The following is a 53,869-nucleotide window of genomic DNA, read 5'->3' on the forward strand; positions in this document are numbered from 1 at the left end:
AACTAAGCTGCAAGTTGGTCAGCTTGGTAACCCCATCCACCAACATGGCGATCTCATCGCCAAATTTCTCAGCCACCTCTTTATAAGAGGCTTTGGTATCTTCGATCGTATCATGCAGAAGCGCTGTGATGATGGTGGCATCATCAAGCTGTTGCTCGGTCAAGATCGCAGCGACTTCGATGGGGTGGGTAAAATAGGGTTCTCCCGAATGACGGTACTGACCCTCATGCATCTCGAGGCCATATTGATAGGCCTCGCGAATGAGTTTTTCGTTTGTTTTGGGGTTATAGGCTCTTACGAGTTCGACCAGATCGTCAGCCGGAATCATGTGGTGCCTTCTCTATCCCCGGGATCTTATCCCTGGCCTTGTGCTTCCATCAGCGCGCGCAGCAGCTTCTCTTCAGACATATCGTCGTCAGATGGCTTGTCGGCAGTTTCCGCACCCATCAGAAGCGCCATGCTGTCTTCTTCTGGTTCGTCCACTTCGATCTGATGCTGGTTGCTTTCGATCAGACGCTCGCGCAGCTCATCAGCTGTCTGAGTCTCGTCAGCGATCTCACGCAGGGACACGACCGGATTTTTGTCGTTATCACGATCCACCGTGATGGCCGCGCCTGCGGAAATTTCGCGCGCGCGGTGTGCAGCAAGCATCACCAGCTCAAAACGGTTCGGAACCTTGTCTACGCAATCTTCGACTGTCACGCGGGCCATTCAGGGCTCTCCATTCTCGGAAGGATTAGAAACTGAGTATTTAGGCCGCTTTCAGGCCAGTTACAAGCAGATACTCAAGGGTTTGGCAGCCTGACAACCTCATTTCGATCACTTTCTGGTAGCAGCGATAGCATTTCTGCCACGCCTTGCCCCGTAACGGGGTGTTTCCACTCCGGAAGAACCTCCAACATCGGGATTAAAACGAAAGCACGGTCCTGAATGCGGGGATGTGGGAGAATCAGCTGTTCTGGTGCGATCTCAGCCTGCTTTTCTGGCGGCAACCCACTCCACCATAAGTATAATTCAAGATTGGGAAATACGCGCCCAGCGGCATCAATTAAATCGATATCCAGGGTGCGCGGCCCCCACCTCTTCTCCCGTACCCGGCCGCATTCAGCCTCGACTTCGTGTAAAATATCAAGCAATTCGGCTGGCTTATAATCCGAATCAACAAGAGCGACCGCATTCACAAAGTCGGGGCCCGACCCCTTGGGGAAGGCCGGATTGACGTAACGTGAACTCTCCCTTAAGATGTTCACACCTTTTTTACTTAATGCCTTTAGCGCGAAAGTTAGTGTCATCGCGGGATCACCCATCGGTGAAACCGCATTTCCGCCTAAGGCTAAAATACTGAATTCTTTCATGTTTTCGAATCCATATACGAAAGGTTATCTGCGCATACCGTTTCTTGAAGCCCGCACCTCTTTGCGCGAAAGGATTTTTCCTTTAGCTTACTAGGCCATGCGCGCCTAGCATTTTCACACTCACGGGCATTTACGGCGCGTCTTTGCTGGAAGGACATTGAATGTTTTACAAAGACGAACGGCTTGCGCTGTTCATTGATGGATCGAATCTATACGCGGCCGCGAAGTCGCTTGGATTTGACATCGACTACAAACTCCTTCGCACCGAATTCATGCGCCGCGGCAAACTGCTGCGTGCCTTTTACTACACCGCACTTCTGGAGAATGACGAGTATTCCCCGATCCGTCCTTTGGTCGACTGGCTGCATTACAACGGCTTCACCATGGTGACGAAACCGGCCAAGGAATACACGGATAGCCAAGGGCGTCGCAAAGTCAAAGGCAATATGGACATTGAACTTGCGGTCAATGCGATGGAACTGGCACCACATGTGGACCATATCGTGCTGTTTTCAGGCGATGGCGACTTCCGCCCGCTGGTGGAAAGCCTGCAACGTCAGGGCGTCCGCGTTTCGGTGGTTTCCACAATCCGCAGTCAGCCGCCGATGATTTCTGATGAACTGCGCCGCCAAGCCGATAATTTCATCGAACTTGAGGGCCTGAAAGACGTCATAGGTCGACCACCGCGCGATCCAATGCCAGGTGAACCAGAAGCCGAATTCACGGCCGACCAATAGAAGAATAAAACCGGGGAATTCGAACCCCGGTTTTTTTGTATCCTTTACCAGAGACCGCTTCGCCCTTAGGACTTAAATTATTCCATCGTTTTAAGGTTTGTGATGATTTCTGCCCAATTTCTCCTAACAGCTCTAGTTGTCGTCATTGCACCCGGAACTGGAGTAATCTTCACAATCGCCATGGGCCTTGGTCGTGGACCAAAGGCAGCGCTTTGGTCCGCAATTGGATGCACATTGGGTATCTTACCAGCGCTTCTCGCCGCCTCTCTGGGTCTTGCCGCAGTCATGCACACCAGCGCACTTCTCTTTAACACGATGAAATTCGCCGGCGTTCTTTACCTACTCTACTTGGCTTGGCAGTCCGTAAAAGAGGGAGGATCGCTTTCGGTGCGCGCCGAGACCGACGCAAGCAGCGGCTGGACCATCTGCCGGCGCGCCGCGCTGATTAATATTCTCAACCCTAAGCTCTCGGTGTTCTTTTTGGCACTCCTGCCGCCTTTCCTAAGTGGCACGCCCGCAACCGCAACAAGTGAGATGCTTCTCCTCGGCGGCATCTTCATGGCGCTAACATTTGTGGTCTTCGTCTTCTACGGTTTCTTTGCGGCCCGAGCGCGCGACATGTTGCTCTCATCCGAGCGCGCGATGCGGTGGCTAAATCGTGGGTTTTCTGCTGTCTTTGTACTGCTGGCCGGACGGCTGGCTATGGAAAAGGCCTGACCAAATCTAGCGCAGGGTTCAAAGAGTTTGACTGGCAGTCATTCTCCAATCGTCGTAGGAACCCGTTATGGCTGAACTACACGCATATACCGATGGCGCATGCTCTGGAAATCCTGGCCCAGGAGGTTGGGGTGTTTTGCTGCGCGCGACCCAAGATGGGGAAATTGTTAAGGAACGCGAGCTAAACGGCGGCGAACCTGAAACAACCAATAATCAAATGGAGCTCATGGCGGCTATTATGGCGCTTGAAACCCTAGAACGCGCGAGCACTATCACCGTAGTTACTGACAGTGCATATGTGAAAAATGGGGTTACGGGATGGATCCACGGCTGGAAACGCAATGGTTGGAGAACTTCATCTAAGAAACCAGTGAAGAACGTCGAACTGTGGCAGCGCCTAGACGCGGCTCAAGCGCGTCACTCCGTGACATGGGAATGGGTTAAAGGCCACGCAGGGCATCCTGAAAACGAAAAGGCGGACGAATTGGCTCGCAAAGGAATGGCACCATTCAAACCTGAAAAGTCCGCATGATAGCCCTTACCTTTCTCGACTTCGCTTCGGTATTTGTTTTCGCCTTAACAGGGGCGTTGGTCGCAAGCCGTGCGCAGTTGGATCTGGTGGGATTTGCCTTTGTGGCCTGCCTGACTGCGGTTGGCGGGGGCACTCTGCGCGATCTCCTTCTGGGGCGAGAGCAAGTGTTCTGGGTCGCCCAACCCAGCTACATCCTGCTCGCCTGTGCAGCCGCTCTCTTGGTGTTTTTCACAGCGCATCTTTTTGAGAGTCGGTATCGGCTCCTCTTATGGCTCGATAGTATCGCGCTTTCCGTTGCGGTCGCTGCTGGCGCAGGTGTCGCAATCGACCTGAACCACAATGCAATCATTGTGGTTCTCATGGGCATTTCCACCGGCTGCCTTGGTGGATTGATGAGGGATGTGGTTTGCAACGAAGTGCCATTGGTGCTGAAGCAGGGCGAAATATATGCAACCGCTGCCTTCTTAGGTGCCTCAAGTGCCGTCTTCGCTGGTTATGCAGGCCTATCTGGCTTGCCTGTATTGGCGATTTGTGTGGCTGTCACCTGGGTGCTTCGAGCAGGATCAATGATCTGGGGATGGAAATTACCTGTCTACAAGGCGCGTCCACCAAGGCAGTAAATCAGGTTAGAAGACTTCCTTTGGGAACTGACATGCCTCGTAAAAACACGTCTGTATCCTGAGCACCTTTTCCGGCTTTCTGAAGGCGTAGAATCTGAACAGCCCCCTCGCCACAAGCCACCACCAAGTCGTCTGTCAGCGCTTCGCCTGCCAGCCCACTACCTTCGGCAATACGCGAGCCAAGCAGCTTCACACGTTGACCATCGATTTCACACCAAGCACCAGGGAAAGGTGCAAGTCCGCGAATTTGCCTGTCAACCTCAACAGAGGGCTTTGTCCAATCAACACGGGCTTCGGCCTTGTCGATTTTATGCGCATAGGTCACGCCAGTTTCGGATTGCGTCTCAGGAGTTAGGTCAGTCAAAACCGCAAGAGCGTCGACAATTGCGCTTGCGCCAATCTGAGACAAATGATCATGCAACTGAGCTGTGGTTTCCTCTGCGCCAATCGAAGTTGATTGCCGCAGCAGCACGGGCCCTGTATCCAAACCCGCTTCCATCTGCATAATGCAAACGCCTGTTTCGACATCGCCAGCCATAATCGCTCGATGGATCGGCGCGGCGCCACGCCAACGCGGCAACAGGCTAGCATGAATATTCAAACAGCCATGTTTCGGAGCATCCAAAATCGCCTGAGGCAACAACAGCCCGTAGGCCACAACGACAGCCACATCAGCGTTCAATGCAGCAAATGCCTCTTGTTCGTCGACACCTTTCAATGAGATCGGATGGCGGATTTCAAACCCCAACTCCTCAGCGCGCGCATGCACAGGCGTTGGACGTAGTTTTTTGCCTCGTCCGGCTGGGCGTGGCGGCTGGCAATAGACCGCTACAATCTCGTGCCCCGCTTCAACCAATGCATCCAGAACCGGCACCGAAAAATCCGGGGTGCCCATGAAGACTACCTTCATTTCAGCTTCCTCGCCTTCTTGATCAGCATCTCGCGTTTGGTGCGACTGAGGTGATCAAAGAACATCTTGCCATTGATATGATCGATCTGGTGCTGAACCGAGGTCGCCCACAGACCAACAAAGTCTTTCTCTGCGGCCTCGCCGTATTCATCCATGTAGCTCACAGTCAGGGCACGTGGACGTTTGATGACGGCGGAAACGCCCGGAAGGTTCGGGCTCGCCTCTTCATGTTCGCGCAGTTCAATCGACTTATGCAGTATTTCCGGGTTGGCCATTTTCACAGCTTGCCCGCGTTCATTTGATGCATCCACCACGATCAGACGTCGCATGACACCGATCTGGTTCGCGCCCATGCCGACCCCTGGCATCGCCTCCATGGTATCGATCAAATCATCCCAGGTCCGGCGATCTTCATCCGTCAGAGTTTCCACCGGCTCCGCAGCTGTGCGCAGCCGCTTATCGGGCCATGCCAGACACGTCCGAACCGTCATGAACGCGCAAGCTCGCGTTTCAGTTTGGCAGATTTGCGGGTCATCATCTGGCGTTTCATCGGGCCAAGATAATCGATGAACAGCTTGCCATTCAGGTGGTCAATCTCGTGTTGAACACAGGTCGCCCACAGCCCGTCAAAATCTTTCTCCTGCGGATTTCCATCCGCATCAATCCAGCCGACTCGCACTTCTTTCGGACGAGTAACTTCAGCAAATTGATCGGGAATCGAGAGGCACCCCTCCTCATAAACATTGGTTTCGTCAGACGATAACAGAACCTCTGGATTGAACATCACAACCGGCTCCGGATCACCCTCTTTCACGCAATCCATTACAATCAGGCGCTGAAGCACACCGATCTGCGGTGCGGCAAGTCCAATACCCGGCGCATCGTACATGGTTTCCAGCATATCCTCAGCGAGTTTGCGCAAGTCATCGCTCAGGTCAGCGACCGGGTCGCAGACCTTTTTCAAACGGGGATCGGGATGGATCAGGATCGGTTTCAACATGGCGCTGACATAGGCCAAAGGGGCTGATACTGCAACGCCTCTTGCACTTGGCATGAATTTGGCTAGCGTGCCAGAAATCATGCGAGATCAGCGGACGGGAGCCCGATATGAGCTTTGACAACATCGTCAATCGCCTTGGCACAGGATCATCCAAATGGGACCTGATGGAACGGGGTTTTGGTGTGCCAGAGAATGGCGGTCTTGCGATGTGGATCGCTGACATGGATTTCGCAGCGCCTGAGTTCCTACAAAAGGCCACCCAAGGCATCATAGATAACGGCAACTATGGCTATTTCTGTGGGATGGAGGCCTTTCATGAGGCCATGCACTGGTGGATGGATACACGGCACGGCTGGAAAGTGGATCCTGCCTGGACTTTTGTTACCTTCGGTTTGGGCCATGGCATTGCCACGGCCATGCAGGCCTTTACCGAAAAAGGTGACCGTATCGCAACCTTCACACCGGTCTATCATGAGTTTCAGTCCAAGATCGAAAAATCCGGCCGTGTAAACACACAGCTGCCGTTGATCAAAGACGAGGCTGGTCGCTATATCATGGACTTTGACGCCTATGACACCCTGATGACGGGTGAGGAAAAAATCCTGCTGATCAGCTCTCCGCATAACCCCGCGGGCCGCGTTTGGACGCAGGATGAACTCACTGCAATGGCCGCCTTCGTCGAAAAGCACGACCTGCTGCTGATCGCCGATGAAATCCACCACGATCTGGTTTATTCCGGTCACAAACATCTGGTGGCCCCAATCGCGATGCCAGAAATCGCGGACCGTATGATCATTACGACCGCCGCATCAAAGACTTTTAATGTTGCCGGTGGACGCTGCGGCTGTGTGGTTATTCCAAACGAAAGCCTGCGCGCCACCTTCAAAGCCTTTTACGATTCTTTTGACATCAATCCTAATCTCTGGGGCGTTGAACTCACAAAAGCCGCTTATTCTCCGGAAGGTGCGGCCTGGGTCGACCAGTTGGTGCCTTATATCGAAGAGAACTACCGCACGTTCAAATCTGCGATGGATGCCCTGCCGGGTATCGAGATGATGCCTATGGAATCCACCTACTTGTCCTGGGTGAACTTCGAAAACTGCGGGTTGTCGATGGAAGAGGTCAACGAACGCGTCTACAAAAAGGCACTGATTGCAGCGACACCGGGCAAGGGCCTCGGCAATGGCGGCGAAACCTATTTGCGGTTCAATATTGGCACACAGCGCGCGCGCATCAATGAGGCGGCAGACCGCCTAGCTGATGTATTTTCTGATCTGAACGGGTGACGGTGCCTCGGCTCCGCCTTGGTCAATTGCGCTGATCAGTGACCAAGGCCACAGGCGCATCTTCTTCGACGAAATAGTCCTTTGCCGGCGTGTCGCTGGCAGCTGTGGCACGTTTGAACTCGTAAAACATCTCTCCGTCTTCCTCGACAGAAGCAACGACCAGACACTGATACAAGTGTTTGGCGCCATCATAGAGATCTACGAACCCGCGCAGATGCGGGGCTTCTTCAACGTCTAACGTGAAGCCGTCTTCTCGAAACCGCAGCACTTTAAAAGTGTCATCTCCTGCCCTCACGCGAAGGCGGTTTTTCTTCTTCAGTTCTGCTTTTCGAGCCGCGTCCAGACCGGCTTGTACTTCCTTGGGCAGGTACATTATTTCCTCCATCCCCTGCTAAACCCTCGCGCTAAAAGCAGAATTCGTCAAGATAGGTCCAAATTAACACTTAGGTGATGTGCACAAATGCGCAACACTTCTGCAGCCTGTCCTGTTTGTTCATCCGCTCTCGGGACCTAATGTAAGGTCAAATGGTAAAGGAGATGCGACATGGGTTTGCTTGTAGACGGCAAATGGGTCGACCAATGGTATGATACCAAAAGCAGCGGCGGGAAATTTGTCCGCTCGCAAGCACAGTTTCGCAATTGGATTACGGCAAATGGGAGTGCTGGCCTAAGCGGCAAAGAGGGCTTCAAAGCAGAGAGTGGTCGCTATCATCTCTATGTGTCGCTCGCTTGTCCTTGGGCGCACCGCACTCTGATCTTTCGTCAGCTCAAAAACCTTGCAGACCATATTTCTGTGTCCGTTGTTCACCCTGACATGCTTTCAGAGGGGTGGACCTTTGAAACAGACGATCACGGTGCAACAGGTGACACGCTTTACGGCAATGACTTTGCGCACCAAATCTATACGAAAGCTGACCCGGACTACAGCGGGCGAGTGACTGTCCCGATACTGTGGGACAAGAAACAGGAAACCATCGTATCAAACGAAAGTTCCGAAATTATCCGAATGTTCAACTCAGCCTTTAATGAGTTGACTGGAAACACTTTGGACTTCTGGCCGAAAGCCCAGCGCAACGCCATCGAAGAAGCAAATCAACGCGTCTATTCCAACGTCAACAATGGTGTCTACAAATGCGGTTTCGCGACGACACAGGAAGCCTATGATGCTGCGGTGGTCCCATTGTTTGAAACGCTCGATTGGCTTGAGGAACGGCTTTCCAAATCTCGCTACTTGATGGGAGATCAGCAAACCGAAGCGGATTGGCGGCTGTTCACAACCCTCATTCGCTTTGATCCGGTCTACCATCTGCATTTCAAATGCAACCTGAAGCGGTTGATCGACTATCCAAACCTCTGGGCCTTCACACGCGATCTCTACCAAACGACTGGCGTGGATGAGACCGTCAATATGCAGCACATCGTGCGGCACTATCACTACAGCCACGACAGCATTAACCCGCATCGGATTATCCCTATCAATCCAAAACTCGACTACAGGGAACCGCACGGTCGCAGCTGAGGTCCCTCGTCAAACGCAGCACCCTTTCAGCGCGGCGGGGAAGATTTCGCCGCCTGAAAACGCAACAGTTGCCCTGCCACCTCTTGCCAAAACGCGCAAATTCCGCAAACAGGCAAGAGACGCGAGGAGACTGCAATGCAGGAACGAGATCACGGAGGCGGGTTAGACGCCGCAATCAAACGCTGGGGCGGCACGCGCACCGACTGGCTTGATCTGTCTACCGGCATCAATCCAACACCGTACCCGCTCCCGGAATTTAAAGCGCATTGTTGGGGGGCACTTCCCGACAAAGCCGCCGAACGGGCGCTACTCGATGCCGCTCGTAAATTTTGGAATGTTCCGGACGAGGCAGAAATTCTGGCCGCACCCGGCGCATCCAGCCTGATTGCGCGCATGCCAATGCTTTTTGAGCATGGGACTGTGGATATTCCTAAACCCACTTATAATGAACATGCAGCGGCCTTCGCAGCCCAAGGCTGGAATGAAAGCACAAGCAGCCAGGTGCGGGTTCTTGTGCATCCCAACAATCCAACCGGCCAGCTCTGGTCCCGCGATGACCTGAACGCTCCAGTTATTGTCATTGACGAAAGCTTCTGCGACGTCACGCCCGACCATTCGATGATCTCAGAAGCAGGAAAACCCGGTCGGATCATCCTGAAAAGCTTCGGGAAATTCTGGGGTCTTGCCGGGCTGCGCCTGGGGTTTCTGATTGCCGAACCAAAGATCATTGCAAAAATGCGCGATATGATCGGTCCTTGGGCCGTGTCTGGCCCCGCTCTCGACGTTGGCACACGCGCGCTGCTTGACCACGATTGGGCGGAGGAGACCCGCATTAACCTGCGCAAAGACGCTGCTCGGCTTGATGGATTGATGACCAAAGCCACTGCGGAGCTTGAAGGTGGTTGTGATCTTTTCCGGCTCTACAAAGTAGACAACGCCCAAAACTGGCACGATCGCTTCGCCGAACATAAGATTTTAACCCGTATCTTTCCCTATTCTGACACCTTCATACGCCTAGGCTTCCCGCCCCAAAATGGCTGGGAGCAACTGATCAACTGCCTGGATACATGACCATGGACATCGCCCTCATCCTTCTTTTGGCCATGCTGATTGACGCGGTTTTTGGTGAACCAAATTGGCTTTGGGATCATGTGCCACATCCTGCTGTCTTGATCGGAAACGCCATTGGTTGGGCAGACCGCAAGTTCAACAAAGGCAACGCAAAAACAGCCGGTGTGCTCCTCCTTATCGCGCTAGTTATCATCGGCTGGTGGGTCGGTGGCATGATCGAGTGGCTGGGTGCGATTCCAACTATACTTGCAGCAGCCATCTTGATCGCTCAGAAATCCCTCGCAGAGCATGTGGCAGCCGTTGGTCAAGCCCTGCGGAGAAGCCTTGAGGATGGGCGCCGTGAAGTGGCCAAAATCGTTGGTCGTGACACAACAGATATGAGCGAACCTGAAGTTGCGCGCGCAGCCATCGAAAGCGGTGCAGAGAACCTTTCAGATGGTGTCATCGCACCGATCTTCTGGTTCCTTGTTGCCGGCTTGCCCGGCCTGTTGGCCTACAAGACGGTCAACACAGCTGACTCCATGATCGGTTACAAAAACGAGAAGTATGAAGACTTTGGATGGGCCTCAGCGCGATTTGATGACCTGATAAACTGGATCCCCGCCCGTCTTACGGCCCTCCTGATCATGATCAGCCACCTCGATTTCAACCGCTGGTCGTCCATCCGTGACGACGCGTCCCTGCACCGTAGCCCAAATGCCGGTTGGCCGGAGGCGGCGATGGCTCGGGTATTGGACATCGCCCTCGCGGGTCCCAGATCATATGACGGCGAAATGCGCGACTACTCATATGTTAACGAATTCGGTCGTCGCAGCATCGGCGGCAATGATATCGACCTTGCTGTTCAAGCGCTTTGGAGAAGCTGGGCCTTGATGTTGGTAATTGTAGGCCTAATTGCGCTGATCTGACGGTTGAGCTTACGTGCGAGACTGCTAGTCTGCGCGCAAGTTTTGTTGCTCACGAGGATACTATGCGCTTTGCTCTCACCCTTGCCGGAATTTGCCTTTCTGCAACCACTGCACTTGCCAATGTGCCCTGTGGCGGCTCTTTTTCAGGTTTTGTTAACGATCTTAAGCAAGAGGCGATTTCAAAGGGTCATTCCCGTAAAACCGTGAACAACTTCTTTGCGAACGTCACTCAGGATCAGGCCACTTTGAAAGCCGACCGCGCACAAGGTGTCTTTCAGAAACCATTCCTTGAGTTCTCTCAGCGCCTGATTAGCTCGAACCGTTTCAATGTCGGCAAGTCAAAGGCGCAACAGCACGCCAACACCTTTGCCCGGATCGAGCAAAATTACGGTGTTTCTCCGGGTGTTCTTTTGGCTTTTTGGGCGTTTGAAACCGACTTTGGGGGCTTCCAGGGAAACTTCAATACACTGAACTCACTAGTCACGCTCTCGCATGATTGTCGCCGTCCGGAGCTTTTCCGGCCTCAAGTGTTCGCTGCTCTTGAGCTTTATGAAAGCGGTGACTTTTCCCCCACCAAAACGACTGGTGCTTGGGCAGGTGAAATCGGCATGGTCCAAATGCTGCCCGAAGACATCATCGTCAACGGTGTTGATGGCGACGGCGACGGCAAGGTGCGCCTGAAAACCTCTGCGACCGATGCGCTGATGTCTGGTGGCAAGATGTTGCAGCATCTTGGTTGGCAAAAGGGTCAGCCGTGGCTCCAAGAGGTTACGGTCCCGTCCAACATGGATTGGTCACTTTCCGGTCTTGGCACCAAAATGCCGTCTCGCGATTGGGCCAACATGGGGGTCAAACCACGTCAGGGAAAATTGGCCAACCTTCCAGCCTCTCTGGTATTGCCACAAGGCCACAAAGGCCCGGCATTCCTCGCCTACCCAAACTTCGATGTGTATTTTGAATGGAACCAGAGCTTCATTTACGTCACCACTGCCGCCTATTTTGCGACCCGGCTAGAAGGTGCAGCGCCCTACAACGCGGGCAATCCAGACACTGGGCTTAGCGGGCAGCAGATGAAACAATTGCAGCGCAAATTGCAGTCCAAAGGATACGACGTTGGTAAGGTAGACGGTATTCTGGGCGCAAAGACACGCGATGCAGTGCAGAGCGAGCAAAAACGCCTGGGCCTGCCAGCAGATGCATGGCCAACCCCCGCTTTGCTCAACCGTCTTTAATTCGAGTTAACGCTATTAGCGGACCGGAAAGCGTTCGCCCTTTTCGGTCTGTAATACCAATCGGTCTCCTGCAAAGACAAAGCGGTCACATCTCGTGAACCCATTTGCGAAGTCGACGCAGACAACGCCATCATCTTTCAACTCATATTCACCATAAGCCGTGCCCCCTCCGTCGTAGGTGTAGGAGTAGCTGCCATCGTCAGCATATTGGCTCAGACCGTTGTCGTAGAAGGTGATCGATTGCCCAACAATCCGGTCTTCTAGATCTGCATTGCTCAAGGCGATATCACCAGACCGATCATTCCAACTCTGTGCCATCGCAGGATTGGCGATAACCATCAGTGCAAATAAAGTTCGAAACATCTCAGCTCCCTTTTGCAACCAGATTAAAGGCTGAAACGGAGTTGTCGCGTCACGTTCGGGTGATCAAGCCACCAAAACCTCTGCCGCTTTCAGATCGACGCTTACAAGCTGGCTGACACCCTGTTCCTGCATGGTCACGCCAAACAGGCGATCCATCCGCGCCATTGTTACCGCGTGGTGGGTGATGATCAGGAAACGTGTGTCGGTCTGCCGGCACATCTCGTCCAAAAGATCACAGAAGCGCGTCACGTTGGCGTCATCCAGCGGCGCGTCAACTTCGTCCAGAACACAAATCGGTGCTGGGTTCGCCAGGAAGACCGCGAAGATTAAGGCCATGGCCGTCAATGTTTGCTCCCCACCAGAGAGCAGGGAGAGCGTAGAGAGTTTCTTACCTGGTGGCTGACACATGATCTCAAGGCCCGCATCCAGCGGATCGTCGCTCTCGACAAGAACGAGGTTCGCTTCACCACCACCAAAGAGATGTTTGAATAGCATCGAGAAGTTGCTGTTCACCTGCTCAAACGCGGTCAGCAGACGCTCACGGCCCTCAGAGTTCAGGCTTGCGATGCCCGAGCGCAATGTGCGGATGGCTTCCTCAAGATCCTGTTTCTCGGTCACCAGCGTTGCGTGCTCTTCCTGCACTTCGCGGCTGTCTTCCTCTGCACGCAAGTTAACAGCACCCAAGGCATCGCGCTGGCGCTTCAAGCGGTTCACATCCGCTTCAATAGTGTGGCTAGCTGGCATGTCATCAGGAGACACCTCTAGGCTTTCCAAGAGAGCCTCTGGCGTCAAATCCATTTCATCGCGAATGCGTTCTGCTGCCGAGGCCACAGTTTCCTTGGCCGCATCCGTAAGCGCCTCTGCACGCGCGCGCGCTTCGCGCGCTTCAGAAGCCGCACGCTCTGCTTCACGTTCTGCCTTTTCGCAATCCCTAAGCGCTGATTCAGCTGAAACCAAAGCATCCGAAGCCTCTCGACACCGCGCTTCAGAGGTGTCGATAGAAGAGGTCAGTTCTTCGCGTTTTGCACCGATTTCATCTGGCGCGAGCTGCGCTTCGCCGAGCTCTTGCTCAGAGCTTGCTTTCCGCTCCGCCAGCTCGCCACTGCGCTTTTCCGCGGTTTCCAGACGGTGTTTCCACCCAGAAATCTCTTTGGTGACTTGTTGACTGCGACCAAGCCTCGCTTCGCCCTCGCGGCGCAATTCATCATGCGCAGAGCGTTTGGACATCATGGTGATCCGAGCGGCTTCGACAGTCATTTTGATGTCTTCAACCTTAGCGCGGGCAGCATCCAAATCGCCCAGCTCCTGCATCGCGCGTTCGGCTTCTTGCAGACGACCACGAGATTCCATGGCCTCGTCTTCATGGCGACGCACGGCATCGCCCAGCGATTCAAGCTTGCCTTCCGCCAAATTGCGATCGGCCTCGGCGCGGCTTAAAGCGCGGGCGGCATCAGCCACAGCCCGGTCCGCCACCTTCCGCGCATCGCGTGCGCGACGATCTGCGTCTGACAGCTCTACCAAACGCGCTTGCAGGGCTTCGTGCGCTTGGACAGCACCATCAGCGCGCGCAGTCGCACGCGCCATTTCTTGTTTCAGCTCTTCCAAACGATTGAGTTGCTGGAGGCGCAAAGCCGCCGCACTCGGTGCATCTTCAGCCCAAGCCCGATAGCCATCCCAGCGCCAAAGGTCACCTTCGAGGGAAACCAAACGCTGGCCTGGCTTCAGTTGTGGTTGGATCGCCAGAGCATCTTCCGTGGCAACAAGACCGATTTGGCTCATCCGGCGTTCAAGTACCTCAGGCACAGAAACGTGCTGCACGAGTGAAGTAACACCTTCTGGCAAGGCTTGGTTCTCATCATAAGCTGGCAAAACGTGCCAGCCTGATGGGCCATCCTCATCTACTTCGGGCGCGCGAAGATCATCGGCGAGCGCAGCACCCAATGCTTTCTCAAAACCTTGCTGAACCTGCAGACGATCAAGGATTTGCCCACCTTCCGCAGTGTCTCTTTCGACCAGCTTCGCAAGAGCTGTCACTTCTGCCCGTAGCGCATTCAGCTCGCCTTCGGCCTCAGACCGTTCAGCACGGGCATCTGCTTCGCGGGATTGCGTTTCAGCGCGGGCTTCTTCAGCCAGCGTCAGTGCCTCTTCAACATCAGCGGCCTGCTTTACGGCAACAGCCTCGGCATCTTGTGCAGCTGTGAAATCTTGCTCGGACTTCGCCAAGGCCGCCTTGCTGGCTTCAACCGCCTGACGCGCTTTCTCTGCTTCTTGCTCGCTTTTTTCCTGCTGCCGTTGAGTGTCCGTCAGTAAACGTTGCGCTGACTGGTGGCGGGCCGCCAAACGCGCCACATCTTCGGTTAGCTCAGACAGATCGCTTTCACGATCCTGAAGCAGGGACGCTGCCTCACGAGACGCAACAGCGGCCTCTTCAAGGCGATCTTCGTGCCCTTCCGCAGCTTTGGCCAGTTCCCTCTGTTCCCACTCAAGCTGTTGAATGGTCTCGCCCGCGTCGCGGTTCAGACCGCTTTCACGTTCTATGTCTTTGCCAAGCTGTTCGATCCGGTTGGTCAGCGTCACGATGATCTGGCGCGCGTGATCTTCCTGATCTTTCAGACTATCTCTCTGCACTTGCAGGCGCTGCAAGATCGCTGCGGCGACTGCCTCTTCCTCACGGAGTGGAGGCAGCTTTTCATCCTGTGCTTCACGTGCTTTCGCCGCTGCGCGCGCAGCCGCTTCCGCTTTCGCTGCAGCAACGGTTCTGGATTTCAGATCGTCATTAGCCTTGGCCCGCGCTTCTTCGGCCTCACGCCACCGACGATAGAGAAGCATACCTTCGGATTGGCGCAGCTCAGCACCAATGGCTTTATATCGCGCGGCCTGACGTGCTTGCCGCGCGAGGCTGGACAGCTGGCTCGCCAATTGCTCAATCACATCATCCACGCGGGTCAGATTTGACTCGGCATTTTTGAGCTTCAGCTCTGCCTCATGGCGACGCTGATAGAGACCCGAGATACCCGCAGCTTCTTCCAAGATGCGGCGGCGCGCCTTGGGTTTGGAATTGATCAACTCAGCAATCTGACCCTGCCGCACAAGCGCAGGAGAATGGGCACCGGTCGAGGCATCTGCGAAAAGCATCTGCACATCCCGCGCCCGCACATCCTTGGTATTTACCTTATAGGCCGATCCAACATCGCGCGTGATCCGGCGGGTGATTTCAAGATTGTCATCATCGTTGAAACCCGCAGGTGCCAGACGTTCGCCATTGTCGATCTGCAAAGCAACTTCGGCAAAGTTGCGTGCCGGTCTGGTGGCGGCACCTGCGAAGATCACATCTTCCATGCCGCCCCCGCGCATTGCAGTCGGACGGTTCTCACCCATCACCCAGCGTAGCGCTTCTAATAGATTTGACTTGCCACAGCCATTTGGCCCCACGACCCCTGTCAGCCCATCGGCAATGATCAGGTCAGTGGGATCCACAAAGCTCTTAAAGCCCGTCAATCTCAGTTTGGAAAAGCGCAAATGGCAGCTTCCTTTGATTCCTTAGCTATGATTCTGCGAAGACTACCCCCCACAAGTCAACGGTTTTCCCCCGAATATGGGGTGTTTGGCGGAGTTATCCACAAGATATTGCGCCAACTCTTGCCGCTCGGAAACGGAAACTGGACTGTAAGGGCATTCCCTGCGACACAGTCGGGGCGGGCATGAAACGAGGGGCAAATGGCAGAAATCAATGTGACAAGAGGCGATCCACACGATCCAGAAGCAACTGCTTTGCTGCAGCAGAGCCATGCCTTGATGCAGGAACTCTTTGATCCTGAAGACAATCATTATCTGGAAATTGACGCGCTTTGCGTGCCGGAGATCCATTTTTTCGTCGCGCGCGCTTACGGAAAAATCCTTGGCTGTGCTGCACTCGCCAACAAAGGTGACTACGGTGAGATCAAATCCATGTTCGTGGATGCCGACGCTCGTGGCACAGGTCTTGCGGATGCATTGATGGATCAGCTGATTGCAGATGCTAAAGAGCAAAACCTTAAAGCAATGAAGCTAGAAACCGGCGATCTTCTAAAGGCTGCCCACAGGCTTTATGCGCGTCATGGTTTCGCGGAATGCGGTCCGTTCGGAGACTATGAAGAAAGCAAATCTTCGATCTTCATGACCAAGACGCTTTAACGTCAGAAACAATCGAGCGTCACATCTCGCCAATCGCCCCAACGCGATGGGGTGCTTTCTCCCAGACAGGTCAACCCTCTTCTTGGTGGCTGAACCCACTTTGCTCGTTCGCTTTTGCTGACGGGCCTTGAGCAATCCAGCACACCGGTAAGAAGTGCAACGTCGCCGTAGATTTCGACAAGGTTGCACCCGCTGGCTGTTTCAATCGCCATCTCAGCCTGAAGAGATATAACGCGAATATCAGGTCGCTTTGCAAAATTGGTCCGAACGGCCTGCGCATTCTCGCCTCTGATGTAAACGGAGAAACTATTTCCCGAAATGTCGTGACGAGACACATCTGCCCCGCGGAAAGCAGGAAACGGAGAGTCACAAGCTGAAAGCAACACCGCAAAAAGAAAACAGAGAAGATACCGCATATATCTTCTCTGCCGAATTTTACTTAATTTGTTCTTAATGCCTTAGAGAGCTTCTTGCACCACCTTGCTCAGGCGGCGGACGCCTTCGCGAATGGTCTCAGCATCAGCACAAGAGAAGCTCAGACGCATAGTGTTCTTGCCGGAGCCATCCGCAAAGAACGCGTGACCAGGGACAAAGGCCACATTTTCAGTTTCTAATGCGACTTTGAACAACTCGGAGGCATCGATGTGTGCCGGGAGCGTTAACCAGACAAACATGCCGCCTTCAGGTTTCGTCCATTGCACACCCTTTGGCATCATCTCTTCCAGTGCCTGCAACATCGCATCGCGACGCTCTGAGTACACTTTGTGAAGTGTGGAAACATGGGTATCGAAATGGGTTTCAGCAACTTTACTGATCGCCATTTGGTTTACAGTTGAAACATGCAAATCTCCGGCTTGTTTTAGCAAAACCATTTGTGAAACCAAAGGCTGTGCTGCGCAGATCCAACCGATCCGGAGACCCGGCGAAAGAGTTTTTGAGAAACTGCCACAATAGATGGTCCTGCATTCTTCAATGCTGCCCTTGCGTTCAATTTCAAGCGCCAGAATGGGCGGCACAACTTCGCCGTCATAGCGCAGGGATTGATAGGCTGCGTCTTCGATGATGACACACTCCAACTCTTCGGCCATGTCGATCAGGTTTTCGCGACCACGGCGATCCACGGTTTCACCCGTTGGGTTGGCAAAATCTGCAGAGAGGTAGGCAAATTTCACACGGCCGCCCTCAGCTTGTGCCGCTGCAGAGATATCAGCAGCGGAGCGATTACCATTCACAGTGAGCTTGTCATAACGCGGCTCATAAGCGTTAAACGCACCCAGAGCACCAAGGTAGGTCGGCCAGTTGATGAGGGCCGTGTCACCTGGGGATAGGAGCATCTTGCCAAGGTAGTCGAGCGCCTGCTGAGAGCCTGAGGTAATCATGATATTATCTTCGGTGCAGGTCACACCTAATTTGGCCATCTCTTTCGCCAACCAGCGTCGCAGAGGCGTATAGCCCTCGCTGATTGAATACTGCAGCGCAGTCCCCGCAGTTTCGGCAGTAAGTGCCTCTTGATAAGCAGCCCCGAATTGCTTTGCCGGGAAATAGGAGGCATCCGGGATGCCGCCAGCAAAAGAAATCAGACCCGGTCGGTCCAAGAGTTTCAACAGCTCTCTGATTTCAGAGGCCTTCATCCGCGATGTGCGGCTAGCGAATACACTCTCAAAGTCCATCGAATCCTCTCCCTGCAAGCTCGACAATAGGACAGTAAAGCAGACCTAATTAATGTCAACCTTTCTGCCGTAAATGCAGTGTAACACGCAACGTCACTTGCAGGTGCAGTGCCATCGTGGTCAAATGAACTGACCAAATTTTTCCGAGACGCCATGCCTTTTCAAAAAGTCACCCCCGAGAAACTGTCGACTTCAGTTGTTAAACAGATCGAACTTTTGATCCTACGCGGCGTACTCCGCCCAGGTGAAAGACTCCCGGCTGAACGTGAGCTATCCGACAAACTTGGCGTGTCTCGCCCAAGCCTGAGAGAGGCAATTGCCGAGCTGCAAGAGCGTGGACTTCTTGAAGCCAAAGCTGGCGCAGGCGTTTTTGTGGCAGATGTATTGGGTAATGCCTTTGCACCGGCATTGGTCAATCTCTTTGCGGCACACGAGGATGCGGTGTTTGATTACGTGTCTTTCCGGAAAGACATGGAAGGCTTGGCAGCGGAACGCGCTGCAACTTATGCCTCGGACACTGACTTGCAGGTGATCGATTCCGTGTTCAAGAAGATGGAAGCAGCCCATCCCAAGAGGAACCCCTCAGACGAAGCGCATTTGGATGCGGAATTCCACCTCGCCATCATTGAAGCCAGCCACAACGTCATCATGCTACATATGATGCGCTCGATGTATGATCTCCTGCGTGAGGGCGTGTTCTACAACCGCACCATGCTCTTCAAGCACCGAACAACGCGCTCTGAGCTTCTGGATCAGCATAGGCGTATCAACGACGCGCTTCAGGAACGTGATGCCAAAGCAGCACGCAAAGCCGTCGAGGATCACTTATCTTTTGTAGAGCAGTCTCTCGCCGATCATAGCAAGTCTCTTCGTAATGAGGTTGTGGCCCGACAACGGCTCGAACACGAACAAGCCCGCTAAAGACAAAAGAACCCGGCCACTTGGACCGGGTTCTTTTGAATTCGATTGTTGCTCAGCTTAGTGCAGCTTCGCGTCGACCTCTGCGATGGCCGCGTCGATCAGCTTGTTGCCGTCAGCAGCAGTCATGCCTTTCGCGATCACTTCGTTGGCAGCGCCAACTGCTATCACGATTGCTTGGTCGCGAACTTCTTTCACAGCAGATGCCTGCGCAGATTCAATCTGATCTTCCGCTGCGGCCAGACGGCGTGCGATGGAGGTTTTCAGATCTTCTTTCGCTTGCTCAGCCGCTGCTTCAGCATCGGTCTTTGCTTGCGCAACGATGCGTTCCGCCTGTTCCTGAACTTCTTTCTGCTTACGCTCGTAAGAGGCCAGAATGGTCTGAGCTTCTTCACGAAGAGCGCGCGCTTCGTCGAGCTCGGACTGGATGCCTTCGGCACGTTTGTCCAGCATACCCGCCAGCATGCCCGGCACTTTGAACTTGATCAGAACAAGAATGAACAGGATGAAAGCAAGCAAAACAACGAAGTCGGTGTTTGCCAGAGAGAAGAACGGGCCAGACGCTGCGAATGCAGGTGTCGCGGCGGTCAGGGCAAGAAGAGTAGCCAGTTTACGCATGTCTCTTACCCTTTCATCCGTGCTTCAACCGCAGCAGTGACAGCTTTGGCGTCAGCCTTGCCGCCCAGTGCGGATACGATCTCATTTGCCGTGTCGGCTGCAACTTCGCGGATGCTGTCCACTGCACCTGCGCGGATTTCGGCAATTGCCTTCTCCGATTCAGCTGCCTTGGCAGAAATCTCTGCGTCCGCTTTCGCGGTTGCTGCATCCAGGTCGGCCTGAATTTCAGCTTTTGCTTCAGCAACGATGCGCTGTGCTTCAGCACGAGCATCTACGAGCGCCTTGTTATAGGCCTCTTCCGCTTCAGCAGCTTTCGCCTTCAGCTCTTCAGCCGCGGCGATGTCATTTGTAATGGTCCCCTGACGCTCGGCCAGAACCGCAGCAATGCGCGGCAGCGCGATGCGCGACAGGACGAAATAGATCACAACAAGTGTGACCAAGAGCCAGAAAATCTGGTTGCCCCAGTTCGAGAAATCCAGCTGTGGCATGCCGGGTGCAGACGCAACCTCGGCGGCGTGTGTTTCAGTCGCCATAACGTCCTCCTGGGAACTTCCGTTTGATTACGGGTGGGGCGTCAAAGCACGCCCACCCGCACGTAAGGATGGTTCCGCTGGATTAGACGGCGAACATCAGCAGAAGTGCAACGAGGAATGCGAAGATGCCCAGTGCTTCTGCGAACGCGATACCGATGAACAGTGTCGCTGTTTGGGATGCTGCTGCGGATGGGTTGCGCAGTGCGCCTGCCAGGTAGTTACCTGCAACGTTACCAACACCGATAGCGGCTGCGCCGGAACCGATAGCTGCGAGACCTGCGCCGATGTGTGCGAGTTGACCTTCCATGGTGAATTCTCCTTACGTTGGAAGTGTGGAATTAGGTGTGAGTGTTCGACTTGCGTAGGCCGGGCGTCTGCCCGGCGCATACTTAGTGCGATGGATGCAGAGCGTCCTTCAGGTAAACACAAGTCAGAATGGTGAAGACGTAGGCCTGGATGAAGGCCACCAGGACCTCAAGACCGTACATTGCAGTGATCGCAACAACTGACACCGGGGAAACCACGGCGATGGCTGCGAAGCCTGCAAAAACTTTGATAACCGCGTGACCCGCCATAACGTTGCCCGCCAGACGAATGGAGTGGCTAACAGGGCGCACGAAGTAAGAGATCAGTTCGATGATCGCCAGAATTGGGCGCAGCGGCAGCGGCGCAGAGGACACCCAGAAGAGGCCCAGGAAGCCCAGACCGTTCTTGACGAAACCAACGATGGTTACTGTCAGGAACACCAGCAGCGCCAGAACAACGGTCACAGCAAAGTGCGAAGTGGTTGTGAAGGACATCGGCAAGAGGCCAAGGAAGTTGGCGAAGACGATGAACATGAAGAGCGTCATGATATATGGGAAGAACTTCACAGCATCTTTGCCTGCAACGTCTTCAACCATTTTGTAGATGAAACCATAAGCCAGTTCCGCGATGGACTGACCGCGGCCCGGTACGATTTTGCGGCTAGATGTGCCGAAAACCATCAGCGCAACAACAGCAACAACTGCCAGCGCCATCCAGAGAGTCACGTTCGTGATGGTGAACATTCCGATTGTGTCGCCACCAAACAGTGGTTTCACGATGAACTGGTCCATCGGGTGGAATACCAGACCACCCTCTTCTGCGCCGTGTGCCTTGTCTGCCACGTCTAGTCCCTCTCGTCTGTCTCAGCCGATGCATCTTGCTCGGCCAATTGTTTCGCCTGGATTTCCTTCGCGCTGCGGATCATCACATTGACCCCGGCGGCAAAACCCAAAAATATAAACAGAATTAGGAAAATCGGCTTCGTACCGAATAGGGCGTCTAGCCCCAACCCAACTCCAAATCCGATCAGAAGACCGGCAACAAGCTCAATCACCATCCGCCAGGCCAGCTGTGCCTGAGAATAGTGTTCCTCCATGTGGTCCTTGGGTGCCTGGGTCTTTTTGACCGCCTCGATCCGTTCCTCAAGCTGCCTTAGGCGCTCTTTGTCTTCAGGATCGGTCACGCGCATTCCCACCGGTTGAACTTGGGCGCATTGCTATGCGGGTGAAGGCCCTGAGTCAACGTGAGTCTTCCCCCTCCCCTCACTCTACTTAAATAATTGTTTTAAAATGAAAAATGCAGCAACATTAGCAGCGAATTTATTCACTGTTGAAGCGCTAATTCGGTCAATCCGGCAAATACTGTGTATTCAACTATTTGGTTGAATATCCCGTCGCTTGAAAATTCGACCGTCCACAAACAGCATTCCAACGAAGATTACAGCCACTCCCCCATATTGGATTGGCACAAGAATTTCGTTCAGGATCAACACACCAAGGACAACCGAAGCGACAGGTGCGATGAAGGTGATCGTGGAGGCCGTCGTACCGCCAACTTTTGGGATAAGCCAAAATAACAAAATGAATGCTGCCGAGGTCAGAACAAACCCGATCATAAACAGCGCATACCAAGTTTCTGCTGTTTTTATCACGGGCATTCCCTCTGCCCCAACAGCGAGGGGCGCAAGCATGACGGTAGCAATTGTCAGTGACCACGTCGTGAGAAGCACGCGGTCCATTTGATCAAGCCAGCGGATTAGGTTCAATGCGATCGCATAGCAGAGCGGTGCGATCATGGTTGCAAATAAAGCCATTGGATCAGACTCTCCCTGCCCCTGCAAAGCGGGCAACGCGAGTAAAACAATGCCGAAGAATCCAAACAGAACACCAATGCTTTTGAGCAGGGTCATCTTTTCACCCTGTGGCCAAAGATGGCTAACAATAACTACCATGATTGGCGTCATCGCATTCACAATACCTGCCGCCGAAGAGGTAATGTATTGCTGCGTCAGCGGGTAAACCGTCAAAGGGATCGCATATTGAAACGCGCTGAACAGCACTAAGACCACAAGGCTAACTCCGCCGAAGCCTAGCGCTGAACCCTTTGCGGCCTTCATTCCTAACAGCCAAATCCAGCAACCAAGCGCGCCAAAGCCAACGCGACCTAGCCCCACCATCAACGGGCCCAGCTCTCTCAGCAGGATTTCATTAAAAAAGAAGGAAGAACCCCATCCCGCTGCCAGGAGCAGAATGGCGGCCCAATAACGCATTGGCATATTGGCCTCACTGGTAAAATCAGAGCTTCAATATGCAAACAATCGGTCATCTGTCGACCCGAAGCTTGCGACTTGATGGGCGTAATGGCTTTAACTTGATGTTTCGGCTCTGTAGGATCGGCTGAAATGAGCGATCTCGACATCAAATTCGCCGCCCTTGCCGACGCCACACGCCGCAGCATTCTGACAATGTTGCTGGAGGATGATATGGCCGTTACGGATGTCGCTGAACCCTTTGACATGTCACTGGCAGCCATTTCTAAACATCTGATGATCCTCGCCAACGCAGGTTTGATCAGCCAAGAAAAGCGCGGGCGTGTGAAATGGTGCAAGCTGGAGCCAGACGCCCTAAAGGATGCCAGCGTCTGGATGCAAGGGTTTGGACAATTTGAACCTGTAAATCTCGATGCATTCGAGAGGTTTCTGGAAACAGAGCTAGACGGGCCTGAATCCAAACAACCCTAAGTCACTTCGCTTCCACCGTTTCGCAGTGCCAATCCTTAGCGCGTTCCTTCAGGAACTTCAGGAAAGCCTGGACTTTCACCGTTCGATGCAAATCGACATGTGTGACCAACCAAACCGCGCCATGCCAGTCTTGCTGTGCAGGCCAAACCTCTACGAGGTTGTCCACCTCATGGGAAAACCATCTTGGTAGGAATCCGATACCCGCTCCGCTTAGGATCGCTTGCTCGATTGCATTGGCGTCAGTGCCCCGAAAGGTCACATTTTCACGAGGAATAATTGAATTCAGCCACCGATAAAAAGGCGCGCGGCTCTTTTCATTGTCAGCCCCAACAAACTTGTGATGCTGGAACTCTTCAAGGTTATTCGGTTTACCAAATTCCGCCACATAATCCTTCGTCGCAAAAAGCCCAACATCCATAGTGACCAGAGGCTGGACCACATTGTCGGGCTCTTGCGGCGCAGCTCCTGCCCGGATCGCGACATGTGCCTCGCCATATTCGAGGCGGAAGACCCGGTCGTCGGTCAGATAGCGGATTAAGAGATCTGGGTGGCGATCCTGAAACTCGACCAATATCGGCGTCACAAGTCGAGACATTGTTGCCAAGGAAGTCACAACCAACTCCCCTGTGACATCATTTCCGCGGCCCTTGATGCGACCTTCAAGCTGGCCGAATTGATCGTCTGTTGCCTGTCCAACGCGCATCAAGTCTTGGCCAGCCTCTGTGGGGGTATATCCGCGCGCATGCCTCTGAAAGAGTTTGACACCCAAACGGTTTTCCAGCGCATCAATATGTCGGATAACAGTCGCATGATGCACCCCAAGCACATCCGCGGCCCCGCTCACGGTTCCTAGACGCGCGACCTGATATGCAGTTCTGATCTCATCCCAATTGTCCATTAGGTCCCTCTAAATCGGAATATCTGAATTGTTCATTTTTCAACATCTGAAGTGCATTTTGGAATATTGAGTTCATATTTGCAATAACCAATTCTAGGGCAAAGCCAAACTCAAGGAATAAGAAAATGACCAAGACTATCCTGCATATCGATGCCTCTGCCCGTCACCAAGATTCTCTTTCACGCAAGCTCTCTGCTCAGGTTGTCGAAGAGCAGAATGCGGACAGCGTTATTCACCGTGACCTCAGCGAGGGCCTCCCATTTCTGAACGAAGATTGGGCGATCGGGACATTCACACCACCTGAAAATCGGAGCGATGCACAATTGGATGCGCTTAAACTATCCGACACGCTGGTGGAGGAAATCCAAATTGCAGATACCGTTGTGATCGGCACTCCGATTTATAACTTCAGCATCCCTGCCGTGTTGAAAGCATGGATTGACCAGATTGCCCGCGCTGGCGTGACCTTCAAATATGGTGAAAACGGACCTGAAGGCCTGCTGGAAGGGAAGAAAGTGATTGTAGCTGTCGCGAGCGGCGGCACTGCGATTGGTTCTGACTATGACTTTGCCACCCCTTATCTGAAGTTCGCTTTGGGCTTCTTGGGGATTACGGATGTGACTTTCTTGAACAAAGACCATCTGATCAGCGAAGCGGCTTAAGCTGCGAACCAGCTGCTTTAGTTCTCTTCGGGGTCTCCTCGCAGAGAACTCAGGCACTGATGGCGACCATATCACCAGCGCCCTCCTTCAAAGAGCCCGCTTCGGCGCGAGGTAATGTGAAGCTGAATGTACTGCCTTCGCCATACGTACTATCGACCGAAATCTCACCACCGTGCATTTCCACGATCTTTTTGGAAATCGCCATTCCAAGCCCCGTGCCTCCGGCCTTACGGCTGGAACTGCTGTCCACTTGACTAAACTTGTTGAACACGGCGTCCAAACGATCCGATTGAATCCCACATCCGGTGTCAGAAATGATGATTTTCACCATGGCACCTCGATCGTCGGCAGAAATACTAACACCACCTTCATCTGTGAACTTTAGCGCATTTCCAATGATGTTTATGAGGACCTGCCGCAGTCTTAAGTCATCCGCTTCTACATAAATCTCGCCAACATCACTTTCTAAATAAAGTGACTTCGCATCCGCTTTAAGAGAATACTCGTCAACAAGGTCACTGATCAAAGACCCAACATTGACTGGCTTCTCAACGATGTCCATGCGGCCAGCCTCAATTTTGGAAAAGTCCAAAACATCGTTGATCAGTGTCAGAAGATGCTTCGCTGAGCGCTCCACTTTCCCCGCCAATGATTTCAACGAACCAAGCAGGGCTTCGACTTCCACCTTGATGTCTTCAGCTTCTTCACCCTTGGCTTCAAGCGAGTTGAACAGCTTGGTCGCAGCCGGCAATAATTCCGGCTTACACAGGAATGGCGTACCGCCTAGTACAACTGTTAGCGGTGTGCGCAATTCGTGGCTCATCACGTCCAGGAACTCTGACTTAGCCAGATTGGCTTGTTCAGCAGCTTCCATGGCGTTCTTCAACTCGGTGATATCGACACGGAAACCGACCTTGCCACCATCGGGCGTTCTGGATTCAGAAATCTTCAGCCAGCGGCCATTACCTAGTTTCTGCTCTATATCGATATCACCGGATCTATGCGCTCGCATACGCTCTTGGAAGAATTCTTTTTCACGTCCTATGGCTTCGGGATATTGGCCATGTGCAATGCCGAATTGAATAATATCTTCAAACTTCGCACCAGGGCGCATGGCTTCTGCAGAAATGCTGTAGATTTCTTTGTATTTCGCGTTGCAGATGACCAGCCGGTCATCGCTGTCGTAATAAGCAAATCCGTCGTCGATGCTGTCGATTGCCGCCGAGAGACGCGCATCGGCACGCCAGCGTAATTGCACAAGACGCATGACGCTCCAGATAATGATGACTGCGAGGACCGCACTCAACGCAAATCCAAGCCGAGCCTCAAAGAAAGTGGACGCTGGAAGTTCCCAACCACCTTGCGGCACCCCTGCGATGAACCAACTACCATGTGGAAGCGCGACGGTGACCCCGACAGGATCATTTGCAAAGACTGCTGGTTCTCCGCGGATCATCCCCCCGCCGCTTCCGAGCCCGTCTTTCCCGCGTAGCGCTATATTGAAAGTGACTTCATTTACCCCGGCACTGTCCAATATCATGTCGATGTCCAAGACAAGCGAGACGATCCCCCAAAGACGCGGACCGAAAGACCCAAAGTCAGACGTTGAAACCGACTTCCGAGCAATAAGCGCCTGACCGCCCTGAACAAGGTCCACCGGCCCCGCAATGATAACCTCATCAGCTGCCACAGCTTTGTTCACTGCAGCGAGTTGTGCTGGGATGGTCCTGTAATCTAATCCGACGACGGCCTGATTGCCCTCAAGTGGAAAGACATTTGAAACGATGAGATCTGGCGCAAGCGCGACGAGTTTGAACTCTGAATTTCGCATGAAAGATCGACGTGCGTAGGCTTCGAATTTGGCACGGTCGATATCTGGTTCTAACGACACATAGGTCGCCAACGCATCCAGCGCATTCGAGTTCCTCGTGATCGAGCTTTCGACGCTTTGAGCGATCAAATCTATTTCAGCCTGCACCGAAGCACGAAGTTTGTCTCGTTCAAAAACTCGAGCTTCCCGCTCGTACAATATCCATAAAGCAGCCGCCAAACAGCAAACTATTGCCCCCGCTCCGAGGTAATTGGCAGCCCATAAATACTTGCCACGTAGCTTCATGTATTCTCAGCCCTCGCCCCTGACTGGTACCGCCGCTGGAAAACCAAACGTGCGTTAGCTAAGGTTAAATGCAGAGTCAGGTTAAAAATCAACCAAAGGTAGATGTAATTTTAACTTCGCGTTAACCGAAAGCTTTCGAGAAAATTCGGTTGAATTTCATTTCAGTCATCCGACGCGATAGACAGCAAGATGTCCAATAGTGCCGAAAAACCTTCATCCGAAAGGCTGTGCCCTCCGGGAATAACTTGCATATCCCAGCCGCGCCATTCCTTCAAATGCTTGCCATAGCTGCGAAAAATCTTAGCCTGGCTTTCCTGTGCATAGACATAAGTTCCTGGTGTCGCTGGCAAGCGGCCATTTCGCAGAACTACTTCTCCATACACAGATAAGATCGATTGAGGTGCCAGGGTTTGTTTATGAGATTGTTTCAGATGAAGAGGAACAGGAATCATCCCGCTCTCTACCCAAGCGGGATATCTATGTACAACATACTGTAGTGACCGCGCATCTTGCGGGATCGCGATTTCGCTGTCATTCACGGGTGCTACAGCTTCGACATAAACCACATGAGATATGGATTGGCGCAAACTATCCCATGCACCGGTGATTGGACGACCACCATAGCTATGTCCAACAAGTATAACGTCTTTCAGAGCGTTATACTGGACAGCTTCAACGATGTCTTTCGCGTGGTGATCAATCGAAACATGCGCACCACCTTCGTCGGACCTGAGTCCGTGGCCGGTTAAGGTCACCGCAACCGCGCGATGACCGGCTGCTTGTAAACCGTCAACCAGATCATCCCAATACCACTCTCCAACCCAGGCACCATGAACCAACACGTAGCTACGGGCTTGGGTCTTTTCTTGCGCCTGGGCAGCGCCGAACAGTATCGCGGCTGAGATGCAGAGAGGCACAGCACACTTGTGTTTTATCCACTTGATGACGGACATAACGCTCCTCCCTTGCTTGACTCTTAACACCAGCGGCTGTATCCGCGCAGCAATTCCGGGAGTCTGTCAAAACTTCCGGTCCTAGGCATATGGCCAGGATCGCCCCCCGTCAGCGAGTTTCGCCCACGGGGGCCTTCGTGTATTTGCTTTGGGAATTGGTCGGATCGTACCTATCTTCGGTCCATGTCGAAACGGTTATAAGGAGCCGATAAAGATGTTTGAGAATTTAAGCGAACGCCTTTCCGGTGTCTTTGACCGGCTGACGAAACAAGGTGCGCTGTCTGACGAGGACGTCAAAACTGCTCTACGCGAAGTGCGTGTGGCTTTGCTTGAAGCCGACGTATCTCTGCCTGTCGCCCGTGATTTCGTCAAAGCAGTTCAGGAAAAGGCGACCGGCCAAGCCGTCACTAAATCCGTGACCCCGGGCCAACAAGTCGTGAAAATCGTCCATGACGAGCTGCAACATGTTCTGGCAGGTGATGACGATAATCCCGGCGAGTTGAAAATCGACAACGCCCCCGCACCGATCCTGATGGTCGGTCTGCAGGGTTCTGGTAAAACCACTACCACCGGTAAGCTCGCAAAGCGCTTGACTGAAAAGAACGGCAAGCGCGTTCTGATGGCATCTTTGGACATCTACCGTCCAGCCGCGATGCAACAGCTTGAAATCCTAGGTCAACAGATCGGCGTTGATACCCTGCCAATCGTAGCCGGTGAATCCGCCGTTCAGATCGCCAAACGTGCGAAGCAACAAGCGACTTTGGGCGGTTATGACGTCTACATGCTCGACACTGCCGGTCGTTTGCAGATCGACGAGACCCTCATGCAAGAGGTCGAGGACGTTCGCGACGCGGTGAACCCACGTGAAACGCTTCTGGTGGTTGACGGTCTGACAGGTCAGGTTGCTGTTGAGGTCGCCGAAGAATTCGACGGCAAGATCGGCATTTCCGGCGTGGTGCTGACCCGTATGGACGGTGACGGCCGTGGCGGTGCAGCACTGTCGATGCGTGCAGTCACCGGCAAACCCATCAAGTTCGTCGGTCTTGGCGAAAAGATGGACGCGCTGGAAACCTTCGAGCCAGACCGGATCGCAGGCCGCATTCTTGGCATGGGCGACATCGTTGCTCTGGTTGAGAAGGCGCAGGAAACCATCGAGGCTGAACAAGCCGAGAAGATGATGAAGCGCTTCCAGAAGGGTCGCTTCAACATGAACGACCTGAAGATGCAGCTTGAACAGATGATCAAGATGGGCGGCATGGAGGGCGTCATGGGCATGATGCCCGGCATGGGCAAAATGGCCAAGCAAGCGCAAGCCGCAGGCATGGATGATAAAATCCTGAAGCAGCAGATCGCGCTGATTCAATCGATGACCAAAATGGAACGCGCCAACCCGCAAATCCTGCAGGCGTCCCGCAAGAAGAGGATCGCCAAAGGTGCAGGTCTTGAAGTGTCTGACCTCAACAAACTTCTGAAGATGCAGCGCCAGATGGCGGACATGATGAAGAAGATGGGCAAAATGGGCAAAGGCGGCATGCTGAAACAGGCCATGAAGGGCATGTTCGGCAAAGGCGGTATGCCAGATATGCCAGCGGGTATGGACCCATCTTCCATGGATCCGAAAGCACTCGAAGCTGCGGCGAAACAACTAGGTGCTGGTGGCCTTGGTAAAGGTATGCCGGGCGGTTTGCCGGGTCTTGGCGGGGGCGCATTGCCTCCGGGCCTCTCTGGTTTTGGGAAGAAGAAGTAAGTGATCCAATCGCCCACCATAACTACGGATCGTCTGATCCTCCGCAAGCCAGCGGCACGCGACGTTGATACGGTCGTGGCGTTTTTCCTGTCTGAGCGCGCAGCTCATGTCGGCGGGCCATATACAGAAGGCAAAGCCTGGCGCCAATTCGCTGCAGAGGTCGGCCATTGGGATCTGCTTGGTTTCGGCATGTGGGCAGTGACCACGAAAGAAAGCGATCAAATTATTGGCCTTATCGGCCCATGGTGCCCTATTGATTGGCCCGAAACCGAGATCGGCTGGCTGATGTTTGAAGGTTCTGAAGGCAAAGGCTACGCATTTGAAGCCGCACAAGCGGCTGTGAACCATGCCTTCACTGAACTTGGTTGGGACACCGCCGTCAGCTATATCGCAGAAGAAAATACACGTTCCATCGCATTGGCGGAACGTCTTGGCGCGGTCTATGACCCCAACGCTCAACAACCAAAACCAGACCAGCCTTGCCTGATCTACCGCCATCCATGCCCTGCACCACAGACGGAGACGTCCAAATGACCGACGCAGTCGCCCGCGCCGCGGAACTTTTGAAGGAACACCGCGATAGCATTGACCGTCTTGATGCGATCCTCGTCTACACGCTGGGTGAGCGCTTTAAGCACACTCAAGCCGTGGGTGAACTGAAAGCAGAACACGACCTTCCCCCGTCCGATCCAAGCCGCGAAGCCGCGCAGATCGCACGCCTAGAAGATCTGGCAGACCGGGCCCACCTGGACCCCGATTTTGCCAAGGCTTTCCTGAATTTCATCATTCAGGAAGTCATCCGACATCACAAGAAACACCAGGAATAACAGAGCCGAGGCTCTGCTCACGCCATTATAGGAGAAACTCACCATGGCAATGAAAATTCGTTTGGCCCGCGGCGGCTCTAAAAAACGTCCATTCTACCGCATCGTCGCAGCGGATTCCCGCATGCCACGTGACGGCCGCTTCATCGAGAAGCTGGGCACATACAACCCGCTGCTGCCAAAAGACAGCGAAGAGCGTGTAAAGATGAACCTTGAGCGCATCGAATACTGGGTTGGCCAAGGCGCACAGGTCACTGACCGTGTTGCTCGCTTCCTGGAAGCAGCTGGCGTGAACGCGAAAACCGAGCGCAACAACCCTAAGAAAGCGGAACCAGGCCAAAAAGCCAAAGACCGCGCTGAAGAAAAAGCAGCAAAAGCGGCTGAAGCTGCAGAGGCCGCAGCGGCTCCTGCAGAAGAAGCAGCGGCTGAAGAATAAGAAGAAGGGGCTCACGGATGCAGTCTTTCCCAAAAGACTTTCAATCCGAATTGACCCGTCTTCTACGGTGGCGGCGCGACGTGCGCCGTTTCCGCACCGATCCGGTGGACGAGGCACTTCTGACGGAGTGCCTCGACGCCTTCCTGCTCGCCCCATCTGTGGGCCTGTCAGAACCCTGGCGTGTTGTGCGTGTCGAGTCTGATACCGCTCGCCAAGCCGCCTATGAAAATTTCAAAACCGCCAACGCCGAAGCGCTTGCCGGATATGGCAGCGACAAGGCCAAGACATATGCTGGCTTGAAGTTGTCAGGCATGTCTGATGCACCTGTGCAACTGGCGATTTACTGCGATGAGGCGACCGACAAAGGCTCAGGTCTTGGTGCGAAAACCATGCCGGAGATGCGCCGGTATTCAGTGGTCGGAGCCATCAACCTCTTTTGGCTGACCACCAGAGCACGCGGGCTTGGGGTAGGCTGGGTCTCAATTCTTGATCCGGTGCAATTGAACAAAGACCTAAACGTTCCTGCGGACTGGTCCCTGGTAGCCTACCTTTGCGTGGGATGGCCAGAAGACGTGTCCAAGACGCCAGAACTTGAACAATTGGGCTGGGAAGACCGTCGCAGGCAGCTGCCGATTGAAAAGCGCTAACCCTTGCGCCTCCCACTGTAATACGCGACAAACTCGCCACCTGAGTGGCAACAGCACCCAAGAATTGGAAACACGATGTCGGAATTGATCTGTGTCGGCGCAATCGGTGGCGCCTTTGGTGTGAAAGGCGAAGTGCGCCTGAAAAGCTTCACCGCAGAGGCAGAAGCGATTGCAGACTATGCGCCGCTCTCTACCGAAGACGGCAGCCGTGAGTTTGATGTTGTTGTCACGCGCTCGATCAAAAATGGCCTCGCGGCCCGCCTGTCAGGCGTGATTACCAAAGAAGATGCTGATGCATTGCGTGGCACGCAGCTGTTTGCGCCACGGGACCGTTTACCGGAGCTGCCCGAAGATGAGTTCTACCACACCGACCTGATTGGACTTGAGGTCCGGGATACTGGCGGCACGGTTCTGGGCAACGTGAAATCCGTGCAAAACAACGGCGCGGATGATCTGCTGGAAATCCACGGACCCGGCCTGAAAAACACCGTGCTCCTGCCCTTCACACGCGCAGCTGTGCCAACTGTCGATCTTAACGGGGGTCGTATTATTGCTGACCCGCCTGATGGTTTGTTTGATTAGGTTTAGAAAACGTGGCCATGCGCAAATTCGTTGTTCATGCAGGGTTCCATAAGACTGCAACGACAACAGTCCAAAAGACGCTTGAACAGCACAACGACCTGATTGCACCGCATATCGAATACCTGGATCGCAAAAGGCTAAAACCAGTTCGAATTGCCGCTCAGGCTTATTCAAGTTCGCTGGATCCAGTTGATCTGTCTATTTTCGAAATGCGGGTCTGTGAACTTCTGATGACGTTGGATGAGAAAGACGACCGCTGCCTGCTGATGTCTTCTGAAGATTTCTCAGGCTATCTCGTTGGGCGGCATGGCGTATCGACATACGCGGCGGCTGTTCCTCTGGTTGGCGCAATCAAAAACATGCTCCGCGTTGTTTATGATGCTGAACCAAACCTTTCCGTTTACTTTTCAACTCGGCGCGAAGGATGGCATGAGAGCTGCTACGGGCAACTGACAAAAAACAGAGCCATCGAGCTTTCGCTGCAAGATTTCACTCATCGCTACGCAGAAGCCAACAATTTTAACGCTATCGTTTCGAAAGTGCGCTCTGAAATCAGCCCATCAAAGGTATTCGCAGCGGATTTAGAAGATTTGACTGGTCGGCTTGGTCCTTTGCAGCCACTGTTAGATTTGTGTGAGCTAAAACCCGACTTGCAGTCAGAAATCACTCTGCTTCCGCCACAGAACGTGGCACGCAAATCGCAACCCAAATAGGCTCGCTCCTTGATCCCAAAGGGCAAAGGACGCTAAACGCTGCGGTGCAATAGAGCGGAGCGCAATATGTCCAGCCCGAACAAGTCACACGGTCGCAAATCGATCTCGGTTTCTTTGAAGCCGCGTGAACTGATGACCCATAACCCGACGCTTGCAAACGCTTGGACAGCGCGGATCATCACACTTTTCCCACAGGCCTTTCCGGGTGTTCTTGGAGAAAGCCTGACAGGCAAGGCCCTGAAGGATGGGAAATGGCAGCTGGAAACCACGGATTTACGCCCTTTCGGTGAGGGTAAGCATCGCAATGTAGATGATACGCCCGCAGGCGGCGGCGCCGGTATGGTGCTGCGCCCTGATGTTCTAGGCAAAGCCATCGACCACACATTGCGCGGTGTTCGCGGCACCAACCCCCTCGTCTATCTCAGCCCACGTGGCGTCCCGTTCTCCCAAGCTATGGCGCGCCATTGGAGCCAATGCGATGGCGTCACCATGCTTTGTGGCCGCTTTGAAGGAGTCGATCAGCGTGTGCTGGATCACTACAACATCCAAGAAGTTTCATTGGGTGATTTCGTCCTGACCGGTGGTGAAATTGCAGCACAGGCCATGATTGACGCCACGGTGCGCCTACTGCCGTCCGTTCTTGGTAATGCAGACAGCATTGAAGACGAAAGCCATTCCAAGGGCCTTCTAGAACACCCGCAATATACTCGCCCAGCGGAATGGATGGGGCGTGAGATCCCAGAGGTGCTCACATCGGGCAACCACGGTAAAGTCGCGGAATGGCGCCAGAAAATGGCGGAAGAGATCACCAAAGAACGCCGCCCGGATATGTGGGAGAAGTGGCTGGACAGAGACTAACCAATCGCTTTATCCACCGTTCCCGCAACCCAGAATTCGTTGCGGCGAGCTTTGATCTGCGCGGCGGTAAAATCCACAAACAGCCTGACCCGGGCAGTGTTGCGGAGGTCGCGGTGCAAGAGCAGCCATAAATGGCGATACGGCAGTGGTTTCTGGAACGGCGCGCGGATCAGGTTGGGATGACGGTCCCCAAGATTGCAGGCGAGATAGGCCATACCTAGTCCTGAAGCCGCCAAAGTGATGAGCGGCACGAGTTCGGACACGCGATGCTTGAGAAGTGCTTTGGGATAGAAGCTTTCTTTCACCCATTTTGCCGTCTTGTCTTCTTCGGGTTCGTGCCAGCCAATCAGGTTGAGCCCCTCGCCGCCGTTGTCATTGACCCGTTCCGCGTACTCTCTTGTGCAATAGGCGGCTTGCGACATCTGTACGAGCTTGCGTCCGACGACGTCGTCCATCACTTCATAGGCCACACGTAAGCTGACATCCGCCTCACGTCTTGCCAGGTCTGCGACGTCGTTTGTGAAATGCACATTCAACTCGATGTCAGGGTATTTCTCTGAGAAGGCCGCCAAATCATCCATGATCGAAGTCATCGCCAACCCGTGGGGCATCGTCACATAAACTGTACCGGCGGGCTGCGCGTCTCGTCCGACGATAACACGCGACGCCGAAGTCATCTCGTCTTCGATGCGCAATGCATAGGGCATCAGGTCTTCGCCAAGCTGTGTCAACACCAGACCAGTGGTCGAGCGATCAAACAGGCGGCTGCCGATGTTATCCTCCATCACGCTCAGGCGGCGTGCGACCGTCGTGTGGTTGGCCTGCAGCAGATCAGCGCCGCCCCGAATGGTGCCGGCGCGCGCGACGGCCAAAAAGAATTTCAGGTCGTCCCAATTGAAGACTTGGCTTTCGGGGCCGGTCATTGGCGCTACTCCGGTTCATTTTTGAAACACCATGTTCAGTTTTACCCGGATACCCACCAAAATTCAAACACACTAAGTTCGGTTCATCACTTAATCAAATGGACCTGAACCCATGAACAACATTCAATCCGTCATGATCACCGGCGCAAATGCTGGTCTGGGCCGTGAGGCCGCCCGCCAACTCGCCGGACGCAAGGGCATCGAGAAGATCTATCTTGCGTGCCGCAACCCCAAAAAAGCCGAAGCGGCCAAAACATCGCTGGAAGCGGAAACCGGGCGCAACATCTTTGAGATCATTCTCATGGACGTGTCTGACACGGACTCGGTCCGCAACGCCGTTGCACAGATGACCAGCCCTGTGGATGCGGTCATTCTGAACGCCGGCGGTACCGGCGGCCAGACGCCAAACGCGCTAACCAAAGCCGGGGTCACCCATATCTACGCTGCAAACGTCCACGGGCATGTCGTGCTGGTAGAAGAGCTGCTGTCGCTTCAACTCGTAACATCCACCGTACTATACGCTGGCTCCGAGGCTGTGCGCGGAATTCCCAAAATGGGCATGGCGCGCCCGGAATTGGCGTCATCAAACGAAGATGAATTCGTCTCGATTGCCAATGGTGCGAAGTTTGGACCAGAGGGCAACCCGATGGACAACTACTCTTATGTCAAACTCGTTGCGGTCCTCTGGATGGGCGCCATGGCACGCCAGCATCCTCACATCCGCTTTGTCAGCATGAGCCCAGGCGGCACCGCTGGTACGGCCGGTTTTGATAATCTGCCCTTTATCAAACGGCTTATTTTCAAGCACATCGGCGGCACTCTCATGCCTCTCTTCGGCATGATGCATTCGGTCGAAACCGGTGCGAAACGCTATGTCGAAGGTATTCTGAACCCGAAATTTGAAAGCGGTCATTTCTACGCGAGCCGCAAGGGATCCCCGACCGGACCTGTTGTCGATCAAGACACTATCGACAGCTTCCTGTCCGATCGCACTGCCCAGGACAACGCATTCCGCGCCGTTCAACAATTCGCGTAACCTCAAATATCTGCTTTGAAAAGGAGACACTCCAATGGAACTTACTCTGCAGATCCTCGTTGGCCTCGCCACTCTGATGCTCACCGGTCTTGGCACCATGTCTATGTTCGCGCCAAAGCGAATGGTGAAGAACTTTGCTATCGAACCGATCGGCACCGCCGGTCTGAGCACTATCCGTTCCGTCATTGGTGGCCTGTTTCTGGCCAGCGTAACAATGCTTCTGCTGGGCCTGTTCGGAGGTCAAACGATTGGCTTCGTAGCCGTTGCCCTGGTGCTTGGCGTTGTCGCTTTTGGCCGGGTCGTCAGCCTTGTGACAGATGGGTTTGACAAAGCTGTCATCCCTCCCCTGGTGGTCGAGCTTGTCATCATCGCAGTCCTGCTGACAGCATATTCGCAACTGTCGGCTTAAGGAACACCACTCAATAAAACGGGCTCCAACAAGGGGCCCGTTTTTGCGTGTTCACCCGGTTAAACCTTTGCGCAGCAAATTCAGCCCGGCGATCACCAGAACAACCAGCGTCAATCGCCGAAATAGCTTCTGATCCAAACGATCCTGAATGCGGAAACCATACCACATTCCAAGCATCGCGATCGGCAAAAGCAAAAGCGAAAACGGCGCAGTCTCTTTGTTCATTACGCCTGACTGCAGATGTGCTGAAATCAATGTGACGGAACCCGCCCCATATACAACGCCTTGAACAATCATCTGCTTCGCCTTTGGGGTATTGATTGCCAACAAGTACATAACCGTGGTTGGCCCCCAAGTGCCCGCGAAGCCACCCAACAGACCGGAAATTACTCCTAGCACCCATTCCGCCTTTTTTCGATTTTCTGGCGCTACGCTCAATTGGATGCCGGCCAATTGTACCAGAGATAAGAACACAACTGGGATGCCCAAGATCAGGTAAAAGACTTGACTCGAGATAAATGGAACAAGCTGCGCAGAAAGGAAGATAAAGATACAAACAACAACCAGATAACGCCAATATTCCCTTGCCGCCGCTAAAGCAGGATTAACCCCTTGCCTGAACGTCTGGAAGATATTGCTGACTACGGTTGGTATCAACATCGCAGCAATGGCCAACTTCGGATCCGTTAACGAGCTGATGCCGGATACAAGGATCAAAGGCATTGCAAAACCGACAGCACCTTTGACAATACCTGCAACCAGCGCCACCACGAAGCACAGGAGAAGTGTGGTTACATCCAACTGAGAAAGTACGCCGTAGTCCAAGCTGCCTCCAAATTTTAAGCCAGAGTCATGTCTAACCCCCTTAGTTGCAACCTGCGGGTTTGGGCCCGAAATGCAAGCGGACATTTCCTTACACTTCGGACCGTCAGTGGCTTAGGCCTTTTCAGCTTTCATTTTGGCCATGAATTGCGCTTTCATCTCGTGCCCACGGATCGCCGGGAAAGAGATTGCTGCAAGAACCAGAACGCCAAGCTTGTTTAAGGCCGCAAAGACCAGGCCATCAAAGAACCATCCCAAAAGGGTTGTAAGAGAACCCAAATATTCAGGCAGGTCCGCAAAGGCTGGAACGAACCAGGCTCCAGTTACGCCATGCAGCGCAAGACCAATCCAAAACCCTGCACAATATGGGCAGCGCCAATGTTCGTAGAGCGTTTGCAGTGGCTTTGGCAGCCGTTCCAGTATGGCGTTGAACCAGCTTCCCCAGTGTGGGAGGTGCTCCCAAATCAGCATGTGAATTGAGATACCAAGTAGCAGGTTCGGAAGATTCAGAATTTCCATAGTGATTTCCTTATTTAGTTTGTCTAACTTACTTTATTGACGAGTGAAATTCTGCAGAAAGCAGCCCTTCAGTTTCTAGGTTTGTTTGGCGGCGATTGCCTCGGCCACGCGTTCATAGACCCCAAAGCCCATTTTCAACAAAGCGCGTCCCTTTTCGGTCAGGACAATATGCTGTGCCCGCGCATCCATTTTGCATTGGAACCGCTCCACCAACTCGCGCCCTTCAAGTTTCGCAATCATTGTGCTGGCAGAGGCTTTGGTGACCCCAAGTGCGTCAACAATATCTTGCAAATGCTGACCGTGTTTGTCCTCATAACGTTGGAGGCGTTCTTCTTCATTGACGGCTGAAAGATACTCAAACTCGTTGAAGCTTAATTCCAAACTACGCGCCGCCGCATTCCATTCCCGATGGGCAAGCCGATGTAGCATGTGTATCTGTTCAGCAGTCTGGGTCATGGGAGACACTTAAGTTAGGCAACCTAACCTTTCAAGCCCAGAGACGCCAATCGGTCAATATTTTATGGTGATAGCGCACTTGCCAAAGCCCCAACTTTGCCCTACACCGCGCCTGTCCGGGACTCTTCTGAGTCGTTCGGACCTGTTTTGTATTGGCAGATCTCTTTTTCTTCGAAGGGCCAGCCAAACGAGGCAGCGAGAATAAGCAACGACGGACACCCTCTGGCGGGCGCATGTGCGGACCCGGTGAAGACACAGAGTTCTTGGACGGCACCTAACTTCGTGGGCCAAACCACGGGCAACATAGGAGATGGTCACATGGACCTGATCGCACAGCTAGAGGCGGAACAAATCGCCTCTCTGGGAAAAGACATCCCAGACTTCAAAGCGGGTGACACCATCCGCGTTGGTTACAAAGTGACCGAGGGCTCCCGCTCTCGTGTTCAGAACTACGAAGGCGTTTGCATTTCCCGTAAAAACGGCGAAGGCATTGCCGGTTCTTTCACTGTTCGCAAGATTTCCTTCGGTGAAGGCGTGGAACGTGTGTTCCCACTGTACTCCACCAATATCGACAGCATCACCGTGGTTCGCCGTGGTCGCGTGCGTCGTTCCAAACTATACTACCTGCGCAGCCGTCGTGGTAAGTCCGCACGTATCGCAGAAGTCACCAACTACAAGCCTAAGCAAGCGTAAGGAGTGGCATCATGAAAAAAGATACGCACCCAGACTACCACTTCATCGACGTCAAAATGACCGACGGCACCATCATCAAGATGCGTTCCACTTGGGGCAAAGAGGGCGACACAATGGCGCTGGACATCGACCCATCTGCGCACCCTGCGTGGAATGGCGGCTCTTCCCGTCTGATGGACGCGGGCGGCCGTGTTTCCAAGTTCAAAGCGAAATACGAAGGTCTGGGCTTCTAAGCACTGCTCTCAATTTTCAAGAAACGCCGCTCTTTTTAGGGCGGCGTTTTTCGTTGGACTTTATGCCGAGCTGCTCATTCAGCTTTAGCCGCCATCAGCGCCAAATCTCGGATGACCGCCGCTATCAAAACTTCGCTCAACCAGTAGTCATTTACCCCAAGGACAGAGTGCTTCGACCCGTGGGCGACCAAGTTCATTCAATTTTTTGATGTTATCGAGATAAATCCTCCCTGGGTCCGAAACGTGAGCGAGGACTTTGGTCATCTGATCTTGGCGTAGAAGATGTATGGTTGGATAGGGCGAGCGATTGGTAAAGTGGCTAAGATCGTCTGAAGCCACACCCTCAAATTGATATTGAGGATGAAAGGACGCTAATTGCACATGGTCTGTCAGTTCGGCTTGCTCCAAAAGCTGCTGAAACCAATCAAGCAAGTCGAGGTAATCACCGAAATCTTCTAGGCCTTGGGTGAACATGAGCAAGCTCGTGGCAACATCGTTTTCATTGGCCCCAAGCAGGCGCTGTAATTCATTCAAATAGAATAGCTTTAGTTCTGCATCGGTCGTTGCATCACAGACCGCGTAGTACACTTGGTCTCGGGCAATGACGCTAGAGGAAAACGGGCATAGATTTAGTCCTACGACCATTTCATCAAGCCAACGACGGGTATTATTCACCACTTCCTGATGAGCTATCGATAGCATCTTTGGGTCAAACTTATTGATACGAAAGGTCCTTTCTTGCTTCACCAATCTGGAGCAAATTAATGCTCCGCTGTCGACGTTGCAAACTATGACAGTTTGATCAACCCTGAGAGGCTATTTCTTACGCCGATCCAAGACTGCTTTCACAACAAGCCCTAGCAGTAGCCCCCAAACCGGAGCGCCGATGTTGAAAAAACTGATCCCACTGACAACCATCATAAAGGTGACTAAGGCCGCATCTCGATCCTGAGCATCCGTCATGGCCGCTGCCAGACTGGACGTGATGGTTCCGATCAGCGCTATTCCGGCGATGGCCAAGACCAGCGCCTCTGGGGCAATCAGGAACAGGCTTATGATGGTCGCGCCAAACAAACCTGCAAGGATGTTCACAGAACCACTCACCAGCACGGCTTTGTATCTTTGCCCTGGATCTGGATCTGTTTCAGGTCCCGCGCATAGTGCTGCGGTGATGGCCGCAAAGTTAAATGCGTAGCCCCCAAATGGGGCCAGCAGTAGTGATGTAATCCCAGTAACCGTCAGTGTGCCGGATACGGGCGGCTCATATCCCGCGGACTTGAGCACAACAACACCCGGCATGTTTTGCGAGGACATGGTGACGATATACAGCGGAAGGCCGAGTCCGATGATCACAGACCAGTTCAGCTCTGGTATAACAAAGACTGGCTTGGCCAGGGCGAGCGTTACTTCAACGTTTGGATTATACATGCCCGTCACCGCGCAAAACCCAGCGCCGACCAACAACACCACGGCGATCGTGAGTTGTGGAAACCACAAGCGCCCTGCGAGCCAAGTCGCAAGCATTGTCAGAACCAGCAGTGGCGCTTCCTCTAAAGCCTCAAATGTTCCCAGCCCGAAACGGAATAATATCCCAGCGAGCATGGCGCTCGCCAAAGCCGGTGGAATGAGCTTGGTCAGGCGTTCAAATACGCCAGTGAGACCTGTTACGATCAACAAGATGGCGCAAAACAAAAACGCCGCCACAGCCTGTTCGATAGGAACGCCCTCACCTGAGACAGCAATCAGCGCGGCACCGGGAGTGGACCATGCGGTCAGAACGGGCATCTTATAGCGCAGCGCCAAAATGACGCCGCTGAGGCCCATGCCAATGCCCAGCGCCCAGAGCCAGCTATTCGCCTGAGCTTGTGTTGCGCCCAAGGCTTCGATGGCTGCAAAGATTATCACAATACTACCGGTGTAACCCACAAGCGCAGGCAGAATGCCTGAGGTGACATGTGTTAACTTAAATCCAAACATGGCGACTCGACCTTAGAAATGCATAGCCGAATTCAGCTTCGTGCGTTATAACGCACAAATCAAGAGATATTCATGACCGACGATAGAATTCAGATCAATTTGAAGGCCATTCGTGCAGATGCAGGGCTGAGCCTTTCGGCGACCGAAACCCTGACCGGGGTCAGCAAAGCCATGCTTGGTCAGATCGAACGTGGGGAAAGCAGCCCCACGATTGCAACACTCTGGAAGCTCTCTAAGGGATTCAAACTGCCGCTCTCTGCGCTGATCACAGAACCACCCTCAACCGAACATCAGTTCAAAGAGAGCATAACGGTCCAGACATTGTTTCCGTTTGATCCGCAGCTTGGATCAGAGACGTTTGTTGTGGGGCTATCTGCAGGTCTCACACACGAATCTGCAGCGCATCGTTCAGGTGTGGTCGAGGATATTTTTGCAATCGATGGCGATGTCGACATCTATTTTGATGGTTCCTGGCATCCTCTGGGTAAAGGAAAATCCCTCAGAATCGCCGCTGACCAGCCCCACGGCTACCGTAATCTCGGCTCATTTCCCGTGCATATCCACAACACAATCTATTATCCAAGCTGACCCCGAGCGCGAATATTATGAGTAAAAAATTCCTTGTACCCCTTTTGTCGGGGTTGATGTTGATGAGCTGTGTGGATTCTGCAGGCTCCCCTGAAGTTACCCAAGGTCCTCGCATCCTTGCGATGGGGGATTCCATGATGGCCGCCCATAAGATTTCCGGGCGCGCTGTATCTGACTATGTTGCCCGCTCTTTAAATGAACCCATCCGCGATCATTCGATGGTTGGTGCCAGCATGTCTTATGCCCTGCCCATCACAGGCGCGATGGGTCTGAATATTGCCCAACAGTTCCGTGGTGGTGAATGGGATTGGGTCGTCTTAAATGGCGGCGGCAATGACCTTTGGCTGGGCTGTGGTTGTCATTCTTGCGACAACAAAATGGAAAAGTTGATCACGGCAGACGGCACAACGGGCAAAATTCCGAATCTTGTAACCCGCCTGCGCAACACCGGAGCCCAAGTTCTTTGGGTTGGCTATCTGCGCAGCCCTGGTATGGACAGTCCTATTGAAAACTGCCGAGATGAAGGTGACGAGCTGGAAGCGCGCTTGGCACACATGGCCGAAACCACCAAAGGCGTGCACTTCGTATCCATTGCAGATCTGGTTCCGCATGGAGATCGCTCCTTCCATGGCATCGACATGATCCACCCGTCGCTTAAAGGCAGCGCCGAGATTGGCGAGCGCGTGTCTAATTATATACGCAAGGTCGATCCGATCCGGTAAGAACGATCACTGACCGAGGGCTTGTCCAAAGTCCTCGATCAGATCCGAGATATCTTCAATACCAACCGAAATGCGCAGCAAGTTCTGCGGCAAACCGGTATGTGACTCTATCGAGTAGCGATGCTCTACCAAGCTTTCGACCCCTCCGAGCGAGGTTGCTCTAACAAAGAGTTTTAACCGTCCGGCAACTTCAAGCGCTTTCGGCATATCCCCTTTGATCAGTACCGAAAGCAGACCGCCGTACCCGCCTTGCATCTGTTGAGAAGCAAGTGCATGACCGGGGTCAGACGGAAGTCCGGGATATAGAACACCCTCCACAGCGGGATGATCCTTCAGGTACTCTGCTAGCTTCTGTGCGTTGGCACTCATACGCTCGACGCGAAGTGAAAGCGTTCGCATACCGCGCAGCAGGAGCCATGCTTCGAAAGGCCCCATCATGGCACCGGAGTCAGCCCGATCTGTGCGGATCGCTTCCCAAATCTCGGTTTCTGAACGACAGGACAGCACACCACCTAGAACGTCTGAATGACCGTTCATCGCTTTGGTTGCTGAATGCATCACAATGTCTGCTCCCAGGCCGAGCGGGCGACTCAAAATCGGTGTCGCAGCTGTCGCGTCTACAATTAGGATGCCATCGTTTCGATGTGCGGATTCAGCTGCAGCGGCTATATCGACGACCTTCAGCCAAGGATTAGAGGGCGTTTCAACGAACACAAGATCGACACCGCCCTCACAGGCTGCATCGAGTGCTGCCGCGTCACTCGCATCAACGAGCTTCAACGTGATCCCACGTCGACCGCAGAACTCCTGAATCCACTTGATCGTACCCCAGTAAATTCCGTCCTGCAGCACCACGCGCGCGCCAGAGGGCAACCAACGAAACGCCGCTGCAATCGCAGCCATGCCCGACGGAAACAGCAAGGTGTCTGCAGCGCCTTCCAGCTTCCGGATAACATTCTCTGCCAATCGTACATTCTCGCTATGAGGACGCACATAAGTGTTTTCCGGATTATGCAGCGAATAATCCGTCTCACGATAGAACGTCGTGGCAGGTTGGATCGGCGGCACAACACCTCCTGAACTTTCGTCCTTTGCCCCACCTGCATGCGCGACCCATGTGGCTGACTTCACATCTTTTCTCATGGTGTGCTCCTTTGGGCCAAGTTAGAGGCTGAAATTCAACCCACTGCAATAGCCAAGCCAAGTTGAACCGTGTAAAGCCCGCAGCATGTCTCGTGTCATTCTCTTCAACAAGCCTTTTGATGTGCTATCGCAGTTCACCGATCGCGGCACTGAAGGCAGCACACGTCGCACGCTGTCTGAGTTCATCGACGTTCCGGGGGTCTACGCTGCAGGCCGTCTGGATCGAGATAGCGAAGGCCTACTTTTGCTAACCGATGATGGCAAACTGCAGAACCGAATAGCCAATCCGAAGAACAAGATGTCGAAGTGCTATTGGGCGCAGGTTGAGGGTATTCCTTCTGATGAGGCGCTGGAAACATTGCGCTCCGGCGTAAAACTCAAAGACGGCATGACCCGACCGGCAAAGGTCGAACGTATGGAGGAACCGGCGATCTTATGGGACCGCACACCTCCAATCCGATTCCGAAAAAACGTGCCAGACAGCTGGATCAAACTGACTTTGACCGAGGGGCGTAATCGCCAAGTTCGCCGCATGACGGCGGCCGTAGGGCACCCCACCTTGCGGCTCATCCGGTATCGCGTAGGCACGTGGACCATCGACGGGATCGAAAACGGCCAATGGGTGGAAGCCAGCGTCTGATCGGGCAGCCCTGCATCACTCAATAAAACTTGTGGATAACCACAAGGCTCGCGCTTCCACTGTAGCCCGCCACAACATATAGTGGTATCTGAACAGGCTCGGGCATCGCACCCGATAACGAAGTCTCAGGCGAGCGGGGATCATCACATGGCACATATTATTGTCGTGGGGAACGAAAAAGGCGGAGCGGGCAAGTCGACCGTCTCCATGCATTTGGCAACAGCTTTGGCCCGAATGGGGCATCGTGTTGGTGGTCTCGACCTCGACCTGCGCCAACGAACTTTCGGTCGCTATGTCGAAAACCGTAAAGCCTTCTGCGAAAAAGAAGGTTTGGAGCTGCCAAGCCCGTTTTATCATCCTCTGCCGGACATCGATCCTTCCACCGTTCAGGAAGGCGAAAACATCTACGACCTGCGCCTCTCTGCCGCCGTGGCCGAACTTGAACCAAAAACAGATTTCATCCTGATCGATTGTCCCGGCAGCCACACGCGCCTGAGCCAGGTCGCACATTCGTTGGCCGATACTTTGGTCACCCCGCTGAACGACAGCTTTGTTGATTTCGACCTGCTCGCCCATATCGATGCAACCGGGGAAAAGATCCTCGGTCCTTCAGTTTATTCTGAAATGGTCTGGAATGCGCGCCAATTGCGTGCGCAAGCGGGTTTGAAACCCATCGACTGGATTGTTGTGCGCAACCGTTTGGGTGCACAGCAAATGGTCAACAAAGAGAAGATGGGTAAAGCGCTGGATCGCCTTGCCAAACGCATCGGGTTTCGCACCGCACCGGGTTTCAATGAACGCGTGATCTTCCGCGAGTTGTTCCCGCGCGGACTGACACTTCTGGATCTGAAAGACATTGGCGTCAAACAACTCAATATCTCAAACGTCGCAGCTCGTCAGGAACTGCGCGATTTGATAAAGGCCCTGGACCTGCCAGACGTCACTGCGAACTTTTGAGTCTTCTATACAGAACCCGCCATTATATCCGAGAATCACGCCCGTCGCTTAGCGATGGGCGTTTCTGTTTTTGCGGAGCGTTTGAGTGATGCGGGTGGAAATTTCGACTATCGCGGAAATCCATCCGTTAGCCTGCACAAATGAGCTCTTTTGCATCACATATTGCCGTTTTAAATGACCCAAATCACAGGAATGCATTGGCATTGACCTTTCACACTGTGGAAAACAGGGCTAATAGGTCTCGTCCGAAATTTTGGAGATGAACAATGGGCTATCGCATCGTTGTCGTTGGTGCCACAGGTAACGTGGGCCGCGAAATGCTGAACATTCTGGCCGAGCGCCAGTTCCCGGTAGACGAACTTGCCGTTCTGGCAAGCCGTCGTTCCCTGGGCACCGAAGTGTCTTTCGGTGACAAGACCCTGACGACCCAAGATCTGGACACCTTCGACTTCACCGGTTGGGATATGGCCCTGTTCGCCGTGGGTTCCGAAGCAACCAAAAAGTACGCGCCAAAGGCGGCGGCTACTGGTTGTGTAGTGATCGATAACTCATCGCTTTATCGCTATGACCCTGAGGTGCCTCTGATCGTTCCAGAGTGCAACCCACAAGACGTCCATGGCTATTCCCAGAAGAACATCATCGCGAACCCAAACTGCTCGACTGCGCAGATGGTAGTCGCTCTGAAGCCTCTGCACGACCGCGCGAAAATCAAACGCGTTGTTGTGTCCACTTACCAATCCGTTTCTGGCTCTGGCAAAGAGGCGATGGAAGAGCTGTGGGATCAGACCAAAGCGGTTTACAACCCAACACAGGAAGTGCCTGCAAAGGTTTATCCAAAAGAGATCGCCTTCAACGTGATCCCGCATATCGACGTCTTCATGGAAGATGGCTCCACCAAAGAAGAGTGGAAGATGGTTGCGGAAACCAAGAAGATCGTCGACCCATCCATCAAAGTCACAGCGACCTGTGTGCGCGTGCCTGTATTCGTAGGTCACTCTGAAGCGGTGAATATCGAATTCGAAGAATTCCTCGACGAAGACGAAGCGCGCGACATCCTGCGCGAGGCGCCTGGCATCATGGTGATCGACAAGCGTGAAGACGGTGGCTACGTGACCCCGAAAGAATGTGTTGGAGACTTCGCAACTTTCATCAGCCGCATCCGTCAGGACAGCACGATCGAAAACGGCATCAACCTGTGGTGTGTCTCTGACAACCTGCGCAAAGGCGCTGCGCTGAACGCGGTTCAGATCGCAGAGCTGCTGGGCCGTGAGGTTCTGAAAAAGGGCTAAACATTAGCCAATTGAGTTTTTGATAGCCCCGCCACATTGGCGGGGCTTTTTGTTTATCCCAACAAATCCCTCGCAATCCGCTCAAAGATTGCAGCCCCGATCGGGATCAAATCGTCTGGAAAGTCGTAATCCGGATTATGCAATGCGGGATAGTCCTCGCCAGGACCTCGGCACAGCATGGCAGCTTTGGCGTTCCAACCGAATACACCAAAATCTTCGGAAGCGCGCATTGGCAATCCGTCCGCCCCATTGGCCACTCCGATCGCGTTCATCGCGCTTATTGCAATATCCGTCGCTTCAGCATCATTGATCGAGGCGGCAAACTCATCAAACACTTCAAATGCCACTTTCAAGCCATGGGCATCCGCCGCATTGATCGCCAGCGACCTGGCTTCGGCCACGACGCCAGCCATTGCGTCGTCATAAGCTGTTCGAAGCGTTGCAAAGATCGTGGCTTCGCTGGGTGCAATGCCAAAGGTTGCCTCTCCGATGTTGACATGCGTCACGGTGACAAGCCGAAAAGCGTCATCAAGATCACCCCCCGGCCCCAGTGCAGTCAACGCGGGTATGAGCTCGGAAACGGCCATTGCTGGAGATATTCCTGCTTCAGGTTCAGCGGCATGGGCGGTCTTACCGGACAGGGAAATCTTTAGCCCTTGTGATGCACAGTTAATGAGTCCTGATCGCGTTGACACATAGCCCAATGGCCGCCCCGGTTCATTGTGGATGGCGAAAGCCCAGTCAGGAGAGATTTCTGCAAAGCGTGGATCAGAAACCACAGCACGCGCACCGCTGCCATCTTCTTCGGCGGGCTGGAACATCAAGACTACGCGCCCTCTTTTGAGAGGAGACCTCGAGATCACGCGGCCCAGCGCTAATAGCATCGTCATGTGCCCATCATGCCCGCAGAGGTGCCCTTTGCCATCAATTTCTGATCGCCACGCCGCATCGGATATTTCGTGAATCGGCAAGGCATCCAGCTCAGCACGAAACAGGACTGTTGGGCCCACTACGCCACTGTCAAAAATCGCAGCGACCCCATGCCCTCCGAGCCCGGAAATGATTTTGCTGGGATTTAGCTTCTGAAGCTCTGCCACGATGAATTTCGCTGTCTCGACTTCCTCTCCCGAAATTTCAGGCCGACGATGCAGGCTGCGACGCAGCTCTGTCAGTTCAACGAGGTCGAAATTTGTAAGCATGGGTCACCTCAGTAGTTGCGCACAGAGTGGCATGACAATCGATAAAGAAAAACATCAATTTGGCCTCTCTATCCACGCCTCTATCATCGAATTTACGCATTGGCTCAATCAAACCGCGCTGGTGGATGCAGAACGCACGCCGAGACATCACGTGGTGTACGACATATTCATTTTTCATAAGTTTCGAATGACTTTCCATTTGGTCGTCAACCAATTGCAAAGGCAGATCCCCCTACGTTGATGGCGCTGTGGGGGCTTAAATTTTTGGGGTGGCAAGAATGGAACGGGTGCATGTTCTATTCTCGGATGAGGTTGTCCATTTGGACGTCGTCCGGATTGAAGAATTGGAACGTCTGTTAGGTGAGAAAGATGCAGAAAACGTTATTGTCAAAGCGATGGAGGAGGTTGCGACACGGCTGACACTGAGTGAAAGAGCTTATTACAAACAAGACTGGAACGCTCTGGGAAAAACCGTGAAATCGATGAGCGCGATTGGCGAACAAATAGGCATGTCGTCCTTAGCCAGAGCCAGCAAGAATCTATTGGAGGCATTATCTGGTGGTAACGATGCGGCCATCGCGGCAACGTTCTTTCGCCTTCAACGCGTCGGTGACCGCTCCCTTTCTGACTACTGGGATATTCAGGATGTGTCTGGATAAAACGCTTGCAGCAATTGGCAATGTGGATAGGCTGGCAGAAAGGAAACACAACTAAAAGAAGAGCTGCATGGCCCTTAAATTTGCCAAAGTCGCCGAAAAAACATTGCCTTTGCATATCGTTGAGACGACAGACTTTGAGGCCTGGAAAGCCTCTTGCGATGACCAAACAAAGACCTGGCTTGAAACAACCGGCTTCAAGCCGTCCATCGGCGCGGTAAGTCTGGTACCAGGCAGCGATGGGAAACCTCGGTCTGCAGTGGTCGGCTTTGGACACCAAGAAGATCGCGTTAAGGGGCGCTTTGCGCTCGCAGCGGCTGCCACAAAACTGCCAGAACGCAGTTTCGAAATCACTAGCAGCCCGGAAGGGTTCGACTTTGAAACAGAAGCGCTTGGCTGGTTGATGTCAGGCTATGCATTTGGTCGCTACAAAGACGCGCATGGCACCAAAGCTCAGTTGGTTTGCCCTGACGGAGTAGATGCGGACCGGTTAGAAGCCATCGCTGCCGGTGAAGCGCTGACGCGCGATCTGATCAATATCCCAGCCAACGACATGGGCCCCGATGAACTCGAAAAGGCGATGCGCGCGCTTGCGAGCAATTTTGAGGCCAGGATTTCGGTCGTCAAAGGAGATGAACTCCTTAAGCAAAACTTTCCCATGATACATACGGTCGGTCGCGCATCGACGCGTGCACCGCGCTTGTTGGATATGACTTGGGGTACAAAAGGACCAAAGCTGACGCTGGTAGGCAAAGGCGTATGTTTTGATACAGGCGGTCTAAACCTGAAGCCCGGCAGCTCCATGGGGCTGATGAAAAAGGATATGGGTGGTGCGGCAACTGTTCTTGGGCTCGCCCATATGATCATGGCTTTGGAACTGCCGTTGCAGTTGCGTGTCCTGATCCCTGCTGTTGAAAACTCCGTCAGTGGCAATGCCTTCCGTCCGGGGGATATCCTGACCTCTCGAAAGGGTCTGACGGTCGAAATCAATAACACGGATGCAGAAGGTCGCCTTGTACTCGCCGATGCCCTTGCTTTGGCAGCCGAAGATAATCCGTATCAGATCATATCCATGGCAACACTCACCGGTGCCGCGCGCGTTGCTGTCGGCCCGGATCTGTCCCCCTTCTATGCGGAGGAGGACCGCGTCGCTGACGCTCTCTCCCGTGCAGGAACCAAAATCGCAGACCCGCTTTGGCGCATGCCCTTCTGGGACCCTTATGAAAAAATGATCGAGCCTGGCATCGCTGATCTGGACAATGCCCCTAGCGGTGGCTTCGCAGGGTCCATCACCGCGGCGCTTTTCCTCCGGCGCTTTGTAGACACCGGGCGCTATACCCATTTTGACATTTATGGCTGGAACCCAAGCGCCAAACCTGCACGCCCCAAAGGCGGCGTCGGTATGGGTGCGCGCGCCATTCTAGAGGCTCTGCCGGAGGTGCTGAATTTATGAAAGACCGCAGACTGACACCCGCGAATAAACGCGTCGCTGATCCTGCACTGCAATCGGATTGGCCCGGTGTCAGTTATGTCGAGCCAGAACCATACGCTGTTCACTGGCCACTTGTGGATTTGATGAATGCACCGGAAGGACATCGCGACAGGCAATTGCTATTTGGCGATACGGTTGGCGTTTATGAAACCCATGAGGGCTGGGCTTTCGTTCGCTCCGACAAAGACGGATATGTTGGTTACGTTCCCAAAAGTTCGCTGGCTTTAACGCCAGCAGCAACGCATCGCGTCGCGGCGGCTGCGACTCATGTTTATGAGCAGGCCCATTTCAAATCCCGGGACCGCATGCGTCTCAGTCACGGCTGCCAGTTGCACGGATTGGAAACTGAAAACGGTTTCCTAAAAACCGCAGATGGCTACGTCCCACTCGTGCATTGTGCTGCTATCGAAGAATTCGCTTCAGATCCCGTGTCAGTGGCTAAAACCTTTCTGGATACGCCTTACCTTTGGGGCGGAAACAGTCGATTTGGAATTGATTGCTCAGGCCTGATCCAAGCGGCTTTTCTGGCCTGTGGCACCCCGTGCCCTGGTGACAGTGACCTGCAGGAAGAGTCTCTGGGCTACGAATTGCCCGCAGATGTTTCCCTGGAACGAAACGATCTTCTGTTCTGGAAAGGCCACGTCGCAATGATCGTGGACGAAGATCGGCTGATCCACGCAAATGCCCACCATATGGCTGTCACCTTCGAAAACATCGACACCGCAATCCGCCGGATCGAGCAACAAGGTGATGGCCCCATCACGAAACGCAAGCGCGTGATACGCGCATAAGCCTCTAGTCGAGGTCGACCGCGCGGATCAGTTTACGTTCCAAAACACGCAGCACCGTCTTTAGATCGTGCCCGCGCTTCAAAATTTGCCCATCCATCCCAATCACCGAATAAAGCCCCTGCCGATTTCTCAGCTTGGGGCGCTTTTCAATCCGGTAAATTGGATGTTCCGCAGTCCGACGAAAAATCGAGAACACGGCAGCATCCTTTAAGTGGGAGATGCCGTAGTCACGCCATTCACCTGCCGCCACCATCCGACCATATAGCGAAAGGATGATATTCAATTCGGTACGATGAAAGGCCACCTGTGTTGGGGTGGATCGATCTCCGGGAAAGGGCGTCGTAGGAGATATATTCATAAAAACAGGTTCGCCTTGATTTTGAATAAAATCAACCCTGCCCCGATTTTGCCCAAGATTCATCTGCAAAAGGCCTTTGACCTTCCCCGAATCCGCCCAAGGCGGGGTTGATAAAGACAACATAGCGAAAAATACCGCTACCCCGGCGACGTACTCTTTTCTTGCCCCCACCCAGTTGCGTCGTCGGGGGCTCTTTTTTCAGAAATGTTTGTAAGTATTGGCATCTTTGCCATTGATCTGCTGATCAATTCTAGATCTTCTGACTTTAATCTATTTGGAGCCAGATATGAAAATTTTGCCCCTAATACTTGCAGCCATTTTGGCTTTCGCAGGGATCGCTGCGGCCCATCAGGGCGTCAAAGACGCGAAAGTAGAAGCATGGATGCATTCCATGAGCCAAGCCGGGCAGGCCAGCAAGGTACTTGGGGCGATGGCAAAGGGAAATGCCAGCTATGATGAGCAGAAAGCAGAAGGTGCCAAATCGATACTGATCGACGTGGCCGCAGAAATTCCTGCGCTTTTTGAATCTCAAGCCATTGATCCGGTCAGCGAGGCCTTGCCAGCGATCTGGGAAGATTTTGAAGATTTCACATCGAAAGCAGAGCAAATGAAAATTGCTGCGGATGCGCTCGATGTGAGTAGTGCCGAAGCGATTTCGGCGGGAATTCGTTCACTTGGTCGCAGTTGCGGTGGATGCCATCGGAGCTATCGCAAATAATTACACATAGACGCATCCGATCCTTCTGCCGTCGCTCAGTGAGTTGAAAAGAGATCGTGATTGGCGCAGAGTCCCAGCAAATTACATGGAGGATGAACGATGATGCGTACGCGCGCAGCCGTTGCTCTTGAGGCAGGCAAACCCCTCGAGATTATGGAAGTGAACCTTGAAGGCCCAAAGGCTGGTGAGGTTTTGGTTGAAATCAAAGCCACCGGCATTTGCCACACAGATGAATTCACCCGCTCTGGCGCTGACCCGGAAGGTCTATTCCCGTCTATCTTGGGGCACGAGGGCGCCGGTATTGTTCTGGAAGTGGGAGAAGGTGTGACAACCTTGAAGCCCGGCGATCACGTTATCCCGCTTTATACACCTGAATGTCGTGAGTGTCATTCTTGCCTCTCCGGCAAAACCAACCTCTGCACTGCCATTCGTGGCACGCAGGGTCAGGGTCTGATGCCAGACGGAACTACCCGTTTCTCCATGCTGGATGGCACTCCGATCTATCACTACATGGGCTGCTCTACCTTCGCGAACCACACGGTTCTGCCGGAAATCGCATTGGCAAAAGTCCGTGAGGACGCACCCTTTGATAAGATCTGTTACATCGGCTGCGGTGTTACGACGGGAATCGGAGCCGTTATCAACACGGCTGGCGTTGAGATCGGCTCGTCAGCAGCCGTCTTTGGTCTGGGTGGGATCGGATTGAACGTCATTCAAGGTCTGCGAATGGCCGGAGCAGATGTCATCATCGGCGTTGATCTGAATGACGACAAAGCGGAGATGGCGAAGAAGTTCGGCATGACTCACTTTGTAAACCCATCCAAACTGCCTGAAGGTCAGTCGGTGACCGAGGCCATTGTCGAATTGACCAAAACGGAACAAGACGCGTTCGGCGGCGTCGACTATTCCTTTGATGCCACTGGCAACGTTCAGGTTATGCGCGATGCGCTGGAATGTTCTCACCGCGGTTGGGGTGTCTCTGTGATCATCGGCGTTGCTCCTGCAGGGGCAGAAATCTCCACCCGTCCGTTCCAATTGGTCACCGGGCGCGTCTGGAAGGGCACAGCCTTTGGAGGTGCCAAGGGGCGAACGGATGTCCCTAAGTTCGTGAACTGGTACATGGATGGAAAAATCGAGATCGACCCGATGATCACTCACAAACTGTCTTTGGATGACATCAACGAAGGTTTCGACCTGATGCATGAAGGGAAATCCATCCGTGCAGTCGTGGAGTTTTGATCCAACAAGAGACTAGAAAATTAAGCCCCGCTCAGCGGGGCTTTTTTGTTCAGGCCGGGCTGCTCGTCCCGTAGCTCTTCATGAACATCTCAACAGTGGCATTCGCAACCGAAAGAATTTCATCGTCTGAAAACTCCGTTCTCACTCCGAAACAAGCAAGGTTGAACAGCTTCGTTTTGCAAAGCTCTGAGAACTGGTAAGCTGCCATATCCACGTCATCGATATTCAACTCTCCACGAGAAACACTTTCCCGCAGATGCTCAACCATCTGTTCGTGACCATTTCCAGGTCCAGCTTCGTAATAAGCCTGTCCCAACTCAGGAAACCGATCTCTTTCGGCTACGCAAATCCGGAAGATGCGTTGTGAAAACTCTGAAACCAGAAACTTTGCCAATCCATAGGCCGCCAGATGCAAAGCGTCACGCACCGGCATCGTCTCATCGATCCGAGAGACAATTTCAGTCGACATGCGCTCACATTCCGCCTGGACCACTTCTTTAAAAAGCTGCCGTTTGTCTGAGAAGTAGCTATAAAGCGTCGCCTTTGACACGCCAGATGCTTTGGCGATGTCATCTACACTTGCTCCTTCAAATCCATCTCTCAAAAATATCTCGCGCGCACCCGCCAAGACTTGATCGATTTTTCTGCCTTTTCGAAGAATGGGAGCTTGAGTGTTCATAACTGCCTTTTTGGATTGGTCTGTTCAAATATAAACTGTTCAGTTCACTTTTGCCAACCTAACCAAAGGAGAGCGAAGCAAAGCTTGGCTATTAGCGCATCTCCGCAGTCGGGTTGAAGACCAAAACATTGCTCAGCCGCGCGCAATTTCCTTGCTATTCGGTAAGTATTTGTTACCAATTCAACATGGTCGATGTGTTCCTGCAAACCGTTCCATTTTTTGCAATCATCGGCTTGGGTTACCTTGCCGGTCGGTTAGGATTTTTTCCTGAGGTTGCCACCGCGTATCTCACTCGGTTTGTGTTTTATTTCGCCCTGTCTGCGATGCTCTTTCAATTTTCAGCCAAACTCGAATTGGCCGAAATTTTGGATTGGAACATCATCCTCGCCTATCTCGCTGGAACCACAGCTATTTACATACTCGCCACGATTGTCGCCCTTCTTCGGCGCCAGTCGGTGCCGGTTGCCGCTGTTGAAGCACAGTGCGCTGTCATCGGAAACACGGGATTTCTAGGAATTCCAATGTTGACCATCTTGATGGGTGCCGAAGCGATTGGCACGCTGATGCTGATCCTGGCTGTCGACCTGATTGTCTTTTCATCCTTAATCGTGATCCTGATCAACGGCGCGCGCGATGGTCAGTTTTCAGTTCGCATCATTGCAACAGTCGCCATGGGTCTGATCAAA

65 protein-coding genes and 2 pseudogenes (2 of these 67 only partly in view) are annotated in these 53,869 nt (G+C 53.4%); 37 read left to right on the plus strand and 30 right to left on the minus strand.

The annotated features are described in order from the left end of the window. From M0D42_RS12810 to folK, 3 genes are all read right to left on the minus strand, one after another. Positions 1–328, minus strand: the 5' end (the start) of a protein-coding gene (locus M0D42_RS12810) for a RelA/SpoT family protein (protein ID WP_265019002.1). Its footprint begins 1,811 nt before the window's first position; the window shows 328 of its 2,139 coding nt (coding positions 1–328); its start codon is at positions 326–328; its stop codon lies off the left edge, out of view. A gap of 26 nt (positions 329–354) precedes the next feature. Next, positions 355–711 carry a DNA-directed RNA polymerase subunit omega gene (gene rpoZ, locus M0D42_RS12815; protein WP_265019003.1) on the minus strand — a complete coding sequence of 119 codons (357 nt, stop codon included), beginning with the start codon at positions 709–711 and terminating at the stop codon, positions 355–357. Positions 712–785: 74 nt separating this feature from the next. Beyond that, positions 786–1,355: a 2-amino-4-hydroxy-6-hydroxymethyldihydropteridine diphosphokinase gene (folK, locus tag M0D42_RS12820; protein WP_265019004.1), complete on the minus strand. Its 570-nt coding sequence runs from the start codon at positions 1,353–1,355 to the stop codon at positions 786–788. A 161-nt stretch (positions 1,356–1,516) separates the two neighbouring features. Between folK and M0D42_RS12825 the strand changes: the two genes are divergently transcribed. From M0D42_RS12825 to M0D42_RS12840, 4 genes are all read left to right on the plus strand, one after another. Beyond that, positions 1,517–2,092 (plus strand): NYN domain-containing protein, encoded by a 576-nt coding sequence (locus M0D42_RS12825; protein WP_265019005.1) that lies wholly within the window; start codon positions 1,517–1,519, stop codon positions 2,090–2,092. Positions 2,093–2,194: 102 nt separating this feature from the next. After that, a complete protein-coding gene (locus tag M0D42_RS12830) occupies positions 2,195–2,809 on the plus strand; it encodes a LysE family translocator (RefSeq protein ID WP_265019006.1) in 615 nt (204 codons plus the stop codon). 67 nt (positions 2,810–2,876) lie between these two features. Continuing rightward, positions 2,877–3,341 carry a ribonuclease HI gene (rnhA, locus tag M0D42_RS12835; protein WP_265019007.1) on the plus strand — a complete coding sequence of 155 codons (465 nt, stop codon included), beginning with the start codon at positions 2,877–2,879 and terminating at the stop codon, positions 3,339–3,341. Then, complete coding sequence (locus tag M0D42_RS12840; protein ID WP_265019008.1) at positions 3,338–3,961, plus strand: trimeric intracellular cation channel family protein; 624 nt, start codon at positions 3,338–3,340, stop codon at positions 3,959–3,961. Before rnhA ends, M0D42_RS12840 begins: the two co-directional genes overlap by 4 nt. A 1-nt stretch (position 3,962) precedes the next feature. Here the strand turns inward: M0D42_RS12840 and fmt are convergent, their stop codons facing one another. From fmt to def (M0D42_RS12855), 3 genes are read right to left on the minus strand one after another with little or no spacing between them, the layout of a single operon-like run. After that, a complete protein-coding gene (gene fmt / locus M0D42_RS12845; protein WP_265019009.1) occupies positions 3,963–4,871 on the minus strand; it encodes a methionyl-tRNA formyltransferase in 909 nt (302 codons plus the stop codon). Then, complete coding sequence (def, locus tag M0D42_RS12850) at positions 4,868–5,362, minus strand: peptide deformylase (RefSeq protein WP_265019010.1); 495 nt, start codon at positions 5,360–5,362, stop codon at positions 4,868–4,870. Before def (M0D42_RS12850) ends, fmt begins: the two co-directional genes overlap by 4 nt. Next, the gene (gene def, locus M0D42_RS12855) at positions 5,359–5,871 is read right to left on the minus strand and encodes a peptide deformylase (protein ID WP_265021153.1); all 513 of its coding nucleotides are present in this window, start codon (positions 5,869–5,871) and stop codon (positions 5,359–5,361) included. The genes def (M0D42_RS12850) and def (M0D42_RS12855) overlap by 4 nt, the downstream gene beginning before the upstream one ends. Positions 5,872–5,978: 107 nt before the next feature. On the opposite strand from def (M0D42_RS12855), the gene M0D42_RS12860 reads away from it, so the two are divergent. Continuing rightward, positions 5,979–7,157, plus strand: coding sequence for a MalY/PatB family protein (locus M0D42_RS12860; protein ID WP_265019011.1), 1,179 nt, complete (start codon positions 5,979–5,981; stop codon positions 7,155–7,157). Between the two features lie 22 nt (positions 7,158–7,179). Here M0D42_RS12860 and M0D42_RS12865 read toward each other — a convergent pair whose 3' ends face one another. Next, the gene (locus M0D42_RS12865) at positions 7,180–7,530 is read right to left on the minus strand and encodes a hypothetical protein (RefSeq protein ID WP_265019012.1); all 351 of its coding nucleotides are present in this window, start codon (positions 7,528–7,530) and stop codon (positions 7,180–7,182) included. A gap of 171 nt (positions 7,531–7,701) precedes the next feature. On the opposite strand from M0D42_RS12865, the gene M0D42_RS12870 reads away from it, so the two are divergent. The 4 genes from M0D42_RS12870 (at position 7,702) to M0D42_RS12885 (ending at position 11,887) form a co-directional block, all read left to right on the plus strand. Further along, complete coding sequence (locus tag M0D42_RS12870; protein ID WP_265019013.1) at positions 7,702–8,676, plus strand: glutathione S-transferase family protein; 975 nt, start codon at positions 7,702–7,704, stop codon at positions 8,674–8,676. Between the two features lie 135 nt (positions 8,677–8,811). Then, positions 8,812–9,747 (plus strand): threonine-phosphate decarboxylase, encoded by a 936-nt coding sequence (locus M0D42_RS12875; protein ID WP_265019014.1) that lies wholly within the window; start codon positions 8,812–8,814, stop codon positions 9,745–9,747. 2 nt (positions 9,748–9,749) lie between these two features. Continuing rightward, positions 9,750–10,655: an adenosylcobinamide-phosphate synthase CbiB gene (gene cbiB, locus M0D42_RS12880; protein ID WP_265019015.1), complete on the plus strand. Its 906-nt coding sequence runs from the start codon at positions 9,750–9,752 to the stop codon at positions 10,653–10,655. A gap of 62 nt (positions 10,656–10,717) precedes the next feature. Next, complete coding sequence (locus M0D42_RS12885) at positions 10,718–11,887, plus strand: lytic murein transglycosylase (protein ID WP_265019016.1); 1,170 nt, start codon at positions 10,718–10,720, stop codon at positions 11,885–11,887. A gap of 15 nt (positions 11,888–11,902) precedes the next feature. Here M0D42_RS12885 and M0D42_RS12890 read toward each other — a convergent pair whose 3' ends face one another. Both M0D42_RS12890 and smc read right to left on the minus strand, forming a co-directional pair. Then, positions 11,903–12,250, minus strand: coding sequence for a hypothetical protein (locus tag M0D42_RS12890; RefSeq protein WP_265019017.1), 348 nt, complete (start codon positions 12,248–12,250; stop codon positions 11,903–11,905). Positions 12,251–12,313: 63 nt separating this feature from the next. Then, positions 12,314–15,769 (minus strand): chromosome segregation protein SMC, encoded by a 3,456-nt coding sequence (gene smc / locus M0D42_RS12895; protein ID WP_265019018.1) that lies wholly within the window; start codon positions 15,767–15,769, stop codon positions 12,314–12,316. Between the two features lie 198 nt (positions 15,770–15,967). Between smc and M0D42_RS12900 the strand changes: the two genes are divergently transcribed. Further along, positions 15,968–16,423, plus strand: coding sequence for a GNAT family N-acetyltransferase (locus tag M0D42_RS12900; RefSeq protein ID WP_265019019.1), 456 nt, complete (start codon positions 15,968–15,970; stop codon positions 16,421–16,423). 2 nt (positions 16,424–16,425) lie between these two features. Here the strand turns inward: M0D42_RS12900 and M0D42_RS12905 are convergent, their stop codons facing one another. Continuing rightward, positions 16,426–16,839 (minus strand): hypothetical protein, encoded by a 414-nt coding sequence (locus M0D42_RS12905; protein ID WP_265019020.1) that lies wholly within the window; start codon positions 16,837–16,839, stop codon positions 16,426–16,428. Positions 16,840–16,881: 42 nt separating this feature from the next. Further along, positions 16,882–18,093: a PLP-dependent aminotransferase family protein gene (locus M0D42_RS12910; protein WP_265019021.1), complete on the minus strand. Its 1,212-nt coding sequence runs from the start codon at positions 18,091–18,093 to the stop codon at positions 16,882–16,884. A gap of 153 nt (positions 18,094–18,246) precedes the next feature. Between M0D42_RS12910 and M0D42_RS16060 the strand changes: the two are divergent. Next, a pseudogene (locus M0D42_RS16060) lies at positions 18,247–18,456 on the plus strand (GntR family transcriptional regulator); the annotation flags it as partial. 105 nt (positions 18,457–18,561) lie between these two features. Beyond that, positions 18,562–19,014, plus strand: a pseudogene (locus M0D42_RS16065) (FadR/GntR family transcriptional regulator); the annotation flags it as partial. 57 nt (positions 19,015–19,071) lie between these two features. On the opposite strand, the gene M0D42_RS12920 reads toward M0D42_RS16065, so the two are convergent. The 6 genes from M0D42_RS12920 to M0D42_RS12945 form a co-directional block, all read right to left on the minus strand. Further along, complete coding sequence (locus tag M0D42_RS12920) at positions 19,072–19,629, minus strand: F0F1 ATP synthase subunit B (protein WP_265019023.1); 558 nt, start codon at positions 19,627–19,629, stop codon at positions 19,072–19,074. A gap of 5 nt (positions 19,630–19,634) precedes the next feature. Continuing rightward, positions 19,635–20,162 (minus strand): F0F1 ATP synthase subunit B', encoded by a 528-nt coding sequence (locus tag M0D42_RS12925; RefSeq protein WP_265019024.1) that lies wholly within the window; start codon positions 20,160–20,162, stop codon positions 19,635–19,637. Positions 20,163–20,244: 82 nt separating this feature from the next. Beyond that, the gene (locus M0D42_RS12930) at positions 20,245–20,469 is read right to left on the minus strand and encodes a F0F1 ATP synthase subunit C (RefSeq protein ID WP_058316207.1); all 225 of its coding nucleotides are present in this window, start codon (positions 20,467–20,469) and stop codon (positions 20,245–20,247) included. Between the two features lie 82 nt (positions 20,470–20,551). Further along, on the minus strand, positions 20,552–21,259 hold the full coding sequence (locus M0D42_RS12935; RefSeq protein ID WP_265021154.1) for a F0F1 ATP synthase subunit A: 708 nt from the start codon (positions 21,257–21,259) through the stop codon (positions 20,552–20,554). Between the two features lie 53 nt (positions 21,260–21,312). Next, entirely contained in the window at positions 21,313–21,651 is a 339-nt protein-coding gene (locus tag M0D42_RS12940) for an AtpZ/AtpI family protein (RefSeq protein WP_265019025.1), read from the minus strand. A gap of 186 nt (positions 21,652–21,837) precedes the next feature. Further along, positions 21,838–22,743, minus strand: a complete 906-nt coding sequence (locus tag M0D42_RS12945) for a DMT family transporter (RefSeq protein WP_265019026.1) — start codon at positions 22,741–22,743, stop codon at positions 21,838–21,840. Between the two features lie 126 nt (positions 22,744–22,869). Here M0D42_RS12945 and M0D42_RS12950 point away from each other — a divergent pair, with 126 nt between their 5' ends. After that, a complete protein-coding gene (locus M0D42_RS12950) occupies positions 22,870–23,208 on the plus strand; it encodes an ArsR/SmtB family transcription factor (protein ID WP_265019027.1) in 339 nt (112 codons plus the stop codon). Between the two features lies 1 nt (position 23,209). Here the strand turns inward: M0D42_RS12950 and M0D42_RS12955 are convergent, their stop codons facing one another. Continuing rightward, the gene (locus tag M0D42_RS12955) at positions 23,210–24,106 is read right to left on the minus strand and encodes a LysR family transcriptional regulator (RefSeq protein ID WP_265019028.1); all 897 of its coding nucleotides are present in this window, start codon (positions 24,104–24,106) and stop codon (positions 23,210–23,212) included. Between the two features lie 125 nt (positions 24,107–24,231). Here M0D42_RS12955 and M0D42_RS12960 point away from each other — a divergent pair, with 125 nt between their 5' ends. Then, complete coding sequence (locus M0D42_RS12960; protein WP_265019029.1) at positions 24,232–24,768, plus strand: FMN-dependent NADH-azoreductase; 537 nt, start codon at positions 24,232–24,234, stop codon at positions 24,766–24,768. 49 nt (positions 24,769–24,817) lie between these two features. Here the strand turns inward: M0D42_RS12960 and M0D42_RS12965 are convergent, their stop codons facing one another. Then, positions 24,818–26,728 carry an ATP-binding protein gene (locus tag M0D42_RS12965; RefSeq protein WP_265019030.1) on the minus strand — a complete coding sequence of 637 codons (1,911 nt, stop codon included), beginning with the start codon at positions 26,726–26,728 and terminating at the stop codon, positions 24,818–24,820. A gap of 317 nt (positions 26,729–27,045) precedes the next feature. Then, positions 27,046–27,837 (minus strand): alpha/beta hydrolase, encoded by a 792-nt coding sequence (locus M0D42_RS12970; RefSeq protein ID WP_265019031.1) that lies wholly within the window; start codon positions 27,835–27,837, stop codon positions 27,046–27,048. A gap of 214 nt (positions 27,838–28,051) precedes the next feature. On the opposite strand from M0D42_RS12970, the gene ffh reads away from it, so the two are divergent. The 8 genes from ffh (at position 28,052) to trmD (ending at position 33,644) form a co-directional block, all read left to right on the plus strand. After that, positions 28,052–29,584: a signal recognition particle protein gene (gene ffh / locus M0D42_RS12975; protein ID WP_265019032.1), complete on the plus strand. Its 1,533-nt coding sequence runs from the start codon at positions 28,052–28,054 to the stop codon at positions 29,582–29,584. Further along, the gene (locus M0D42_RS12980) at positions 29,585–30,118 is read left to right on the plus strand and encodes a GNAT family N-acetyltransferase (RefSeq protein ID WP_265019033.1); all 534 of its coding nucleotides are present in this window, start codon (positions 29,585–29,587) and stop codon (positions 30,116–30,118) included. Next, on the plus strand, positions 30,115–30,411 hold the full coding sequence (locus M0D42_RS12985) for a chorismate mutase (RefSeq protein WP_265019034.1): 297 nt from the start codon (positions 30,115–30,117) through the stop codon (positions 30,409–30,411). The genes M0D42_RS12980 and M0D42_RS12985 overlap by 4 nt, the downstream gene beginning before the upstream one ends. 43 nt (positions 30,412–30,454) lie before the next feature. Further along, positions 30,455–30,844, plus strand: coding sequence for a 30S ribosomal protein S16 (gene rpsP / locus M0D42_RS12990; protein ID WP_265019035.1), 390 nt, complete (start codon positions 30,455–30,457; stop codon positions 30,842–30,844). Positions 30,845–30,861: 17 nt separating this feature from the next. Then, on the plus strand, positions 30,862–31,491 hold the full coding sequence (gene bluB, locus M0D42_RS12995) for a 5,6-dimethylbenzimidazole synthase (protein WP_265019036.1): 630 nt from the start codon (positions 30,862–30,864) through the stop codon (positions 31,489–31,491). 75 nt (positions 31,492–31,566) lie between these two features. After that, on the plus strand, positions 31,567–32,073 hold the full coding sequence (gene rimM / locus M0D42_RS13000; protein WP_265019037.1) for a ribosome maturation factor RimM: 507 nt from the start codon (positions 31,567–31,569) through the stop codon (positions 32,071–32,073). A gap of 17 nt (positions 32,074–32,090) precedes the next feature. Next, a complete protein-coding gene (locus tag M0D42_RS13005; protein ID WP_265019038.1) occupies positions 32,091–32,786 on the plus strand; it encodes a hypothetical protein in 696 nt (231 codons plus the stop codon). A gap of 66 nt (positions 32,787–32,852) precedes the next feature. Then, a complete protein-coding gene (trmD, locus tag M0D42_RS13010) occupies positions 32,853–33,644 on the plus strand; it encodes a tRNA (guanosine(37)-N1)-methyltransferase TrmD (protein ID WP_265019039.1) in 792 nt (263 codons plus the stop codon). Here trmD and M0D42_RS13015 read toward each other — a convergent pair. Continuing rightward, entirely contained in the window at positions 33,641–34,567 is a 927-nt protein-coding gene (locus M0D42_RS13015) for a LysR family transcriptional regulator (RefSeq protein ID WP_265019040.1), read from the minus strand. The two genes, trmD and M0D42_RS13015, sit on opposite strands and share 4 nt — an antisense overlap. A 112-nt stretch (positions 34,568–34,679) precedes the next feature. On the opposite strand from M0D42_RS13015, the gene M0D42_RS13020 reads away from it, so the two are divergent. Both M0D42_RS13020 and M0D42_RS13025 read left to right on the plus strand, forming a co-directional pair. Beyond that, the gene (locus tag M0D42_RS13020; protein ID WP_265019041.1) at positions 34,680–35,603 is read left to right on the plus strand and encodes an SDR family NAD(P)-dependent oxidoreductase; all 924 of its coding nucleotides are present in this window, start codon (positions 34,680–34,682) and stop codon (positions 35,601–35,603) included. Positions 35,604–35,637: 34 nt separating this feature from the next. Next, positions 35,638–36,012 (plus strand): DUF4345 family protein, encoded by a 375-nt coding sequence (locus M0D42_RS13025; protein WP_265019042.1) that lies wholly within the window; start codon positions 35,638–35,640, stop codon positions 36,010–36,012. A 51-nt stretch (positions 36,013–36,063) separates the two neighbouring features. Here M0D42_RS13025 and M0D42_RS13030 read toward each other — a convergent pair whose 3' ends face one another. The 3 genes from M0D42_RS13030 to M0D42_RS13040 all read right to left on the minus strand — a co-directional run bounded on the left by M0D42_RS13030 (position 36,064) and on the right by M0D42_RS13040 (position 37,809). Beyond that, the gene (locus M0D42_RS13030) at positions 36,064–36,837 is read right to left on the minus strand and encodes a sulfite exporter TauE/SafE family protein (RefSeq protein WP_265019043.1); all 774 of its coding nucleotides are present in this window, start codon (positions 36,835–36,837) and stop codon (positions 36,064–36,066) included. 111 nt (positions 36,838–36,948) lie between these two features. Beyond that, positions 36,949–37,353, minus strand: a complete 405-nt coding sequence (locus tag M0D42_RS13035) for a hypothetical protein (protein ID WP_265019044.1) — start codon at positions 37,351–37,353, stop codon at positions 36,949–36,951. Between the two features lie 75 nt (positions 37,354–37,428). Beyond that, positions 37,429–37,809, minus strand: coding sequence for a MarR family winged helix-turn-helix transcriptional regulator (locus M0D42_RS13040; RefSeq protein ID WP_265019045.1), 381 nt, complete (start codon positions 37,807–37,809; stop codon positions 37,429–37,431). A 318-nt stretch (positions 37,810–38,127) separates the two neighbouring features. Here M0D42_RS13040 and rplS point away from each other — a divergent pair, with 318 nt between their 5' ends. Both rplS and rpmE read left to right on the plus strand, forming a co-directional pair. Next, entirely contained in the window at positions 38,128–38,502 is a 375-nt protein-coding gene (gene rplS / locus M0D42_RS13045) for a 50S ribosomal protein L19 (protein WP_265019046.1), read from the plus strand. An 11-nt stretch (positions 38,503–38,513) separates the two neighbouring features. Continuing rightward, positions 38,514–38,735, plus strand: coding sequence for a 50S ribosomal protein L31 (rpmE, locus tag M0D42_RS13050; protein ID WP_265019047.1), 222 nt, complete (start codon positions 38,514–38,516; stop codon positions 38,733–38,735). A gap of 147 nt (positions 38,736–38,882) precedes the next feature. On the opposite strand, the gene M0D42_RS13055 is transcribed toward rpmE, so the two are convergent. Together M0D42_RS13055 and M0D42_RS13060 are read right to left on the minus strand one after the other, a co-directional pair. Beyond that, entirely contained in the window at positions 38,883–39,437 is a 555-nt protein-coding gene (locus M0D42_RS13055) for a DUF1415 domain-containing protein (RefSeq protein WP_265019048.1), read from the minus strand. Between the two features lie 114 nt (positions 39,438–39,551). Continuing rightward, positions 39,552–40,712 (minus strand): benzoate/H(+) symporter BenE family transporter, encoded by a 1,161-nt coding sequence (locus M0D42_RS13060; RefSeq protein ID WP_265019049.1) that lies wholly within the window; start codon positions 40,710–40,712, stop codon positions 39,552–39,554. A 72-nt stretch (positions 40,713–40,784) separates the two neighbouring features. Here M0D42_RS13060 and M0D42_RS13065 point away from each other — a divergent pair, with 72 nt between their 5' ends. Both M0D42_RS13065 and M0D42_RS13070 read left to right on the plus strand, forming a co-directional pair. Continuing rightward, a complete protein-coding gene (locus M0D42_RS13065; protein WP_265019050.1) occupies positions 40,785–41,300 on the plus strand; it encodes a helix-turn-helix domain-containing protein in 516 nt (171 codons plus the stop codon). A gap of 17 nt (positions 41,301–41,317) precedes the next feature. Further along, a complete protein-coding gene (locus M0D42_RS13070; RefSeq protein ID WP_265019051.1) occupies positions 41,318–42,022 on the plus strand; it encodes an SGNH/GDSL hydrolase family protein in 705 nt (234 codons plus the stop codon). A 6-nt stretch (positions 42,023–42,028) separates the two neighbouring features. Here M0D42_RS13070 and M0D42_RS13075 read toward each other — a convergent pair whose 3' ends face one another. Further along, positions 42,029–43,165 carry a trans-sulfuration enzyme family protein gene (locus M0D42_RS13075; RefSeq protein WP_265019052.1) on the minus strand — a complete coding sequence of 379 codons (1,137 nt, stop codon included), beginning with the start codon at positions 43,163–43,165 and terminating at the stop codon, positions 42,029–42,031. 85 nt (positions 43,166–43,250) lie between these two features. On the opposite strand from M0D42_RS13075, the gene M0D42_RS13080 reads away from it, so the two are divergent. The 3 genes from M0D42_RS13080 (at position 43,251) to M0D42_RS13090 (ending at position 46,051) form a co-directional block, all read left to right on the plus strand. Then, positions 43,251–43,805 (plus strand): pseudouridine synthase, encoded by a 555-nt coding sequence (locus M0D42_RS13080; RefSeq protein WP_265019053.1) that lies wholly within the window; start codon positions 43,251–43,253, stop codon positions 43,803–43,805. A gap of 147 nt (positions 43,806–43,952) precedes the next feature. After that, a complete protein-coding gene (locus M0D42_RS13085; RefSeq protein ID WP_265019054.1) occupies positions 43,953–44,762 on the plus strand; it encodes a division plane positioning ATPase MipZ in 810 nt (269 codons plus the stop codon). Between the two features lie 266 nt (positions 44,763–45,028). Then, a complete protein-coding gene (locus M0D42_RS13090) occupies positions 45,029–46,051 on the plus strand; it encodes an aspartate-semialdehyde dehydrogenase (protein WP_265019055.1) in 1,023 nt (340 codons plus the stop codon). Between the two features lie 53 nt (positions 46,052–46,104). Here the strand turns inward: M0D42_RS13090 and M0D42_RS13095 are convergent, their stop codons facing one another. Next, positions 46,105–47,250 carry an amidohydrolase gene (locus M0D42_RS13095; protein ID WP_265019056.1) on the minus strand — a complete coding sequence of 382 codons (1,146 nt, stop codon included), beginning with the start codon at positions 47,248–47,250 and terminating at the stop codon, positions 46,105–46,107. Positions 47,251–47,528: 278 nt separating this feature from the next. On the opposite strand from M0D42_RS13095, the gene M0D42_RS13100 reads away from it, so the two are divergent. From M0D42_RS13100 to M0D42_RS13110, 3 genes are all read left to right on the plus strand, one after another. Then, on the plus strand, positions 47,529–47,909 hold the full coding sequence (locus tag M0D42_RS13100; RefSeq protein ID WP_265019057.1) for a hypothetical protein: 381 nt from the start codon (positions 47,529–47,531) through the stop codon (positions 47,907–47,909). Between the two features lie 67 nt (positions 47,910–47,976). Next, entirely contained in the window at positions 47,977–49,359 is a 1,383-nt protein-coding gene (locus M0D42_RS13105; RefSeq protein WP_265019058.1) for a leucyl aminopeptidase family protein, read from the plus strand. Continuing rightward, positions 49,356–50,189, plus strand: coding sequence for a C40 family peptidase (locus M0D42_RS13110; protein ID WP_265019059.1), 834 nt, complete (start codon positions 49,356–49,358; stop codon positions 50,187–50,189). The genes M0D42_RS13105 and M0D42_RS13110 overlap by 4 nt, the downstream gene beginning before the upstream one ends. Positions 50,190–50,193: 4 nt before the next feature. Here M0D42_RS13110 and M0D42_RS13115 read toward each other — a convergent pair whose 3' ends face one another. Further along, positions 50,194–50,547, minus strand: coding sequence for a DUF2794 domain-containing protein (locus M0D42_RS13115; RefSeq protein ID WP_265019060.1), 354 nt, complete (start codon positions 50,545–50,547; stop codon positions 50,194–50,196). 286 nt (positions 50,548–50,833) lie between these two features. Between M0D42_RS13115 and M0D42_RS13120 the strand changes: the two genes are divergently transcribed. Both M0D42_RS13120 and M0D42_RS13125 read left to right on the plus strand, forming a co-directional pair. Next, positions 50,834–51,265 (plus strand): c-type cytochrome, encoded by a 432-nt coding sequence (locus M0D42_RS13120; RefSeq protein WP_265019061.1) that lies wholly within the window; start codon positions 50,834–50,836, stop codon positions 51,263–51,265. Positions 51,266–51,367: 102 nt separating this feature from the next. After that, positions 51,368–52,504, plus strand: a complete 1,137-nt coding sequence (locus M0D42_RS13125) for an S-(hydroxymethyl)glutathione dehydrogenase/class III alcohol dehydrogenase (RefSeq protein ID WP_265021155.1) — start codon at positions 51,368–51,370, stop codon at positions 52,502–52,504. A 49-nt stretch (positions 52,505–52,553) separates the two neighbouring features. Here M0D42_RS13125 and M0D42_RS13130 read toward each other — a convergent pair whose 3' ends face one another. Beyond that, positions 52,554–53,183 carry a TetR/AcrR family transcriptional regulator gene (locus tag M0D42_RS13130; protein WP_265019062.1) on the minus strand — a complete coding sequence of 210 codons (630 nt, stop codon included), beginning with the start codon at positions 53,181–53,183 and terminating at the stop codon, positions 52,554–52,556. A 185-nt stretch (positions 53,184–53,368) separates the two neighbouring features. On the opposite strand from M0D42_RS13130, the gene M0D42_RS13135 reads away from it, so the two are divergent. Next, positions 53,369–53,869, plus strand: partial view of an AEC family transporter gene (locus tag M0D42_RS13135; protein ID WP_265019063.1) — the 5' portion only. 429 nt of this gene lie beyond the right edge of the window; only the first 501 of its 930 coding nucleotides appear in the window; it begins with the start codon at positions 53,369–53,371; its stop codon lies beyond the right edge, outside the window.

This window comes from Cognatishimia activa, assembly GCF_026016445.1.
Taxonomy (GTDB): Bacteria; Pseudomonadota; Alphaproteobacteria; order Rhodobacterales; family Rhodobacteraceae; genus Cognatishimia; species Cognatishimia activa_B.

Coding starts and splice junctions, on each gene's coding strand:
- rpoZ (WP_265019003.1), bottom strand. CDS start 711: ATGGCCCGCGTGACAGTCGAAGATTGCGTAGACAAGGTTCCGAACCGT.
- folK (WP_265019004.1), bottom strand. CDS start 1,355: ATGAAAGAATTCAGTATTTTAGCCTTAGGCGGAAATGCGGTTTCACCG.
- M0D42_RS12825 (WP_265019005.1), top strand. CDS start 1,517: ATGTTTTACAAAGACGAACGGCTTGCGCTGTTCATTGATGGATCGAAT.
- M0D42_RS12830 (WP_265019006.1), top strand. CDS start 2,195: ATGATTTCTGCCCAATTTCTCCTAACAGCTCTAGTTGTCGTCATTGCA.
- rnhA (WP_265019007.1), top strand. CDS start 2,877: ATGGCTGAACTACACGCATATACCGATGGCGCATGCTCTGGAAATCCT.
- M0D42_RS12840 (WP_265019008.1), top strand. CDS start 3,338: ATGATAGCCCTTACCTTTCTCGACTTCGCTTCGGTATTTGTTTTCGCC.
- fmt (WP_265019009.1), bottom strand. CDS start 4,871: ATGAAGGTAGTCTTCATGGGCACCCCGGATTTTTCGGTGCCGGTTCTG.
- def (WP_265019010.1), bottom strand. CDS start 5,362: ATGACGGTTCGGACGTGTCTGGCATGGCCCGATAAGCGGCTGCGCACA.
- def (WP_265021153.1), bottom strand. CDS start 5,871: ATGTTGAAACCGATCCTGATCCATCCCGATCCCCGTTTGAAAAAGGTC.
- M0D42_RS12860 (WP_265019011.1), top strand. CDS start 5,979: ATGAGCTTTGACAACATCGTCAATCGCCTTGGCACAGGATCATCCAAA.
- M0D42_RS12865 (WP_265019012.1), bottom strand. CDS start 7,530: ATGTACCTGCCCAAGGAAGTACAAGCCGGTCTGGACGCGGCTCGAAAA.
- M0D42_RS12870 (WP_265019013.1), top strand. CDS start 7,702: ATGGGTTTGCTTGTAGACGGCAAATGGGTCGACCAATGGTATGATACC.
- M0D42_RS12875 (WP_265019014.1), top strand. CDS start 8,812: ATGCAGGAACGAGATCACGGAGGCGGGTTAGACGCCGCAATCAAACGC.
- cbiB (WP_265019015.1), top strand. CDS start 9,750: ATGGACATCGCCCTCATCCTTCTTTTGGCCATGCTGATTGACGCGGTT.
- M0D42_RS12885 (WP_265019016.1), top strand. CDS start 10,718: ATGCGCTTTGCTCTCACCCTTGCCGGAATTTGCCTTTCTGCAACCACT.
- M0D42_RS12890 (WP_265019017.1), bottom strand. CDS start 12,250: ATGTTTCGAACTTTATTTGCACTGATGGTTATCGCCAATCCTGCGATG.
- M0D42_RS12900 (WP_265019019.1), top strand. CDS start 15,968: ATGGCAGAAATCAATGTGACAAGAGGCGATCCACACGATCCAGAAGCA.
- M0D42_RS12905 (WP_265019020.1), bottom strand. CDS start 16,839: ATGCGGTATCTTCTCTGTTTTCTTTTTGCGGTGTTGCTTTCAGCTTGT.
- M0D42_RS12910 (WP_265019021.1), bottom strand. CDS start 18,093: ATGGACTTTGAGAGTGTATTCGCTAGCCGCACATCGCGGATGAAGGCC.
- M0D42_RS12920 (WP_265019023.1), bottom strand. CDS start 19,629: ATGCGTAAACTGGCTACTCTTCTTGCCCTGACCGCCGCGACACCTGCA.
- M0D42_RS12925 (WP_265019024.1), bottom strand. CDS start 20,162: ATGGCGACTGAAACACACGCCGCCGAGGTTGCGTCTGCACCCGGCATG.
- M0D42_RS12930 (WP_058316207.1), bottom strand. CDS start 20,469: ATGGAAGGTCAACTCGCACACATCGGCGCAGGTCTCGCAGCTATCGGT.
- M0D42_RS12935 (WP_265021154.1), bottom strand. CDS start 21,259: ATGGACCAGTTCATCGTGAAACCACTGTTTGGTGGCGACACAATCGGA.
- M0D42_RS12945 (WP_265019026.1), bottom strand. CDS start 22,743: ATGCCAATGCGTTATTGGGCCGCCATTCTGCTCCTGGCAGCGGGATGG.
- M0D42_RS12950 (WP_265019027.1), top strand. CDS start 22,870: ATGAGCGATCTCGACATCAAATTCGCCGCCCTTGCCGACGCCACACGC.
- M0D42_RS12955 (WP_265019028.1), bottom strand. CDS start 24,106: ATGGACAATTGGGATGAGATCAGAACTGCATATCAGGTCGCGCGTCTA.
- M0D42_RS12960 (WP_265019029.1), top strand. CDS start 24,232: ATGACCAAGACTATCCTGCATATCGATGCCTCTGCCCGTCACCAAGAT.
- M0D42_RS12970 (WP_265019031.1), bottom strand. CDS start 27,837: ATGTCCGTCATCAAGTGGATAAAACACAAGTGTGCTGTGCCTCTCTGC.
- ffh (WP_265019032.1), top strand. CDS start 28,052: ATGTTTGAGAATTTAAGCGAACGCCTTTCCGGTGTCTTTGACCGGCTG.
- M0D42_RS12985 (WP_265019034.1), top strand. CDS start 30,115: ATGACCGACGCAGTCGCCCGCGCCGCGGAACTTTTGAAGGAACACCGC.
- rpsP (WP_265019035.1), top strand. CDS start 30,455: ATGGCAATGAAAATTCGTTTGGCCCGCGGCGGCTCTAAAAAACGTCCA.
- bluB (WP_265019036.1), top strand. CDS start 30,862: ATGCAGTCTTTCCCAAAAGACTTTCAATCCGAATTGACCCGTCTTCTA.
- rimM (WP_265019037.1), top strand. CDS start 31,567: ATGTCGGAATTGATCTGTGTCGGCGCAATCGGTGGCGCCTTTGGTGTG.
- M0D42_RS13005 (WP_265019038.1), top strand. CDS start 32,091: ATGCGCAAATTCGTTGTTCATGCAGGGTTCCATAAGACTGCAACGACA.
- trmD (WP_265019039.1), top strand. CDS start 32,853: ATGTCCAGCCCGAACAAGTCACACGGTCGCAAATCGATCTCGGTTTCT.
- M0D42_RS13015 (WP_265019040.1), bottom strand. CDS start 34,567: ATGACCGGCCCCGAAAGCCAAGTCTTCAATTGGGACGACCTGAAATTC.
- M0D42_RS13020 (WP_265019041.1), top strand. CDS start 34,680: ATGAACAACATTCAATCCGTCATGATCACCGGCGCAAATGCTGGTCTG.
- M0D42_RS13025 (WP_265019042.1), top strand. CDS start 35,638: ATGGAACTTACTCTGCAGATCCTCGTTGGCCTCGCCACTCTGATGCTC.
- M0D42_RS13035 (WP_265019044.1), bottom strand. CDS start 37,353: ATGGAAATTCTGAATCTTCCGAACCTGCTACTTGGTATCTCAATTCAC.
- M0D42_RS13040 (WP_265019045.1), bottom strand. CDS start 37,809: ATGACCCAGACTGCTGAACAGATACACATGCTACATCGGCTTGCCCAT.
- rplS (WP_265019046.1), top strand. CDS start 38,128: ATGGACCTGATCGCACAGCTAGAGGCGGAACAAATCGCCTCTCTGGGA.
- rpmE (WP_265019047.1), top strand. CDS start 38,514: ATGAAAAAAGATACGCACCCAGACTACCACTTCATCGACGTCAAAATG.
- M0D42_RS13055 (WP_265019048.1), bottom strand. CDS start 39,437: ATGCTATCGATAGCTCATCAGGAAGTGGTGAATAATACCCGTCGTTGG.
- M0D42_RS13060 (WP_265019049.1), bottom strand. CDS start 40,712: ATGTTTGGATTTAAGTTAACACATGTCACCTCAGGCATTCTGCCTGCG.
- M0D42_RS13065 (WP_265019050.1), top strand. CDS start 40,785: ATGACCGACGATAGAATTCAGATCAATTTGAAGGCCATTCGTGCAGAT.
- M0D42_RS13070 (WP_265019051.1), top strand. CDS start 41,318: ATGAGTAAAAAATTCCTTGTACCCCTTTTGTCGGGGTTGATGTTGATG.
- M0D42_RS13075 (WP_265019052.1), bottom strand. CDS start 43,165: ATGAGAAAAGATGTGAAGTCAGCCACATGGGTCGCGCATGCAGGTGGG.
- M0D42_RS13080 (WP_265019053.1), top strand. CDS start 43,251: ATGTCTCGTGTCATTCTCTTCAACAAGCCTTTTGATGTGCTATCGCAG.
- M0D42_RS13085 (WP_265019054.1), top strand. CDS start 43,953: ATGGCACATATTATTGTCGTGGGGAACGAAAAAGGCGGAGCGGGCAAG.
- M0D42_RS13090 (WP_265019055.1), top strand. CDS start 45,029: ATGGGCTATCGCATCGTTGTCGTTGGTGCCACAGGTAACGTGGGCCGC.
- M0D42_RS13095 (WP_265019056.1), bottom strand. CDS start 47,250: ATGCTTACAAATTTCGACCTCGTTGAACTGACAGAGCTGCGTCGCAGC.
- M0D42_RS13100 (WP_265019057.1), top strand. CDS start 47,529: ATGGAACGGGTGCATGTTCTATTCTCGGATGAGGTTGTCCATTTGGAC.
- M0D42_RS13105 (WP_265019058.1), top strand. CDS start 47,977: ATGGCCCTTAAATTTGCCAAAGTCGCCGAAAAAACATTGCCTTTGCAT.
- M0D42_RS13110 (WP_265019059.1), top strand. CDS start 49,356: ATGAAAGACCGCAGACTGACACCCGCGAATAAACGCGTCGCTGATCCT.
- M0D42_RS13115 (WP_265019060.1), bottom strand. CDS start 50,547: ATGAATATATCTCCTACGACGCCCTTTCCCGGAGATCGATCCACCCCA.
- M0D42_RS13120 (WP_265019061.1), top strand. CDS start 50,834: ATGAAAATTTTGCCCCTAATACTTGCAGCCATTTTGGCTTTCGCAGGG.
- M0D42_RS13125 (WP_265021155.1), top strand. CDS start 51,368: ATGCGTACGCGCGCAGCCGTTGCTCTTGAGGCAGGCAAACCCCTCGAG.
- M0D42_RS13130 (WP_265019062.1), bottom strand. CDS start 53,183: ATGAACACTCAAGCTCCCATTCTTCGAAAAGGCAGAAAAATCGATCAA.